Genomic DNA, 57,671 nt, shown 5'->3' on the forward strand with positions numbered 1-57,671 from the left:
GCCGTCGGCGTCGCGCCAGCGGGCGCGGCCGTCGCCGACCCCGGGCAGCTCGGTGGTGCCGGGGTCGAGGGTGGCGTCGAGCAGGGTGCGGGTGTAGGGGTGGTTGGGGCCGACGAAGACGCGGTCGGCGGGGCCGACCTCGACGATGCGGCCGCCGGTCATCACGGCGACGCGGTCGGCGACTCCGCGCACGACGGCGAGGTCGTGGCTGATGAAGAGGCAGCTGAGCCCCTTCTCGTCGCGGAGTCGCGTCAGCAGCTCGAGCACGCCGGCCTGCACGCGCACGTCGAGCGCGGTCGTGATCTCGTCGGCGATGATCAGCTCGGGGCCGGCGGCGAGCGCCCGGGCGATGCCGACGCGCTGCCGCTGGCCGCCCGAGAGCTGGGCCGGCAGGCGGGCGGCGAAGTCGGGCGTGAGACCGACCTCGACGAGCAGCTCGGCGACGCGGTCGGGCGAGCTGCTGCCGGTGAACAGCTTGAGCGGGCGGGCGATCGCGGCGCCGACGGTGCGGCGGGGGTTCAGCGAGGTGTCGGCGTTCTGGAAGATCAGCTGCACGGCGCGTCGCAGATCGGCGCTCCGTCGGCCGACGGGCTGGGTGAGGTCGCCCTCCAGGCCGGCTGCTCCGCGGAAGGCGAAGGCGCCCGACTCGGCGGGGATCAGCCCGGCCATCGCGGTGGCGAGCGTCGACTTGCCGCTGCCGGACTCCCCCACGACGGCGAGCGTCTCGCGGCGGCCGATCTCGAGCGACACCCCGTCGACGGCGGCGGGCAGACCGCGCCCGTACCGCACGACGAGGTCGCGCGCGGCGACGACGGGCTCGGTGCTGCCGACACGAGGCGCAGCCTGCGCACCGGGATCGACCGCGGACTCCTCGCCCCGCGCGACGGCGAGCACCTGGGCGGCCCGCACGTGGGCGGCGTGCGCGATCCCGGACAGCGTCCCGCGGAGCGACCGGGCGTCTCGTCCCGACTCGCCCGCCCGGTCGCCGTCGCCGAGGTGCACGCGCGGGATGCTCGCGAGCAGCTCGCGCGTGTACTCGTGCTGCGGGTCGGCGAACAGCTCGGCGGTCGGCCGGTGCTCGACGATCACGCCGTCGCGCATGACGGCGATCTCGTCGGCCATGCTCGACACGACGCCGAGGTCGTGGCTGACCAGCAGGATCGCCATGTCGAGCTCGACCGCCAGATCGCGGATCAGCTCGAGCACGGCCGACTGCGTCACGACGTCGAGCGCGGTGGTCGGCTCGTCGAGCACGAGCAGCTGGGGCCGCGCGGCGACGGCCATCGCGATGGCGATGCGCTGCTGCTGCCCGCCCGAGAGCTGATGGGGGTAGCGGCGCACGATCGTCTCGGGGTCGGGCAGGCGCACGTGACGCACGAGCTCGAGCACGCGGTCGTGCCCGCCGGGCAGCCCGTGGCTCTCGAGCGCCTCGCGCAGCTGGCGCCCGACGCGCATCGACGGGGTGAGGGCCTGACCGGCGTTCTGGGCGACGAGGGCCGCGGTGCCGCCCCGCAGCGCGCGTCTCGCCCGCTCGTCGAGGGCGAAGACGTCGTCGCCGGCCACGCGGACGCTGCCGCCGACGATCCGCGACCCCCGCCGCAGGTGCGCCAGCAGAGTGCGGGCGACGGTCGACTTCCCGCTGCCGCTCTCTCCGACGAGTCCGAGCGCGCGGCCGGCGGCGATCTCGAAGCCGACGCCGCGCACGACGGGCACCTCGCGGCGCCCCGCGGCGTACGAGATCGAGAGGTCGTCGACGACCACGACGGGGGCGGAGGCGGTGTCGGTGACGGGCGCCGCGCCTCCCTGGTTCGTGCTGGTGGTGGTCATGAGGTGGCGCCCTTCTGCGCGCGGTCGACGCCGAGCGTCTTGCTCAGTCCGTCGGCGCTGAGGTTGAGGCCGATCACGAGGGTGGCGAGGGCGACGACGGGGGCGAGCGTCCCCATCGGCACGACGGTGAGGGCGGTGCGGTTCTCCTGCACCATCAGCCCCCAGTCGGGAGTCGGCGGGTTGGCGCCGAACCCCAGGAACGACAGGGTCGAGATGAGCAGCACGATCCACGACGCGCGCATCGCGAACTCGACCAGCACGACGTCGAGCACGTTCGGCAGGATCTCGCGGAACACGATGCTCAGCGACCCCTCGCCGCGCGCGCGGGCGGCGGTGACGTAGTCCTGGGTGATGACGGTGCGGGCGGCGCCGCGCACGACGCGGGTCACGGCCGGCGCGTACACGACGGTGACGGCGAGCACGATGACCCAGAGCCCCGAGTCGAACACGGTCACGACGACCAGCAGCGCGAGGATCGACGGCACGCTGAGCAGCGCGTCGACGATGCGCATGACGACCTCGTCGAACCAGTTGTCGGCGTACGCCGTGATGCAGCCGAGCACCGTGCCGATGCTCACCGCGATCGTCGTCGCCAGGAACGTCACGAGCAGCGCGTACTGCCCGCCGTGCAGGGTGCGCGAGAGGATGTCGCGGCCGTACTGGTCGGTGCCGAGCCAGTGCGACCAGCTCGAACCGGCGAGAGCCGCGGTCGAGTCGGTCGCGACGGGGTCGTGCCCGGCGATCAGCGGGGCGAGCAGGGCCAGCGCGATGTGCAGCGCGATGAGCCCCAGACCGATGCCGAGAGCCGAGGAGGCGCTGATGCTGCTGCTGAGACCGGTCGCGAGACCGCGCAGTCGCGCCCCGACCGTCTTCGGGGCGTCGGGTCGACCGGTCGAGGCGACCCGCGCCTCCTCGGTTCCGTTCGTCGTCGTCGTGCTCATGAGCGGGCCTTCCGTCGGGTGCGGAGTCGGGGGTCGAGCGCGAGGGCGATGAGATCGGCCGCGAGGTTGCAGACGACGTAGACCAGGGCGCTGACGACCGCGATCGCCTGGATCGTGGGCAGATCGCGGTTGAACACCGACTCGAGCATGAGCTTGCCCATGCCCGGGTAGTTGAAGACGTTCTCGACGACGACCACGCCGCCGAGCAGCCAGGCGACGTTCAGCGCGACCACGTTCAGGGTCGGCAGCAGCGCGCTCGGCACGGCGTGACGCCAGACGACCTGACGCGTCGAGAGGCCCTTCAGCTCGGCGGTGGTGACGAACTCGGACGCCATCACGTCGATCGTCGACGACCGCGCGGTCCGCACGATGTAGGCGGCCATGGCGAGGGTCAGCACGATCGCCGGCAGCCAGACGCTCGGCAGCAGCTCGACGACGGTGGCGCTGTCGCCGCGCAGCACGACCGCGGGGAAGATCGGGATCGCCACGGCGAACAGCAGCACGAGGATCGTCGCGACCATGAACTCGGGCACGCTCATCACGATCAGGCTGATCAGCGAGATCGCGTGATCGCTCGGACGGCCTCGACGCACCCCCGCGACGACGCCGAGGGTGAGCGAGATCGTGACGCCGACGAGCATCGCGGGCACGGCGATCAGCATGCTGTTGCGGAACGCGATCAGCAGATCGGGGCCGACGGGCGCGCCGCTGACGAGCGAGACGCCGAAGTCGCCGTGACTCGCGCCGAGCAGCCACTCGCCGTAGCGGGCCCAGACGTTCTGATCGAGGCCGAGCGTGTCGCGCAGCGCGGCGACGGCCTCGGGCGTGGCGTCCTGGCCGAGCAGCTGCTGCGCGACGTCGCCGGGCAGCGCCTGCACGGCGAAGAACACGAGGAACGAGGCGAGCAGCACCGTGAGCAGCGCGGTGCCGACGCGACGCAGCACGAGCAGCAGGGTGCTGAGGGCCGGGCTGCCGGGGCGTGACGGGCGCGGGGTCGTGGGCGCGCCTCCTCGGCTCGTGAGATCGGCCTCGACGGCGGATCCGGTCGGGGTGTCGGTGGGGCTCATGCGCGCAGTCCGATCTGGAGGTAGTCGAACTCGAAGCCGTACTCGCGGTAGTTGACGACGTCGCGACCGATGCCGACGAGGCGGTCGCCGAACATCGGCGTCATGTCGGCGCTGTCCTCGACGATCAGGCGCTGGGCGTCCTGGTAGAGGGTGGCGCGACGGCTGTCGTCCATCTCGGCGCGGGCGTCGTCGAGCAGGGCGTCGAAGGTCGGGTTCGACCAGGCGCTCTCGTTGTACGACGAGCCGGTGCGGAAGATCTGGTTCAGCAGCTGGTCGATCGGGCGACCGGTGAACCAGTAGCTGACCATCAGCGGCTTCTGCATCCAGATCTGCGTGTAGTACGAGTCGGCGCTGGCGTTCTTGACGACGAGGTCGATGCCCGCCTGCTTCACCTGGTCGCGGTAGGCGACGGCCATCGGCGTGAAGACCGACTCGTAGCTCGAGGTGTGGATGTCGGTGCGGAAGCCCTCGCGGCCGGCCTTCTTCAGCAGGGCGCGGGCCTTCTCGGGGTCGTACTCGCGCTGCTCGTCGAGCCAGACGGCCTGGGTGGGAGGCACGGGGTTGTCCCAGCCCGCGGTGCCGGTCCCCTGCAGGGCCGTGTCGACGATCGCCTGCGGGTCGTAGGCGAGCTTCATCGCCTGGCGCACCAGCGGATCGCTGAACTCGGCGCTCGTGAACAGCATCGGGATCGTGTACCACTGCGCGTTCGCCGAGCGGGCGACCGTGGCGGTGCTCGACGCGCTGACGACCTGCGCGGTCGCGAAGTCGAGGTTCGTCTGCGAGATGAGGTCGATCTGACCGGCGAGCAGCGCGTTGACGCGGGCCGTCGTGTCCTGGATCGAGTAGAAGTCGATGCCGTCGAGGGCCGGGCGGCCGGCGAAGTGGTCGTCGTACGCCTCGATGCTGCCGGTGCCCGCGGGCTCGAACCCGCTGAGGCGGAACGGGCCCGTGCCGATGCCGGTGGTGCCGATCGTGGGGCCGTTGGCCGGGTCGGCGCTGCCCTCGGGGATGATGTAGCACTGGTACGCCGTCAGCAGCGAGGGGAACTCGGCGTTCGGCGTGAGCAGCTCGATGCGGAGGGTGAGCGGGTCGGGGGCGCTCATGCTGCCGGGGCCGATCATGGCGGCGAGCACCTCGCCCTGCGGCGACGCGGTCTCGGGGTCGAGGATGTGCTCGATCGAGTAGATGGCGTCGGCGGCGGTGAAGCGGCGGCCGTCGTGGAACCGCACGCCGCTGCGCAGGCGGAACGTCCAGGTGACGCCGTCGGGTGTGGCCGACCACTCCTCGGCGAGATCGGGCACGGTGACGCCCTGCTCGTCGAGCTTGACGAGGCGGTTGTAGAGGGCGCCGAGGTACTCGTAGGCGGAGAGTGAGCTGGCCGAGTCGAGGGTCTCGGCGGCGGAGGCCGCGGGGCGCGCGATGCGGAGGCGACCGCCGCGCTGCGCGGTGCCGGTGGCGGCGGCCTCGGGGATGGTCGGGTCGCTGCGGGCGGGGGCGCAGCCGGCGAGGGTGAAGAGGCCGGCGAGGCTCGCGAGCCCGGCGGCGCCGGCGAGGACGGTGCGGCGGCTCGGGCCTCGGGATTCTGCGCCCGGGCGCGGGTGTTCGGGGACGATCGGTGTCATACGGGTATGGCCTTCCGGTTTATCGTTCGGGTGAACGATAAGGCAGTCGCGGCGTATCCACGATTCGAGGCCCGAGGCTTAACGCACTCGTTACGTCGCGGCGCCGCGCGGCGGGCCCTGCGTCGAAGTGACCCGAAGCGGGCCTTGCGGCGCCCCCGGGGCCCTTTTCGCGTCACCTCGACGCGGGGCCTGCGGCCCCTCGCGGCGGGGCGTGCGTCGAGGTGACGCAAAGGGCCGCCTGCGGAGGCCGGAGGCGCCCTTTCGCGTCACCTCGACGCGCCGCACCGGCCCCTAGGGTGGAGCGATGAACGACGTCGAGCTCGCCGAGCACCTCGTCCGCCGAGCGGCGGACCTCGCCATCCGGATGCGAGACGAGGGCGTCGCGTCCGAGCGCAAGACCTCGAACGCCGACCTGGTCAGCGCGGCGGATCGCGCCGCCGAGGAGCTGATCGGCGAGACCCTGGCGCGCGAGCGGCCCGACGACGGGCTGATCGGCGAGGAGGGCGCGGCGTCCGTGTCGCGCGACGGTCGCGCCTGGGTCGCGGACCCGATCGACGGCACGTTCAACTTCCTGTCCGCTCTGGCGTCGTGGTGCAGCGCGGTCGCCCTCGAGGTCGACGGCGTGCTCGCGGCCGGCGCCGTCCACCGCCCTGCGCTCGACGAGACCTGGGTGGCCGACGCCGACGGAACGCGCCTGAACGGTCGTCGTGTCGCACCGCTGGTCGATCGACCCCTCGCGGAGTGCGGCGTGGCCACGTTCGTGAAGTCGGGGGATCTCGGTGACGGGAGGTCCGTGGCGGTGATGGCGCGCCTCCTCGGCTCGTCGGCGACCGTGCGGGTCAGCGGTTCGGGCACCTGCGATCTGGCCGACGTGGCAGCCGGGCGGATCGGGCTGTGGGTGCAGGCCGACTGCGACGACTGGGACTGGCTGCCCGGGCGCGCCCTGGTCGAGGGAGCGGGAGGCGGCACCGAGATCGTCGAGCATCTCGGTCGCCGCTGGCACCTCGCCGGTTCGGCCCGGGCCGTCGCCGAGGCCGTCGAGGCTGTGCTCTCCGCGGAGCTCGCGACCGGCTGACGGGCCTGACCGGCGGCCCCGAGGAGGCGCGGCTCGCGTCACCCTGCGGGCGGCCCTGCATCGAAGTGACGCGTCTAGGTGCCTTCGCAGTCCGGAGGGCCCCTTTCGCGTCACCTCGATGCGGCGCCTGCGGCCCCTCGCGGCGTCGCGCGCGGCGGGCCGTGCGTCGAGATGACGCAAAGGGCGGCCTCCGCGGGCCGGAGGCGACCTTTCGGGTCACCTCGGTGCGCCCGCGGACCCGAGGAGGCGCGGCTCGGGTGGCGGCGCGGGGCGGGCGCTACTCCTCGCGGACGACCGCCACGCCCCCGGCGGGCACGACGCCGCGCCCCTCCCACGCGGTCCCGGTCAGCAGGTCGACCCCGGTCGCCTCGACCCAGCCCTCGCCGGAGCCGTGGTTGATCGCGAACAGCCAGGACGACTCCCCCGCGGCGCGCCGGACGACCTCGACACCGGCCGAGGCGGCGGCCGCCGGCCGCACCCCGCTCTCGTCGAGCAGCCGCTCGAGCAGCTCCCCCAGCCCCTCGGGCTCGAGGTCCGACGCGAGGTACCAGGCCGCTCCCGCTCCGACTGGTCGGCGGGACACCGCGAGCCCGCCGTCGACTCCGTCGGCGACGACGCCCGAGTCCGCGGCCACCCGGTACGACGCGACGACCTCGGTCCCGGCGTCGACCGGCGACACGACCTCGGCCCAGCGCCGAGCGCGCCAGCCGGTCGAGAGCTCGATGGTCTGCTCGTCGGTCAACGGCGAGAACTCCTCGCCCCGCACGCCGAGGAGCTCGCGGAAGGCACCCGGATAGCCGCCCGTCCGCACGGTGTTGCTCACGTCGACGATGCCCGAGAACCAGGTGACGAGCACGGTGCCGCCCGCCTCCGCGAAGCGTCGCACCGCGTCGGCGGCGGCGTCCGACACGAGGAACAGCCCCGGCACGACGACCAGGTCGTAGGCCTCGAGCGGATGCCAGGCCGGCACGACGTCGACCGTCACGCCGCGCTCGAACAGTGCGGTGTGGATCGCCCGCGCCGTCGCCGCGTAATCGGGCCGGTTGATCGGCTTCAGACCGCTCTTCAGCGCCCACCCGGCCTCGTCGTCGTGCAGCAGCGCGACCCGGGCGCCGACCACGACGCTCCCGCGCACCTCGCGCAGCGCCTCGAGATGACGCCCCAGGCGCGTGATCTCCGCGAACCGCCGTGACGACGGACCGGCGTGCGGCAGCATCGCCGAGTGGAACTGCTCGGTGCCCGACCGCGACGCCCGCCACTGGAAGAACATCACGCTGTCCGACCCGCGCCCCAGGTGAGCGATCGCGTGCCGGATCATCTCGCCCGGCGCCTTCGGCTGGTTGATCGGGTGCCAGCTCGCCGCCCCCGCCGCGTGCTCCATGAGCATCCACGGGCCGCCGCCCGACATCCCGCGCATGCGGTCCCCGCTGAAGGCGAGCTCCTCGTGCCGCAGCGGATCGGGGCCGTAGGTGTAGTGGTCGTTCGCGGCGATGTCGACCTCGGGCGCCCAGCGCGCGTAGTCGACGACGTCGGGCCCCAGCCCGACCATGAAGTTCGTCGTCACCGGCAGCTCGGGCGTCACGCGCTTCAGCACCGCCTTCTCGGCCCGGTAGCACTCGAGCAGCGCGTCGGACGAGAACCGCTCGTAGTCGAGCAGCTGCCCGGGGTTGTGGGCCGTGACGCCGCTCGGCGTCGTGACCTCGTCGAACGACGAGTAGCTGTTGCCCCAGAACGCCATGCCCCACGCGGTGTTGAGCGCGTCGACCGACCCGTGGCGCGCCTCCACCCAGCGACGGAACGCTTCGTTCGACACCGGGCAGTGGCAGCGGGCGTTGCCGCCGCCGAGCTCGTTGCCGACGTGCCACATCCGCACGGCGGGGTGCCCGGCGACGTGCTCGGCGAGCGCCTCGACGATGCGCAGCGCGAAGCGGCGGAACGTCGGCGACGACGGGCAGAAGCCGAGGCGGCCGCCGGGGGCCAGCGGGTGGCCGAGCTCGTCGTGCGGCAGGATCTCGGGGTGCAGCCGGTGCAGCCACATGGGAACGGCGGCCGTCGGGGTGGCGAGGTCGACCGCGATGCCGTTCTCGTGCAGCAGGTCGAGCATCCGGTCGATCCAGGTGAAGTCGAACACGCCCTCGCGGGGCTCGTGCACCACCCACGAGAACACGCCGAGCGTGACGAGGGTGACCCCCGCCTCGCGCATCAGCCGCATGTCGTCGAGCACGACCTCCCACGGCCACTGCTCGGGGCTGTAGTCACCGCCGAACGAGAGCCCGTCCGTCGGCCAGGCGACGCGAGAGCCGGCACCGGCACCGCCACCGCCCCCGTCAGACCCGCGCACGCGCCCCGCCCTTCTCGCGCGCCGTCTCCCACTCGCCCGTGTAGTGGTCGAAGCACACCGAGTTGTCGAGGGAGGCGCGGTCGGGGGCGGCCTCGTCCGAGACGATCTTGCCCACGCGCTCGGGGTCGGGCGCCGCGAGTGCGAGCAGCTTCGTGTAATCGTGGTGAGGGTCGAGGATGACGGCGTCGGCGGGCCCGCGCTCGACGACGCGACCGCGGTAGAGCACGAGGATCTCGTCGGAGAAGTGCCGGGCGGTCGCCAGGTCGTGGGTGATGTAGAGCACCGCGAGGTTGTCCTCCCGCTGCAGTCGGCCCATCAGGTTCAGCACGCCGAGGCGGATCGACACGTCGAGCATCGAGACGGGCTCGTCGGCGATCAGCACCTGCGCGCCCGGCGCGAGGGCCCGTGCGATGGCGACGCGCTGCCGCTGCCCGCCCGACAGCTCGTGCGGTCGCCGGGCCGCGATGTCCGCGGCCGGTCTCAGGTTCACGCGCTCGAGCATCTCGAGCACCCGCTCGTGCGTCTGTGCAGCGCCCCGGGTGCGGCGGTGGATCCTGAGCGGTCGGGCGACGTGGTGCTCGATCGAGTGGAACGGGTTCAGCGACGCGAACGGGTCCTGGAAGACCATCTGCACGTGCCGTCGGTACAGCGACCCCATGACGGGCGTGCCGTCGTCGAGCTGCACGTCGATGGTGCCCGAGGTGGGCTTCTCGAGCTTGGCGAGCATCCGGGCGATGGTCGACTTGCCCGAGCCGGACTCGCCGACGAGCGCGACGGTGCGACCCGGCAGCAGGTCGAACGAGACGTGGTCGACGGCCCGGAAGGCCTTGCGCGACAGCCCCGAGCCGACCGCGAAGTCCTTGGTCAGGTCGGTGATCTGGATGCTCGTCATCGGGGCCCCTCCTCGAGGTCGTCCGGCGTGGGCAGCACGACGGAGCGGGTGTCGGTGTCGACGGGCGAGCCCTCGTCGACGCCGGTGCGGATGAACGCCCCGCGCGACCCGCTGAGGCTCGGGAACGAGCTGAGCAGCCGCCGCGTGTACGGGTGCTGCGCGTCGGTGTAGATCCGCTGCGCCGTCGACAGCTCGACGATCTCGCCCTGCAGCATCACGGCGATCCGGTCGCTGATCTCGAGCAGCAGCGGCAGGTCGTGCGTGATGAAGATGACGGCGAAGTCGAGCTCGTCGCGCAGGCGGACGATCTCGCGCAGGATGTCGCGCTGCACGACGACGTCGAGCGCCGTGGTGGGCTCGTCCATGATCATGATCTGCGGCTCGAGCAGCATCGCCATGGCGATCATGACGCGCTGCCGCATGCCGCCCGACAGCTCGTGCGGGTACGACGACAGGCGCACCGGGTCGACCCCGACGCGCGTCAGCACCTCGGCCGCCCGCTCGCGGCGTTCCTTCTTCGACATGCCGCGACGATGCGTGATCAGGACGTCCTCCAGCTGGGTCCGCACCGTCGTCACGGGGTTCAGGGCGTTCATTGCGCCCTGGAACACCATCGACAGCTTCGACCAGCGGAACGCCCGCAGCTCCTCCGACTCGAGGGCGAGCAGGTCGACGTCGGTGCCGTCGCGGTCGTGGAAGGTCACCGACCCCGTCGCGATGCGCGCCGGCGGCCGGTGCAGCCGGTTGATCGCGTAGGCGAGGGTCGTCTTGCCGCAGCCGGACTCGCCCGCGAGCCCGAGGATCTCCCCCGGTCCGAGGGTGAGGCTGGCCGCCTTCACGGCGGTGACCGGGTTCTCGACCTCGTAGACGACGGTGAGGTCATCGATGGTGAGCACGGCGTCGCGGCGGGTGCGCGTGCGCGACGCGACCGGCGCCTCCTGGGTGGGGGTCATCGTGCTGCCTTCCGGGCCCGACGCGCCTGCTTGCGGTGCAGTCGGACGTTCTTGAGCTTGGGGTTGATGATCTCGTCGATCGAGAAGTTGATCAGCGAGAGGCCGGTGCCGAACAGGGCGATGATCAGACCGGGAGGGCCGAACCACCACCAGGCGCCGAGCGGCAGCGCGAAGCCGTTCTGGGCGTAGAACAGCATCGTGCCGAGGGTCGACGAGTTCGACGCCCCGAGCCCGAGGAACGACAGCCCCGCCTCGCCGAGGATCGCGGCGATCACCGCGAAGACGAACTGCGATGCGAGCACCGGCAGCAGGTTCGGCAGGATCTCCACCGTGATGACCCGCCACGGCCGCTCGCCCGCCACCCGCGACGCGGCGACGTAGTCGCGCGACCGGATCGACAGGGTCTGCGCCCGCAGCACCCGGGACGACGCGGCCCAGCCGGTGATGGCGAGCACGACGCCGATCGTCCACAGCCCGCGCTGCTCCTGCGGTACGAAGCCCGAGATCACGATGACGAGCGGCAGACCGGGGATCACCAGGAACACGTTCGAGAACAGCGAGAACGCCTCGTCGGTGAACCCGCCGATGTACGCGCCGAGGATCCCGAAGAACGCCGACAGCGCCGTCGCGAGCACGCCCACGATCAGCCCGATCTGCAGCGAGCCCCGGGTGGCCCAGGCCAGCTGCGCGAAGACATCCTGCCCGGTCTGGGTGGTGCCGAGGAGGTGCTGGGCCGACGGTCCCGTCAGTCCGATGTCGCGGATGGCCGCCGGGTCGCCGACGAAGAACGGGCCCACGACGCCGAACAGCACGATCACGCCGATCAGGGCGAGGCCGGTGGCGAGCCACGGCGTCATGGTCGGCAGCATCAGCCGCCAGGGCGAGCGGGGCGGCTTGCCGCTGTCGGCGGACGCCGACGCGAGCTCGGCGGTCGGATCCGCGACCGCGGCCTCCGTGAGGGGCGCGACGTTCGTCATGAGTCTTCTCCGAGATCGGCCTTCAGGAGGCGCGGTGTCTGTGTCCGGGAGCGGCCCACCCGGGTGGGTCGCGCCTCCTGGGCTCCGGTCCGTGCGCCGCGCATCAGCTGCGGGCCCGGGTGCGGGGGTCGATGATCCCGTAGAACAGGTCGACCACGAGGTTGGCGCCGAGCACGGCCAGCGTGATGAACAGGAAGATGCCCTGCATCAGCGCGTAGTCGTTGTTCGTCACGGCCGAGAGGAGCTTGCCGCCGATGCCCGGGTACGAGAACACCTGCTCGGTGACGATCGACCCCGAGACGACGAAGCCGAGCGAGATGGCGAACCCGGCGACGCTCGGCAGCACCGCGTTGCGGGCGGCGTAGCCCCGCAGGATGCGCCCCTGGCTGAGTCCCTTGGCCTGCGCCGTGAGGATGTAGTCCTCCGAGAGGGTCGACACCATCATGTTCCGCATGCCGAGCAGCCAGCCGCCGAGCGACGCGATCACGATGGTGAGCGCCGGCAGGAAGCCGTACTCGATCGCCGACGAGATGAACGCCCAGTCCCAGCCCGGGTCGAGGACGACGTCGTAGCCGCCCTGCGAGGGGAACAGCCGCATCGACGTGGCGAGCACGTAGACGAGGATCAGCGCGAGCCAGAAGTACGGCACCGCCGCGAGCAGCGTCGTCGCCGGCACGAGCGAGTCGAGCCAGGTGCCCGGCTTCCAGCCGACGAAGGCGCCGAGCAGGACGCCGAGGGCGGCGCCGATCACGGTGGCGATGCCGACGAGCATGATCGTCCACGGCAGCGACCCCGCGATGACCTCGCTGACCGGTGCCGGGAAGTAGCTCACCGAGACCCCGAGGTCGCCGCGGAGGATGTTGATCAGGTAGTTCCAGTACTGCACGGGCAGCGGCTCGGACGAGTCGCCGCCGAGGAGGAGCGTGTAGGCCTCCCGGGTGTCCGCCGTCACCACGCCGCCACGCTGCTGCAGCTTGGCCAGCAGGATGTCGACGGGGTTGCCCGGCAGCAGGCGCGGGATCATGAAGTTCAGGGTCAACGCCGCCCACAGCGCGATGGCGTAGAAGCCCAGCTTCCTGACGAAGTAGTTCACGAACCCTCACCCGGCCTCGACGTCGTCTCGGGGGCCGCCGTCTCCTCCTCGGTCACGACGATCGCCTACTCGCCCGTGGGCTTCAGGTTCTTGAAGACCTGAGCGTTGTCGGGCGAGGCCCAGATCGCGGGGAACGCGTACAGGTCGTCCATCGTGGGCCAGCCGCTGAACTTCGACGAGTGGAACTCGCTCGTCGTGCCGCCGGTCATGACGGGGATGTAGGGCATGTCCTCGACGATCGCCGCCTGGATGACGTCGAACTGCGCCTGACGGGCCGCGGTGTCGGCCGGGTCGACGGCCTTCAGCTCGGCGAGCGCGGCGTCGACGGCGGGGTCGCTGAAGCGCGCCATGTTCGTCGGGGCGGCCTCGCCGACCTCGGCCGTGTAGGCCGTGTTGAAGTACTGGTCGTAGAGGTAGAACGGGTCGGACGCGGGGCCCTGGCCGAGCGAGTCGATCGCGAGCTGGTAGTTGCCCTTGCTCTTCTTGTCAGTCCACTCGTTCCACGACGACTGCGAGGCGGTGAGCTCGATGCCGGCGGCCTTCAGCTGCTGACCCATGGTGTCGATGGCGGTGATGTAGTCGGTCCAGCCGGTGACGACCTCGACCGTGAGCTTCAGCGGCTCGCCGTCCTTCGCGTACACGCCGTCTCCGCCCTTGGTGTAGCCGGCCTCCTCGAGCAGCTCGCCGCTCTTGTCGAGGTCGGGGGCCGAGGGCGCGACGGGCTCGGCGACGTCGGCCGAGATGAGGTCCTCCTGCGTCGAGGTGAGCGCGAACGTGGGCGAGATCTCGCTGGCGGTGTTCTGGAACGCGAGCGAGTTCACCTGATCACGGTTCAGCGCGTAGTAGATGGCCTGGCGGACGGCCGGGTCGGTCTGGGGGCCCTCGCAGCCGAGCTCGACGCTCGAGCAGGTGAGCAGGGCGACCTGGTTCTGCGGGATGGTGACGGCGTCGTAGCCGGGGTAGTTCTCGGAGACGTTCTCCATGTCGGGCACGGGGCCGGTCTGCCAGTCGATGGTGCCGGCGGCGAGCGCGTCGGCGCCGGCTGTGTTGCCCGACAGCGACAGGTAGCGGACCTTCTTCACCTCGGGCTCGCCGCCCCAGTACTCGGGGTTCGAGGCAAGCGTGAACGCCTGCGCCTTGAAGTCGTCGAGCGTGAACGCGCCGGTGCCGACGGGCTCGGCCATGACGTCGGTGGTGGGGTCGATGCCCGACCAGAGGTGCTCGGGCACGATGGGTGTGCGACCGAGCAGGGTGGGGCCGGCGACGAACGCGGGCTTGCTCCAGGTGAAGACGACGTGGGTGTCGTCGGTCGCCGTGACGGTGCCGTCGAAGCCGCTGGTGTTCAGCGACGGGGTGTCGAGCAGCATCTGGAAGGTGAAGGCGACGTCGTCGGCGGTGAAGGGCTCGCCGTCGCTCCAGGTGGCGTCGTCGCGGAGGGTGACGGCCAGCTCGGTGCCGGCCTCGTTCCAGGTGTACTCGGTGCCGAGCAGGGGCTCGTAGGCCTCGGTGTTGACGTTCGTGACGAAGAACAGCGACTCGTAGATCGCGCCGATGCCGCCGATGCTCGAGGGCGAGTACGGGTTGAAGTTGATCTGGTAGTCGCCGGCCTGACCGGTGTAGACGACCAGGGTGTCGGAGGGGGTGGAGCTCGAGTTGGAGCCGCCGGCGGAGCAGCCGGTGAGGACGAGCGCGAGGGAGGCGGCGGCCGCGGCCCCCAGGACCCATCGGGGGCGGACGGGCCGGTGGCCGGTCGAAGCACGGAGGAACATCGTCGATCCTTTCGCTGCACCGCCGCGGGCTGCCCGGGGCGGTGCTGACATCGTTGTCACAGGGCGTCGTCGCCCCGATGGCCCATTGTTACCCCACTAAATAAAGCTCGTCAAGTTTCTCGTGCGTCCTGTGCTTCGGCGGGTTCCCGTCATCGGCGGCGGGTCGGCGCTGACCCGCCACGGATGACGGGAACCCGCCGCACCCCCGCGCGGAACTCCTCCGCGCGAAACCCCTCCGGGCACGCCGAAGGGCCGCGCGGCACGTGCCGCGCGGCCCTGCGCTCGACTCAGAGCGCCGCGACCCCTGCGAGCGCCCCGGCATGCCGCACGACGTCGTCGGCCGCGAAGCGCTCGGGCTCGACCCCGCCGGCCCCCGACACCCGGAATACCGCGCTCTCCCCCGCGAGCAGCGTCACCAGACCCCGGTCGACCGTGGCCCGGGGTGCGGCCCGGTCGACGAGCAGCGTGACGTCGCGGGCGTACGCCGACGCCGTCACGGTGACGAGCACGTCGCCGTCCGAGTCGTCCGACAGCACGGCCGTCGCCGTGACCGCACCCGGATCCAGTCGCTGCCCCACGACCTCGGCGGCGTTCCAGACGGCGCGCCCGGCCCCGAACCCGTCGAGGTCGACGACGAGCACCTCGGTGGCCGGGTCGAGGCCGGCGACCAGTTCGGCCGGCAGCAGCGTCGTCGACGCGCCCCGCGCATCCACGGCCACCGGCACCTCGACGGCCACCCGGCCCGCACCCGCACCTGCGCCTGCGCCTGCGCCAGCACCCGCACCTGCACCGCGCTCGAGCGGCACCACCCGCACGCGCGCCACCCCCAGCCACTCGGCGGCCGTGTCGTTCAGCAGCACCAGCGACAGACCGGAGGCGCGGGGCTGGATCGTCGCCAGCCGCGGTTCGTAGGCGGCCCGCAGCGCGAACCAGAGCGGCTTGCGGTGCTCGTCGAAGTCGACGGCGGCCCACGAGACGACGGGCCAGTCGTCGTTCAGCTGCCAGACGATGGTGCCGGTGTTGAGCGGTGCCAGCGACCGGAAGTGCTCGACGCCGAACCGGATCGCCGCCGCCTGGTTGAGCTGCGTCGCCCAGTGCCACTCGTCGATGGAGGTCGGCGTCGGCAGGTGCCCCCGCAGCCCGCGTTCGAGCTTGAGGTTGCCGTCTTCGGCCTTCTGGTGCACCAGCATCTCGTGGCCGTAGGGCGCCATCGGCTCGTCGTGCACGACCGCGGCGAGCGTCGACCAGGCGGGCGGCCCCTGGAACCCGAACTCCGAGACGAAGCGAGCCGGGTACTCGGCGTAGGCGGTGTAGTCGCGGTCGTTCCAGACGTCCCAGATGTGCATGGTGCCGTGCCGGTGGTCGTTCGGGTGCAGGTAGTCGCCGAACGAGTACGGGCTGCCGGGCGAGTACGGGCGGGTGCCGTCGAGCTCGGCGACGAGGCTCGGCAGCAGGGTGCGGTAGTACCCGTCGCCCCAGGTGCGCCCGGCCAGCGCGGCCCGCCAGCCCCATTCGACGAAGCCCCAGATGTTCTCGTTGTTGCCGTTCCAGATCGCGAGCGACGCGTGGCGGCTCAGCCGCGTGATCGCCTCGCGGGCCTCCGCCTCGACCTCGCCTGCCAGCCAGTCCTCCTCGGCGTAGGCGGCGCAGGCGAACAGGAAGTCCTGCCAGACGAGCACCCCGGCCTCGTCGCAGGCGTCGTAGAAGTCGTGCGACTCGTAGATGCCGCCGCCCCACACGCGCAGCAGGTTCATGTTCGCGTCGACGGCGTCGGCGACCCGGCGACGGTACCGGGCGGCGTCCATCTCGGTGAGGAACGCGTGGTCGGGGATCCAGTTCGCCCCGCGGATCTGCACGACCTCGCCGTTGACCGACACCGTGAACGGCGTGCCGTGGGCGTCGGGTGCGGTGTCGAGGGTCACCGTGCGGAAGCCGACCCGCGCCTCCCACGGCTCGTCGGGCGAGGTGCTCAGCGTGACGCTGACGGGGTAGAGCGGCTGGGCGCCGTGACCGCGCGGCCACCAGAGCTCGGCGTCGGGCACGACCAGTCGAAGTCGCGCCGAGGCCTCCCCCGCCGTCACGGCCGAGGAGGCGCGGTGCCCGTCGACCACGACGGTCACCTCGGTCGACCCGCCGCCCGCACCCTCGCCGCCCGCCCACTCGAGCTCGACGTGCGCGTCGAGCACGCCGCCCTCGTCGGTGACGTCGACGAGCGGCCTGACCGACGCGATCCGCACCCCCGACCAGCTGTCGAGGCCGATCGGCTTCCAGATGCCGCTGGTCGCGACGTCGACGCCCCAGTCCCAGCCGAAGTTGCTGGCCGACTTCCGCAGCATGTTGAAGGGGTGGTGGTTGACGTGCGGGAGGGCGCCGTGCCGCTCGACCCGCGCCTCCACCTCGGCGACGGGGGCGGCGAACGTGATGGTGAGGCGGTTCGCCCCGGCGACCAGCGCCTCCTTCACGTCGAACCGGTAGCTGCGGTGCTGGTTCTCGGTCTCGGCGACGAGCACCCCGTTGAGCTCGACGCGGGCGACGGTGTCGAGGCCCTCGGCCACGAGGTCGTGGCGGTCGGAGCCGTCGTCGCTCCAGTCGAAGACCGTCGAGTAGCGCCAGACGGTGCTGCCGATCCACTGCTGGGCGGCCTCGGCGTCGCCGTCGAACGGGTCGGTGATGAGACCGGCGGCGAGCAGGTCGGTGTGGGCGCAGCCGGGGACGGTCGCGGGGATCGTCGCCCGGACGAGCCGGGCGGCCGCGGCGTCGGGGACGGGGCCGGAGACGGCCTCGAGTGTCCAGCCGTCGTGGAGGGGTGAGAAGACCATGGGTGCCCTTGCTAGGAGAGGTTCGGACGTCGGTGTCGCGCGCTCGCACTTTGTCAATCGACTTTATTAAGCCGTGCAGAGCCTACGATATCGCCAGGAGGTACGACATGGTCAACCCGCGTCCGCTGTTGGCGGTGCCCACGAGCCGAGCGCTCGCGTTCGACCTGATCCGCTCGCAGGGGCCGATCAGTCGAGTCGAGCTCGCCGAGTCCACCGGCCTCACTCAGGCGACCATGTCGAACGTGGTGCGCCAGCTGCTGCTCGACGGACTCGTCGTCGAGTCGGGGCGTCGCGAGTCGACCGGCGGCAAGCCCCGTGTGCTGCTGACCATCGACCCACGAGCACGGTATGCCCTCGGGGTGCAGCTCGGGGCGGACTTCGTGACGGTGGTGTTGACGGATCTCGGCGGCGCCCTCGTGGGGAGGAGCCGCGTCGCCGGCGTCTGGGGGCAGTCGCCCGAGTCGGCCGTCGCGTGGATCGCCTCGACGGTCTCGGCCTTCCTGGCATCGATCGGCGTCGAGGCCGACCGGGTGACCGGTCTCGGCCTCGTGACGCCCGGGCCGATCGATCTGACGACGGGCAGCATCCTCGGGGCGCCGCCGTTCGAAGAGTGGGCGGGTTTCCCGCTGCGCGAGGCGACGGCCGAGGCGACGGGTTTCGCGGTGATCCTCGACAACGACGCGACGGCTGCGGCGATCGGCGAGTTCTGGGGCGGTGCCGTCGGCGACAGCGCCGCGCACTGCACCGTGTACTTCGGGGCGGGGATCGGCGCCGGGATCGTGCTCGACGGGGCGATCTACCGGGGGGCGAGCTCGAACGCCGGCGAGCTCGGGCAGATGCGGTACCGGGGGCCGGGGCCGGTGGCGCACCGGGTGTCGGCCGAGCAGCTCGCCGGGCCGGTGAGCGTGGCGCTCGGGGCGCGGGCGGCGGTGGCGGCGGGGCGGGCGACGAGTCTGGTGCTGACCGACAACGAGGATCCCTTCGCCGACTTCACGCTGGTCGCCGAGGCGGCGGTCGAGGGTGATGCGCTGGCCGTCGAGCTGATCACCGAGTCGGCGGACCACCTGGCGAACGCGGTCGTGTCGATGGCGAACCTGCTCGATCTCGACTCGGTGGTGCTGGCCGGGCCGTCGCTGACGACCGCGGGGCCGCTCTATCTCGAGGTGGTGCGGCAGCGGATCGCCGACGACTTCTTCGCCAAGGGGCGGCACCGGGTGAGGGTCGAGCTGTCGGCCTACGTCGCCGATGCGGCTGCTGTAGGAGGCGCGGCGCTGGTCCTGCAGAGAGAGGTCGGGGCGCGTCGTGGGCCGGGTGGTGCGGGTGCTGGTGCTGGTGCTGGTGCTGCGGGTGCTGCGCCGGTGTCGCCGGTCTGACCCGCGCCTCCTCGGTGCTCCGGGGGTATTCCGCTCCAGTGGTCAGAAGATGTCCTTCATCGGCGCGAGAAGGACCACTTCCGACCACCGAAGCCCCACGCCAGTCTCAGGGTGGGCAGAAGACGCCCTTCGTCGGCACGCGAAGAGCATCTTCTGACCAACGACGTCGCGCGCGGGTTCAGTCCGACGCCAGCGCCGACGCCGAGACCGCGGTCGCAGCCTGGTCCGCGCGCCACGCCCCGACGAGTGTGCCGATCAGCATGCAGATGATGCTCACGATGATCCACAGCGCTTCGACGCCTTCGCGCAGCGGCACCGCCACGGGGACGAACGCGGCTCCCACGGCGAGCGCGCAGCCGATGGCGACGGGCACGAGGGCGGCGCGGTGCCCGGCGCGCCAGGTCTCGGCCGACTCCATCACGTGGCGGAACCGGATGCCGGCGAGCTGGTTCACGCCGAGGCGTCCACGGGCGGCGGCGAGGGTGGTGCCGAACACGACGGCGCACCCGGCGAGGACGATGAACGGCACGACGAGGGGCATCCCTCCACGCTAGGTCACGCTCGGCGCGCCCGCATCCGTCGAGTGTCGTCCACGGGGTGACCCTGGTGACCCGCGCCTCCTCGGTGGGCACCCCCACAAGGAGGCGCGGCGCCGGTCTCACCTGCGCCCCTAGTGTGGAGGAATGATCAAGTCCGAGAAGACCCTGCTCGTCTACGCCATCGTCGGGCTGGTGTTCGGCGCCGTGCTGCTCGTCTTCGGGCAGCCGATGGGCTGGCTGCTGCTGGTCGGCGGTCTCGGGCAGTTCGGCTTCATCTTCTACCTGAAGCGCAAGCGGCAGGAGGCCGAGGCGGCGAACGTCGCGCCCGCCTCCTCCATCGCACCCGCGGCTCCGGTCGCGCAGACCGCGGCAGCCGACGCCGGGACGGACGCCACGGACTCCCCCGACGCCCCGACCCCCCGCTGACCGGAGTCGCATTCGAGCTCTTACGCATGCAGACGTAAGAGCGAATCCGCGAAGCCCCACCTGTCGCCGGCCACCGCACCCGCCCCTCCTGCTCGCTCGGAGGTCGGCCGTGTTCCGTCCCAGAGGACGACCTCACTGCACCCTGCGGACGACGCCCCCGCCGCCGGTTCTGCCTAGCGTCGAACCATGGCCCTCACCCACGCTCCCGCAGCCGCCGCCAGCACGCCCGCCCGGGCCGAGCCGCAGCGCCGCCGCTCGACGCTGCTGCCGCTGCTCCCCTGGACGACGGCCTGGGGAGGCGCGGCCGCGTTCTGCCTCATCCCCATCGGCTTCGTCCTGTTCTCGGTGGTCGTGGAGCAGTCGGCAGAGGGGCTCGCCGCACTCGCGATGGTCTTCCCCGTGATGCTCGGCGGGGCGGTGGCCCTCTGGTTCTACGGCCTCGTCGCCGGCATGCTCGCCGGCCTCCCCGACTGGCTGCTGCGCCGCCGCCCCCGCCTGCGGCCGCTCGGCGCAGCACTCGCCGTCGTCATCCTCACCGTGCTGGTCGCGGCACCCTGGGTCGTGGCGAACAGCCGAGTCCTCGACCTGCCCCTGATGGCCCCGACCACCCTCACGTCGACCGCGATCATCGCGGGGGCGACCGCACTGGCCACGCTGGTGGTCGTCCTACTGCACGGGAGGCGCCAGCGCCGCCTCGAACGCGACTCGACTGGTCAGAAGATGTCCTTGCAGCAGCCTTGAAGAGCAGTTTCTGACCACTCGAGGGCGGCACCATCGACGACCCCAGCACCGACGACGAGCGCCGGAGCCGAACCCGATCCCGACACCGCGCAGCGATCACCCCGAGGTCCGCACCTGCCGCACGTACCGGTACACCGTCGGCTCCGACACGCGCAGCGCGACGGCGACCTGCGCCACGGCCCCCTTCAGCAGGAACACCCCCGCCCGCTCGATCTCGCGCACGGTCGCGATCTTCTCCTCGGGCGTCATGCGCTGCGGGTCGACTCCCCGTGCCGCCACGATGCGCGCGACCCCGTCGAGGGCGAGCTCGTCGACGTTCATGCTCAGCCGCTCCGCGACCAGGGCGGGCCACTGACCGGCGTCGCCCGCGCCTCCTCGGCTGGCGCCCTTGACCAGCCCCGTCGTCGCCGTGATCGCCTCGAGCAGATCGCGCGCCCGGGTCAACGGCTCGTCGTCGATGTTGACGCAGAGCATGCCGACGACCCCGCCGTCGACGTCGCGGATGAAGAACGTCGACGAGCGGAACGTGCCGCCCGTCCGTGACTCGGCCAGGTAGTTGGCGAGGAAGTCGCGGTCGTCGTGCTCGTGGTTCTGCAGCACCTTGAGCACGAGGTCGGTCGCTGGCCCGCCGACGCTGCGTCCGCTGACGTGACCGTTCGTCAGCGCGACGATCGACCGGCTGAGGTCGCTGGTGTCGTGCAGCACGACCTCGGTGCGCGGTCCGAGCAGCTCGGCCAGGAACCCCATCAGCGGCAGGTAGGGCCCGAACTCGGCCCGGAGCTCGCGGCTGCGGTCGACCTCGGTCGCCCTCGCACCGTCGTGACTAGTCATGCCCCCAGGCTACCGACGCGCGATCGAATCCTCGCACTGTGATAATTTCTTCTCACGCAGCCGGTGACCCGGCCAGCTCGCGATGACCGACGACGTTCACGAAAGGCTCGACCATGACACGACCCCGCACCCGCTCCGCCCTCTGGGGCACCGTCGCGACCGGTGCCGTGCTCGCACTGAGCCTCACGGCCTGCGGCGGACCGAGCGCCCCGCAACCCGGCGACGCCGGCGACGGCAGCGGCAGCGGCAGCGGCAACGGCGGCAGCGGCAGCGCCTCGTCGACCATCCCCGACACGAGCGCCCTGCTCGACGCCGTCGAGGTCGACGACGCCCTCGCCTCGCAGGTCCCCTCCGACATCGCCGACGCGGGCACCCTGAACGTCGGCTCGAACGTGCAGTCGGCCCCGAACAACTTCTTCGCCGAAGACGGCTCGACGGTGATCGGCTCCGACCACGACCTGATCACCGCGGTCGGCAAGAAGCTCGGTCTCGAGGTCGAGTACCAGAACCAGGACTTCGGCTCGCTGATCACCAGCCTGCAGTCGGGTCGCGTCGACGTGACCATCGCGGCGATGAACGACACGGCCGAGCGGCAGGAGGCGATCGACTTCGTCGACTACCTCACCTCGGGCATCACGCTGATGGTGCAGAAGGGCAACCCGGCCGACATCACCGGCCCCGACACCCTGTGCGGCAAGTCGATCGCCGTCGTCACCGGCACGAGCCAGCAGGAGTTCGCCGAGGCGACCAGTACGCAGTGCGAGTCCGACGGCGACGAGCCCCTCGAGGTCACCGTGACCGACAGCGACAGCCAGAACCAGACCCAGCTGCGCACCGGTCGCATCGACGCGATCGTCAACGACCTGCCGAGCGCGGTCTACATCTCGAAGACCGCGCAGGGCGGCGAGGCCTTCGAGGTCGTGCCCGGCGACGTCATCGACGGCGCCCCCTACGGCATCGGCGTCAATAAAGACGACCCCGAGCTGCGCGACGCCATCGCGGCCGCGCTCGACTCGCTGATCGACGACGGCACGTACGGCGAGGTCCTCGACGCCTGGGGCATCACCTCGGGCAGTGTGACCGAGGCCGTCGTCAACGGCGGCGAGTAGATGGCGACCACACGGCCTCCGGGCGGTGACGGGTCCGACACGACCCGCACCTCCTCGGCTCGGTCCACCCCCGGGAGCGCAGGAGGCGCGGGTCGCGTCGGAACCCTCACCCGCGAGCTGCTCCCCCAGGTCCGTCTGAAGCACTGGGGCCGCTGGATCAGCGCGGTCGTCATCGCGGTGCTGCTGCTGGCGCTCGTCTACGGGGCGTCGCAGGGCGACATCTCGTATCGCGACATCCCGTACTACCTGGTGTCGCCGATCATCCTGCAGGGTCTGGTGGGCACGATCGTGCTGGCCGTGGTCGCGCAGGTGAGCGCGGTCGTGATCGGCGTGCTCATCGCCCTGATGCGCATCTCGAAGAACCCGGTGGCGCAGGCGTTCGCGGCCGGCTACACCTGGCTGTTCCGCGGGCTGCCGGTGCTGCTGCAGATCCTGCTCTGGTACAACCTGGCGCTGATCTTCCCGCGGTTGCAGCTCGGGGTGCCGTTCACCGACGTGGTGTTCGTCGACGTCAGCACGAACGACATCATGACGACGTTCGTCGCGGCGTTCCTCGGTCTCGCCCTCAACGAGAGCGCCTACATGGCCGAGATCGTGCGCGCCGGGCTGAAGAGCGTCGACCGCGGTCAGATCGAGGCCGCGCAGTCGATCGGTCAGACCCCGATGCAGCGCATGGCCCGCATCGTGCTGCCGCAGGCGATGCGCATCATCATCCCGCCGACGGGCAACGACTTCATCAACATGCTGAAGGGCACGGCGATGGCGTCGGTCATCGGCTACCTCGAGCTGATCAAGGCGGCGAACAACATCGCCTCGTTCAACCTGCAGGTGATGGAGACCCTGATCGCCGCGGCCATCTGGTACATGGTCATCGTCAGCGTCGCGAGCGTCGGACAGTTCTATCTCGAGCGCGGCTTCGACCGGCAGGACCGCCGCCCCGGCGGCCCGCCGAATGCCCGTGCGCTGCGTCGCAAAGTCGCTGCCGACCTCGGCCGCGCACCCCTCGTGAGGAGCACCCCGTGACCGCGACAGAGAGCACACCCGCAGGAGGCGCGGGTCCCGTCGACGACGCCGCCCCCGTCCTCGAGGCGATCGGCATCGGCAAGTCGTACGGCAGCAACGAGGTGCTGCGCGACGTGTCGATGACGGTGCGGAGCGGCGAGGTGGTCTGCATCATCGGACCGTCGGGCGCCGGAAAGTCGACGTTCCTCCGCACGCTGAACCGGCTCGAGGAGCCCGACGCGGGCGAGGTCTGGGTCGGCGGCGAGCCGATGGGCTTCGAGCTGCGCGGCGGCGTGCTGCACGAGCTGAGCGAGCGGCGGCTGTCGGCGCAACGGGCGCGCACCGCGATGGTCTTCCAGCACTTCAACCTGTTCCCGCATCTGACCGTGCTCGGCAACATCATCGAGGGCCCGGTGCGGGTGCAGAGGCGGAATGCGAAGGAGGCGCGGGCCGAGGCCGTCGAGATCCTCCAGCGGGTGGGCCTCGGCGACAAGGTCGACGCCTACCCTGGCCAGCTCTCGGGCGGGCAGCGGCAGCGGGTCGCGATCGCGCGGGCCGTGGCGATGAAGCCGCTCTTCCTGCTGTTCGACGAGCCGACGTCGGCGCTCGACCCCGAGCTGGTCGGCGAGGTGCTGAAGGTGATGGGCGACCTCGCGCGCGACGGCATGACGATGCTCGTCGTGACGCACGAGATCCAGTTCGCGCGGGAGGTCGCCGACCGGGTGGTCTTCATGGCCGACGGCGGGATCGTCGAGCAGGGGCCGGTCGAGCAGGTGCTCGGTGCGCCGCGGGAGGCGCGGACGAAGCAGTTCCTGCAGCGGGTGCTCGCGTGACGGCTGGTGCGGGCGCCGGCGTGACGGCTGCTGCCGACGTGACTGCTGGCGTCGGCGCGAGCTCGGCGCTCGATGCGTATCTCGCGTCGTTCGCCGAGCCCGTCGGGTACCTCAACTTCGGCAGCTACGGTCCGCCGTCGCGAGACGTGGTCGAGACGATCACGCGTCTGGCGACGGCGGCGAGCGCCGGGGTGCCGTCGTCGGGTCTGCATGCGGAGGACGAACGGGCGTTGGCGGCGGTGGCGCGTCTCTCCGGGTTCGACCGCGGTGGGGTGGCGTTGGCGAGCAGCACCTCCCTGGGGCTGATGCAGATCGCGTTCGGTCTGCCGCGAGGCGAGGTGCTGGTCAGCAGTGCGGAGTTCCCGTCGAATCTCTACGCGTGGTGGCGCTCGGAGGAGGCGGGGCTCACGACGGTCCGGCCGCTGCCCGCCGTCCCGGGGCAGCCGCTCGCGCCTGTCACGCCCGAGCGGGTCGCCGATGCGGTCGGGCCCGACACGGTGGCCGTGGCGGTGAGTGCGGTCGACTTCCGCACCGGCACCGTGGCCGACCTCGCCGGGCTCCGTGAGGCGGTCGGCGATCGCCTCCTGGTCGTCGACGGCATCCAGGGCTTCGGTGTGCTCGACGCCGACTGGACCCTGGCCGACGCACTCGTGGTCGGTGGTCAGAAGTGGCTGCGGGCGGGGTGGGGAACCGGCTTCGTGGCGCTGTCCTCGCGGGCCCTCTCGCGCCTCCGTCCGGTTCTGGGTGGTTGGACGGGTGTCGAGGGCACCTCCCGGTACGACGGAGTGCCGCATGAGCCGCTGCCCGGGGCGCAGCGTCTGTCGGTGACGAACGGTTCGCCCTTCGCGTCGGGTGCGCTGGCGACGGCGCTGGAGCAGGTGGAGTCGGTCGGCGTCGACGTGATCGCGTCGAGGATCGCCGACACGGCGGGTGAGCTGATCGCGCGGCTGGGCGCTGTGGGCGTGCCGGTGCTGTCGCCGATCGCGCGGGCGGAGCGGGCCGGGATCGTCGTGGCGGGTGTCCCCGCCGGCTCGGCAGCGTCGGTCGGCGCCCAGCTCGAGGCCGCCGGCGTGACGGCGACGCTGCACGGCGATGACCGCGTGCGCCTCAGCGTGCACGCGACGACGACGCCAGCGGCGCTCGACGCGGTCGTGAGCGTCCTGGGCGCCCCGGCGTAGCCGTGCGGCGCCCATCGGCGGGAAGAACACACTCCAGGGGACAGACCACTCCTGGATCGACGACACGCGTCCTGAATCAGTCGAACTGCTTAGCGCGAACGTCCTTCTCACGACGCCGGAGCCGTAGTGAGGCCACCCTTTTGGTCAGGCGACGACCGGAACGGAAGGTGCGGTGGCCGCCGTGGCGTCTAGGCCATTCACTCGTGCCAGCACGATGGCTTGGCCGATGTTTCCGAGCAGGAGCATGAGGGCGTAATTACCGCCTGTGCCGAGGCCCGTGACGGCGTTGATGCCCTTTGCGAGCGACCAGAAGTACCAGAAAGCGCCGAACGGGCACAGCAGCCACCAGGTGCTCATCGGAGCACCGGCACGCTTGACTTCGCCTCGGGTCTTCGCGCACCACACGATCGAGTAGATGCCGAAGGTGATGAGAGGCAAGAGCAGGACAGCCGCCGCGGATCGTCGCACCAGCTGAGTATTTGTCGTCATCCGCACTAGCTATGGGCCAGGGAGACATAACACCTAGCCCCCCTTACGGGGCCCTTGCCTACAAGGTCGGCCGCCGTCGCGCCGATTCAGTGCAGCCTGACCGAGACGGTGAACGATCAGATAACGGTCGCTCCGTCGGGAACTCGTCCGTTCGCAAGAAGGGGAATCGACTTCTTCCACCGTTGTGCCTTGTCGACATATCGAGCGTGGCACCGAGAATCAAGCTCCTTGCGACGACGATCATTGTCGGGGGTGCTCAGTAGTGTCTCCTTGAGCAGCAATGGGCTGTTCATCGACAAAGGAGTCACCCATGCGAGTACCGCCTATCATTCAATCGTTTTGACCGACCCCGACGTGCATCACGTCTTCAGCAACTGCCCCAACGGGCAACAGATTCCAGCAGCCAACAAGCGCACCGGAACCCATAATTGGCCGCTCTGCGGAAACTGCAAGCGCATGTAGCAATCCGGTGGGAGACGGCTGATGCCGTCTCCCACCTCGGCAAGTTGGTCCCGTCCTTCGAGCCGGCGATCTGAACTCAGATGCACCTGCCGTCGATCATTCGGTCATGCGGCCGGCCAGGTCGGCGCACTCTCGACAATCGCCGTGTCAACGCCTTGGTCGTGAATCCTCTACTCTTTGGTACCGCGCACCCAGCGACTAGAGGCATCGGATGACTGACGAGAAAACTCCGTACGAGACCAGAACGATCCGCTCATTACGAGGCCTCGAAGCCCGTACGCGATCAAAATGGGAAGCCGATGGCTGGGAAGTAATGAGCGAGACACCGCGCGGGGTGAGAACAGACATCACGTTGAGGCGACCCAGACCACGACGCCCTGTTCTGCTCTACACCGTCGGCGGCGCAGTGCTTGCCCTCGCGATAGGTGCCATTGCTCTGGCCGGAGCGCTGTCGGGAGACACCCCTGGGGAGAATTCGTCGGCCGCCTCAGCGGAACCCTCTCGAACGGTCTCGAGACTGCCGACGCCTACGAGCGTCGATAGTCCGTCTCCCGTGGCGACCTCGACTGGTGTCGCTGAGGACAGAGATGCAGAATTCAAGGCCCTCCTGAACCTTGGTGACTACTGCGATCCCTCCATAGCGTTGTTTGCAGAAGAGCATGATGACCAGATCGTCACCTTCGACGGCCACATAGCCGCATTGAACAACCATGGAAGCAGTGCGACGCGGTACGACATCCTGCTTGGATCCGGTGACTTCAGCCCGACAACTGCTTTGGGGCCTGCTTTTCAGTACCGTGACGTGAATACGATCAGTGATCTCAATTACTCGTCCAGGACGAACGATTCCGTCGGCGTGGGCACGAACCTACGACTCACAGCGCGCGTCGGTGACTTCGAACCCGAGTCGTGCCTCTTCCAGCTCGAACCCATCGAGACCACATTCCGCTGAGATCGCGTTCTTCATTGGTTTAAGCCGTAGCCAGCGGGCAAACTTTGCCTATACGCGGCAGGCAAGGGACTCTGACGTCCGCTTCTCCAAGTTTGAATCAAACGAGTAAAACCTGCGGCGCCGAGGACATAAGAACGGGCTTCCTGTACTCAACCAGGCGGGCGGCAGGCGGGCAGTCTTTCGCCGTGAACGAGACCAGTTCCCGGGTGAGGGTTACCTTCCCGGGGCGTCAGAGACGGAGAGAGCCTCGTCGGCGTGGTCGTAGGCAAGGTAGGAGGCGAGGCTCCACAACCACGCCCTGAGTGAGAAGAAAAGACCGGCCTCATCGGCACCTCTCGTTGCGCGGCGGTGCAGACCAGGCGGCGGGCTCAGACCGCGTCGCTGGGGCCCCCGGGGGCAGAACTAAGTTCAGGGCTGCCCGGTTCCGGGTGAGGCTCAGGTGTTCCAGGGTCGACGTCAAGTTCCCGACTGCCTTAATCAGGATCGACGTCTAAGTCGAGAGGCACACTCGTCCGATCGGCAAACACTCGCCGGTTTGCGTTGTTCTCCAGCACAATGTTAGTGACCAGGAGCCGTTCCGGATCCTCTATGTCAATCTCGACGACGAGACGTGCTCGGACTTCATCGGAGTCGCCGAACAGGTCACCCGCTTCGATCGCGAGAACGACATCGGCCCGGCCAGTGACGATGTCCCCGTCCGGCGGATCGAACTCGAATTCGGACTCAATGTCGTAACCGTAGATCGAAAGACTCTCGCCGATCCAAGGTACGTCAAACTGAACCCAGCTCGGCCGGTCATAGTTACCGCCGTAGGCCAGTTCCTCGTCCATCGGCTCGCCAACGAGCTTGTCGAGAGCTCCCGTCGCCGCGCGAACCAACTCGGTTAGACGAGATGCATCGAACGCGTATCCGCGAAGCAAACGCGCGATGTCGTGAGCTTGACCGTCAGTCGGCGTGGAAGCAGCCCTGGCTTCGGCGGCCCTCGCTTCGGCCTCGGCGGCCGCCGCTCGGACGGCCGCGACGACGTTCGTAAGACTGTCGATCGAGACTCGCTTCCGATCGATGCCGTGCGTGTCGAGGTCCTCGAGAAGGTGCTGGTGCAGAGCCTTCGGCTGCTGGTCGTCGAGAAAGCCCTTGTCCTCGGTCAGAAAGTAGACGGCATCCATAGCGTCATCTGGACCCAAGAAGTCCAGAACGGTCTCCCAGATTACCGCGTCCCGGAACCCGTACGCCTTTTTTCCGCCGTTGGCCTCCATGAATGGGCGACGCTCTGCAAGATCCCGATCCAGGAGGGCGCGAATCGTGCCCTCAGGGACCGGGGCGACGCTGACGCCGGTCGCAGCAAACAGCGCATCGCGCGCCGCAATACTTTTTGCGCTGAGGCTGTCGAACGCCGCGTCGATGGCAGTCGCGTTAATGTCATCGCTGACCTCGCTCAGTGCACCTTTTGCCTTATCGCGCTTCGACCTCAGCGTCTTGCCGTGTTGGCGGTCGAGTTCGTCGACGACGACTTGCGGGAGCACCACCTGGCACTTGCCCGCCACCGCCAGGTCGACGAGGCTCCTACCCAGCGTCGTCGTCAACCACTCGTGTCCAAAGAGCGCGTTGGTGTCCGGGACGACCGTGATCATTCTCCCATCATGCCGGACCACTCCAACGGGACGGGTACGCGACGACACCTCACACACAGCACTTCGAACGCTTGGAGCAGGACGAGTCACGCACTCACCAATCCATTGACGCGAGCCCTACGCAGTGTCCGGTGAAGCTCTAGGCGGTTCGCGCTTTCGCCAGGTTGGTCAGGGACCAGCAACGCGTCGCCAACTCGCTCGGGGCTCCTGACGACTAGGGGCAGGGACTCTCCACTCCGAGATGTCAGTCAAGTCAATTGTCCGCAAGACACATCCAGCAACAGGCATGGGCAGTGCGACAGCAGGCGGTTGCCTTTTTCTGGCTAGGCGGCGTCTGGAACCCCTAAACGCGACGAAGCCCTCGCATCACCGCGGAACGACTTCCTATACGCCTTCATCCAGGCGCAAATCCTTCCAGAAGGAGTTCGTGCCCCCGCCTGCCAGGAGCCCACGGAAACTGCAGTAGTCCCGCCGGGTGTTGCCGTTCGGCCAGAGCGCCTCTGGTCGCAGTTCCGACTTGCAATCCAATGGACAAGAATTAGCGTGTGAACAGTGAGAAGCGGCGCCGGCGTCAGACAACAGCCTGGGTAGTGGTAGCTGGCCTCGTCGGCGCAGCCGTCGGGGCATACCTTGCGCTGACACTGGCCACCGCAAACCTAGGTAACCTGGGTTTTTGGCTCCGTGATTTCGCCAAGAGCCCCGGTGCCGCCGCGACCGCAGCGGTGATAGCTGCCGGCGTCGCTCTCACTGGCATTATCCTCAATCGTCGGGCGGCAAGCGAGTCCCTACTGCTGCAGGAAACGACCTCCGCAACGGACTCGTGGTGGGTCATGTTCGAGTGGGCATCTGAGCGCGCGGTTCCTTCACGATCGGACGACACTGCATTGCCCGGAAGCGTGACAGTTGCGACGCTCGCACGTTTGGCAGACACGGCCACTGCCGAGGTGCAACAGGCGGCCTGCGCCGGAATGATCGATATGCTCGCGGCACAAGTGGAGCCGAGGGTGCCTGCCGAGTCGGCGCTATTGGTCGACAGCGAAACGAATACGGCCTCAACCGAGGTGGCGAACGAGTCGGCCCTCGCCGCTCTAGATTCATACGTGCGGGCGAATCGTGGCACCAGGGCTGCATCGTCAGTAGCGGAGGCGGTGGTTTACGAAAATTCGGTGACGAAGGCTCTCATCGCGATGTCTTGGGCCCACGACGACCTCCGCGTCTTCCGGAACCCGCCCGACGCTGGTCTTGCGGACGCCATCGTGGAAATCGGCGATCAGCGGGTAGCAGTCATCATCAAGAGACTGAATGTCGCCTCTGGATACGCAAACTGGTTCCGTCACATCGGCGCCCTCTCGCCCGGCCCCTTCCCGATGGTCGTCGTCACACCGCACCCCATTTCAAAGAGTCTCGGCGCCGAGTCAGCCGCGTCGATCGCCGTGGTGCAGTGGATCGACCCAAATGACGATCCAGCGCTACTGGCAGCGCTCTACAGTGCCGTTGATTAGCAGAAGGAGCCGAGCCGGCAGGTGCGGCGGGTGGGTGTCATCCGCGGCGGGTCAGCGCTGACCCGCCACGGATGACAGGAACCCGCCCCACCCCGCCAGCACGCACCTCACTCCCCCTCCATCGCAGGCAACCCGACGGTCACGAACAACGCGGTGGACATCATCGCCGCGGCCGCCACAGCGATCGCGTCGCCCGCCATCCGCGCACCCCACTTCCCCTGCTGCAGCGCCCTCCCCCGCGCGTACACATCGCCCGACCACGGGATCTCGCGGTGCATCGCCGGCAGCGACCCGCTGGCCGACACGAGGGTCGCGAGCGCCGCCTCCCGCACCGACGGCTCCGCGCCGTCCACGAGCACGCGCCGCAGGGAGGCGACGAGCTCGCCCCGCCGACCCGCGCCGCCTTCGACCAGCCGAGACCCCGGGATGAACCCGAGCATCCTGGTCGCCTCACGCCTCAACACCCCGCGCTCGACCAGCCGCTCGATCGTCGGCGCCCGAAGCCCGGGTCCGATCTCGAGCACCAGCGAGTACGCGTCGGTGGGCTTCTTCTCGACCCGCTGCCAGGTGCCGAGCAGCAGCGGATCGGTCGGCGCCGGCAGGTCCGTCACGCGCACCGGCCTCCCCCGCAGCGTCGTCTTCCGGTCGATGTCGACCTGGCCGGCGAGTGCGACCTCGGTCAGCACCGCTCCGGCGAGCACATGGAACAGCGGCGACCCCTCGCTGTAGATCGACCCCGACCCCGGGTCGAACAGCACGAGCAGAACGTCTTCGGCCAGTGAAGGAGCAGGAGCGGCAGTCGTCGTCGCATCGGTCATCGGTCGTCTCCTCGGGTGGGCGGGGTCGTCGTGGGGTCGGGGCTGGTGACGGGCGGACGGAAGGGGCCCCGCGCCTCCTCGGGGCTGTCATCAGGGGGAAGCGCGGCCTCGAGGGCGGCCAGCGCGTCGACGGAATCGCTGCTGAGCCAGCTGGCGCGATAGAGAACCTCGCGCTGGGCGCCGTTGTCGAGCTCGCCGACGGACTCGGCGACGGTCGCCTCGGCCGAGGAGGCGCTCCCTCGCGCCCGAGACCCCGGATCGTTCAACCACGGATACTTCTCGACCATCGCGGCGAGCACGGGCGCGTACTGCTCGTTGAGACGGCCCCGGGTGGCGCGATCGGCGTCGTCCGGCAGCTCGTCGAGGGCGATGTCGGCGGCGATGCGCAGGGTGTCGACGAGCACCTGTCACAGGTCGCGCATCGCGTCGGCGTCGAAGCCGCAAGACCAGATGAGGAGGAGCGACTGATCCGCAGCACTCAGGTCGCGCCCCGCTTCGGCGAACCCCTCGGGCAAGGAGGCGCTGGTCCCGTGCTGCAGGATGGCCACCAGTTCGCGCCGGATCAGTTGCAACCGTTCGATCGTGGCCGCGAGTTCGGCGTCGATGGTGCGCAGGGCGCCCTGGGGGTCGTCGTCGGTCGAGCCGATCACCTCGATCTGGGAAAGGGGAACGCCCAGCTCGGTCAGCCGGGTGATCTGCAGGAGGCGCACCAGGTGTCGCACCTGGTACTGCTTGTGACTGTTACCTAGCCGTTCAGGCTCGTCGAGCAACCCCAGCTGGTGGTGATAACGCACCGACTTCACAGTCGTACCCGCTACTGGGCAGCTCGCGGATGCTCCAGGCGACGGGTGGGCTCCTCTCGATCGCGCCGGCTGATGTGCCGGCGTGTACCCAGTAGAGACCGTGACCTCGGGGCAGGGTCAAGGGGTGCACGCACATCGACGACGAGTTGCCGCCATCGGGTTGCAGCAGCTACTCGGTCCGCGCTCTCCAAGTCGTCGCTATGGTCTCCACGGTTGTGTCGACTTCCTCGTGTTCCCAGAACCGCAGCACCGTCCATCCGAGCGCTTCGAGCCTAGTGGTCGTCTCGAGGTCGCATTCCGCATTGCGCTGGAGCTTGGGCACCCAGTAGTCGGAATTGCGCTTCGGTCGCGTGGCGTGCACCGGACACCCCTGCCAGAAGCAGCCGTCGATGAAGACGGCAATCTTCTGTCTCGTGAAGACGATGTCCGCGCGGGTGCGCAAATCGAGGCTTGGCCTGACGTCCACCTGGTATCGGGACATAGAAAGTACGGGCACCGCGTGGAGTTGCAGGGCCACTTCGTCAAAGGAGCAATACGTACCGCCACCCAAAAAGCCACACGCTTTACCGCATGAGGGATCGCGGGTCAGTTATTGAGTATGAGATAGGCAACCTGATTCGCACCCTCCACAGGGTTGTCTACACTGACCGCTCCATGAAATGAAAGATTTACTCGAAAACGCACAGAACCATCGACGACATGTCTGTGTTTCTCAACATCTTCACTTCTCAGGACACCTATGTCCGAACTATCCATGTTATACGCACGAAAAAACATTGTCTGATATGGGACATTGTATCCCGACTCTGACGATTGGGTGTTGTGATCGTATCCATTCCAGGAAACGGCACCATACTCCGCAATTCGTGCAATGAATTGATCAATAACGAGTGACGACACTCCAACGCTTGCCATGCGAGTCTTAATTCGCTCTACAAGACTCGGCACCGTGAAAGCGTTGTCCGTATCGATGCCGGCATGCTGCAACCCGATACTTACAAGTAAGAAGCGGGCTTCATCGCCCCCTTGTTCGCGCTCAACCTGGTGCACTCCTTCGACATGATGTGATGACGTAAAGCCAGTGGTTGTCTTCACTTCAATGCCGGTGTCATCAAGCACGAAATCTCGTGCCGATCGTCTCCAACCATGCCAACCACTAACGATGTCCAAGACGCGAGCATCGGCTGCCTGGCGACACAATACTTCGAGAAGAAGAAGTTCACCTGCGAGGCCCAGTAGGGCCTCATTAGACAACGTAAGTTTCTCCATGGCTAGTCGAATAATTGGCTCAGTTAGGGTGAAAGCTCGACCGAGGTCACTATCCGCACCATTCCTCAGTAGTTCAACACAGACGAATGCAGCCACCTGATCGAAGTGTGAAAGAGCCGGCAAAACGAGTCGGGTGGCCTCAAAAGAGGAACCGTCATCCCTGTAAACCGTCCGATATTCGGACGCTTCCTTAACAGAACTGGAATGGGGCCTTACTTCGATACCTCTAAGAAAAATCTCGACTTTGCCATCGGCGTCCCGTGCGACTCCTATGACGGCGGCGGAGGTCATCCATTCGACCGTTCGAGATCCCACTTGCCGCGACACCGGAAGGCGCTCTATGCGCTGCCGGACATCTTCATAACTCGTCATTAGACATTTCCGAGGTGTCGATCAGCGAACCTGCTCGCGTGGCGGCGAACTGCTCGGGTCCGCCAGCTGGTATGCAAACGCCGACGGCGACTGCCGGATGAGGTTGGTCTAGCCGCTTGTTGAAGTAAAACAGAATTTGGCCATGCGACCCCTGCGGTCGCCACGAGCTCGTTCCCGCTGTCGCCGGAAGAGACTCGTGGCGATGGTAGTAGTCGAAGAACTCGTCGCCGCGGTAGTCCAACATACCCGCGCTTGGGTCGTTCGTACCCCAAGTCGTGCTGAGGTCGCCTTTGGCATTGAGGCCCTTTCGAGTGGCCCGAATTGCAAACCCGAGACCAGGTAACGCATCGCCTGTCACACTCTCGCCATCACCGTAACGGATGCCAACGGAAAACCGCGGCTGGTGAAGTTGCTTGGCCGCCAGGTTAGCCATGGCCCATCGCCCGGAGGGCACCCCCGCGACGAAGAGACCACGAACAGGGCGCGTAAGGCACGCCTCCCACAAGCGAAGATAAGCAGCAATGGAATATGGGTCCTCAAACCGCGCCTCGGAAGTCGGCCCACTCGGGCGCTCTGGGGCATTGTAAAAATTCATGCCGGCAGGGAGCTTTACCACACCGTCCACACGCACTTGAATCTCCTGCCACAACTCCGCCAACCGACTTTCCTGGCCAGGGGCGTAAGAGTCAAACGATAAGCTCTGAAGTAGGTCTGCCGCCTCGGAGAGGGAAAGCGTCCGGTCCAAAGCGCGTCCGCGCGTCACGCTCCCAACGTTAACGTCAGAAGATGCTGCGGCGAAGAGATTAGCGACCAGTTGCGCATTTGGGTCGACGCGCTGTCCATCGTTGACCAATCTAACGAAAGGCCTCGAACCTGGACAAAGCGGCAAACGGCCGATATTGGCGATCTTTGCTGTGGCAAGAAATCCCATGCCATGCAAAACCACCGGGGAAGGCGCAGCACCCTCAGCCATCTTTGCCGCAACCCCTTCACGCAATGCCTCATCTACGTGATGGTACGAGCGAAATAATTCAATCTGTTGCTTTCCGGCGAACATGCGACATAGAGCAATATATTCGCCTCTGTAGCCAAACCAGCGTTGCATCTGCATTTGCGTGTCAGCAACGGGGCTTGCGGAGTTGCGGCGGAACAAAGCCGTAGTCATGCCCTCGAGGGTAAGCCCTCGGGCCATCACGTTGCCGGACACGAATATTGTCGAGAGGTCGCGCGCAGCGTGCCATTTCCCGGTCGATTGGTTGAGAATCGGCTTGTACTCGGGTCGATCGTCGGCACTTGGGTCGCTGTTCACAACGGATACGCGCGTGCCCGGGATAATTTCCGCTTCCAATATGCCACGCACTGTCGACCAATCAGGAATCGACCGTGGATTCATGACATTAAATTCTAAGGAAATAGCCGCTGACGACGATGTGTAACGATCTATCCATGCCTCCCACAAGGACTCCTCAGCGTACATCTTCGCAACCAGTTGACTCGGGAGGCGTGCATCGCCCGATTCGATCATGTCCCGTGCCACGGCGCGGTCTAGAACGCCAGCCCATAGAAGAACGTCTTCGGCCGCCGCGAAGTGAGCACCGATGTCAGCTGCCGGGTGCAACAGCATTGAGTGAGCGGGCGGCGAAATGACTTCTAAGTCTTCTTGAGAGGAGAAATCCAAGGATCTTACCGAATGCGGCCCGATTACACCTGACGTGGACGTCGAAGCCCAATGCAATCTTATAGCCCCAGCGATGAGGAAAGCCCGGAGAGAATCAGCGAGATCCCCGTCGGCCGCCTCCGACGTTTCGACGCAAAGCCCAGCACCCGCTCCACGCTCGTAATAGACCTCACCCCCAGTGTAAAAGTTCTTAAGGCCAGTCGGTTCTGGATACGTGGACGAGCGAAGGGCATCTAGATTGTCGTGATCGACTTGTTGGCCCACATCCAGAGGTGTCCTGAGTGAGATGACAAAATCTCGCGGAGCCAAAGGATTGTGGTCTTCTTGCAGCAAATTAGCCTGAGGAGTAGCTGTGTACCCAATGTATGATGCGAAAAGGTTATTCGGTGCACTGCTGGATCGCGGCTCCCACAGGTCGGCAATCGCACGAGGAATCTGCTTGAGAGTAGGCGTCAGCGGGTCTTGAGCCTGTTCCACGACCGCATCAAGCACGGATCCATCATCGGCCTCATCGTCAAGAACGAGCATGTGCACAGGACGACCGAGCTGCTCAACTTCCCCGAAGACGCTCTGCCTTAGTTCACGGCCAAGGGCATACAAGTGATCCGTATGCTTCATCGCGACAATCACTAACGGTAAACCACGAGTCAATTTGCGCCTGACTTGCGCAGAAGGCAATTTGTACATCTTGTCAAGCGAGCTAGAATTGCCGGACGTTACAAAACCGGGGCTCGGAGACAACATTCGACGCCGCGATTTTTCTACGCCCTCCTCGCCCGCGTCTAACTGCTCAACTAAACGCTCGTAGGTTTGACGCCAAAGGGATAGACGTGTACCCGCAAGTATGACAACTATGTCAATACCCTGATCGAGCGCGAGCGCAGTTACCCCGAACATTGAGGCTGTTTTACCCGATTGCACTGACCCTAAAACAAGCCCGGTGCGTGCTCTGTCTTTGGGCCACGTATCCGTACCCGGATGACCGCCACCCAATAATCCCCGGTCGACAATGTACGTACAATCAGCCTCAAGTACGCCACGTGCGGTCGACGTCATCTGATGCAGCGCGGCAGAATAGCGGTCCCACCACGTGCTTTCCGATTTGGACGGCCCGTCGAAGTGCACTTGTTCCATGGTTCAGTCACACGCCCTTCGGCAAAATACGACTTGCCAGGAGAGACTCGACGCCGGAAGAACCATAATTGGAACGAATTTGCTCCGAGGCCAGAGAAATATCTATTCCAAGCTCCTCAACGACACCCGCGGCGATACGGGCAATGAAGTCCCATTGCGTACGAGTTTGAGTCTTGGAAGGACGCGTCCACCGGCTAAGCGCAGCCTCCCGAATCCCTTCGGCATGCGCCTCGAGTTGTTCTTCTACAGTCAATGGCGCATACGCCGTGGCAATAGCAACTCCGAGTAGTGTCCCGACCAATTGAAGATCTTGCCATCGGCCGCTCTTCCCATCCCCCCGGAATCTCTCTGGCCAAAGCTCATCGTAAGCTGCGTGCAGACTGGCCGCTTTTGAAACAAGAATGAACAGGTCAGCGAGAATTGCTGTCTTGCGCAGCGGATGTGAAGGATTATCCTGTACCCGCTTTAAGAGGTCATCAGTGTGTCGTGCAGTTGAGGGAAGCAGCTTGCTCCCCGAATCGTTTACAAGCGCCGCTATGATCCATCCAAGCACCTTGGTGCGGCGATAGCGGGCTTCGCCGAATCCGTAGTCAGCAAGAGTCTTTCCAAGTTCCCCAATACCAGATACTTGCACGAGCGAAGGCGCGATGTCTGCGACTTGCGCGCTAGCACTTGCGTCACCTGCGGCCACGAGGATGGCGCGAGTCAGTTCTACATCATGAAAGACCGCGTTACGTATCTCCTCAGCATTTAAGTGCATGCCTTGCTTGTTATACAGATTGAAAACTTCATGAATCTGACGCTGGCTAGCCTTTGTATATTCAATGACAGGCACTTTATAGTCTGGCGCGCCTTCAAATAATTCCTCGACCGTCACTTCTTGGTCGGCTACTTGAATCGTATGGCCCTTAATTTGCGTGTAATACTTGCCACGCAATTGCTCTAAATCTTTTCCGACCAGCACTCCGCTTTTGTCGTCGCGAAGACGAAAAGGAAAATAGTAATCATCTTCCAACTTGGTGGTGAGCGGCTCACCCATATACGCTTTCCATGCCGTTCGGAATTTTGGATAATCATTTTGAAATTTATCCAGAAATCCAGCCTCTGGATTTGATTTGTCAGCCTCAGCTACTCTCGCTACGGCTGCGGGATGTTTGCCTACGAAGCGTAAAATAGCCGTCAGTCGCTGCTTACCATCGACAACATCGTCGGGTTCCGCACCAGCCTTACGGAGCAATATGATGGAAGGCAATGGAATGCCACGAAGAATCGACTCAATGAGCTTCTGCCGATCCCCAGTTCGCCACACGTCTCCCCGCTGATATGACGGCGTCAGGTTCAGTTTTTTCTTGGTCAATTGAAAAATATGCCAGACGTCAGCTTTCGCAGTTACAGGTTCAGCCGGCGTGACATCTTCGTCATCACCTTCAGTTTCCCAACGACTCACCCACGTCGCAGTTCCGGACGCGTAAGTACCGCCCACGGCAGTAAGTTCCGCTAGAAACTCATCTTTAAGCCGGGTGGCCACTTCAGCTCGCGCGGCGAGGCGCTCCATGGCATCGCCAGTCAGCCTCGCAACTCCATTCTCCTCTTCAACGCCTCCTGCGACTGGAGCAAAACTGAGACTTCTAGCAATACTAAAAATAAATGCTTCGCGGTCGTTGTCCGAGAGATCATCATCGAAGTGCAGCCAGCCCTGGACATCGACTAGCCTTGAAATCCAAGCGTCGGACTCGAAGTCGACGTCGGCGGGCGTAAAGCTAGCGCACGCTTGAACCCCCTCGGGACAATCACTTACGTCCGATAGTTCGGAGAGAGCTTCAGCAACTCGATCCTGCGCTTGGCCGCGCAAACTTTCGTCGGGCCCATCCTCGAGAGTCTCAGGAGATTCGTGAGTCATTTTGGGTTCCTCCCAGATGCTGTCGTAAGTTGCCTCTATGCAGCATTGCACGTCATCCCGACATCCGACGACACAATTTTCATCCGGCTCTCGCCTGCAACGAGATCCTTGACGAGAGTCTCTGCAATCTTTCGGACGACCATCGCGTTCACGGCGTTGCCCAAAGCCTTGTACGCGTCAGAGTCATTAGCGGGAAGAGTAATTCCTCCAAGGCTTTGCAGCCTTGCGCATTCGCCAGGTGTCATGTAGCGCCGCGCACCCGTACCTGAAATATTAGATCCTAAGATTGGAACCTGTGTCTGCGTCATAGCGATCAACGCAGGCGCCGTTGTTGGCCGCTTCACTCGGATTCCTGATGCTCGAACTTGCATCACATAGTCATCTATATCTCTGACGCCACCTTGAGCATTCCATTCGAACTTCTGGAAGCTAGAAGGGTATGTCCACGGCTTCCACTGAGCCAGCCACGGATCGATCCAGGCTTCGTTGTCACGATAGAAATGTCGGTTCTGCCGAATGAAGGCGCGCTTCCACTGAGGGAATACAAGGCTGCCTTCACGTCGCGAATGGCTTGGAATTATTTCTTTTTGCTCAGCGATATCAAGTCCTCGAAGCGGCCAACCAAACGAACCACTAAAGTTATAGAGTTCGTCTGAAGATCCCTCCGACCAAGCTCGAGGTGGCGTCATCTCCTCAAAGGGATAATTCGCCCGAAATTCCATTGACCAAATTGGAAAAGATGGAAGTTTTACGTTCTTCGGTGCACGTTGCAGAAAGTCACTCCACATGTTGATCGCCATCTGAGTCCGAGGAGGTACCTCACGGACAGGACGAGCATCCGGATCTAGTGCAGTAGAAATGGTCGTTATCTCTTGGCCCTCAACTGGCCACTTGAATCCACTCAGTCCTCCCTCTGATGAAAGGGAGCCAACAAAATACGCCCGTTCGCGAACCTGCGGGATACCGAACTGATGCGGCGACAATTTTTTAACATCGACCTCGTAGCCAAGATCGACAAGCATCCTGAGGATGGTCGCTAATGTCGAACCACCATCATGTTTTAAAATATTTGCGACATTTTCCAAGACGAATCGACTGGGACGCTTCACGCGCAAAATATCATGTACTTTGAAGAATAGATGACCTTGGAGCGTGTCCTCAAATCCTTGCTGAGCACCTGACTTAGAGAACGGCTGACACGGAAAGCCGGCTGTGAGAACTTCATGGTGTGGCACTTGTTCGGCAATCACCTCATCCGTGTCAAGTTGGTTTACGTCCGACCATGGGGCGACACCAAAATTCGTTTTATAGAGAGCGTTGAGGCCTGACTCCCACTCCGCCGCGAATACGCCCTGGCCACCGAGTTCCGCGAGCGCGACGTGAAAACCTCCGAGCCCAGCAAACAAGTCAACAAACCTGAACGAGGGAGGTTGGCCTACCATTTTGCGCGTTCTCCTTAAAATCCGAGATATCGTTCGATTTGCTTCTGCCCCTGAGGTGAGGCACGAAGCAGAATACGGCGGTTCACCGCAGATTCCACGGGCCGTTACCTCAACAGTAGGAGCAGCGTCCGACATAGCTGGTGTCCCGCGCCGGCGAGGCCGCCCCGATGAAGTCAGGCAGTGGACTGTCCCCAGCTCTAGTTGGCGCTCGTATCAGAACGTGCCAGCGGTCCTCTACTGCTACGGGGCACACTTCGCAACTTCGCCAGCTAACCCACAGGCGCGGGAGCCCCGGTTATTTGGACATCGGAGGCACCACAGAAGTGCAGCGTCCGCGCGATCAGTACCCACCATCCCCTGACAGCGGGAGCAGAAATGCGAGTGGCTGTGCCTCGATTGTCACACGGCCTTAGCAAGCATTACTCGCATCATTGGTCGGGCTGACAGGATTTGAACCTGCGACCCCTTGACCCCCAGTCAAGTGCGCTACCAAGCTGCGCCACAGCCCGAGAAAACTGTCGCTGAGCAACCGATTCCTTGGTGTTGCCCCGACCGAGGCAACCTGACCAGCATAGCGGATCGTCGAGGCGGTTCGCGCCACACGAGACACGAACGAGTCGCAGCCGGTCGACCGCGCCCAACACACTCGCCTCAAGACGACGCCATGCACTTCAACCCGGTCCGCGACGACACATCGCCACCACACACCCCAAGTTGCGCCGAGTTACGCCCACCAAGCGCCGACTCCCCCGTCGCACCTACCGTCAGGGCATGCCCACCACCGCGACCACCGCCTCCCGCGCCCTGCCGATCTCAGTCCGCGGTGTCGGGCGACGGTTCGCGCGCGACGTGCTGCGCGGGGTCGACCTCGAGGTGGCGGCCGGCGAGATCGTCGCCGTGCTCGGGCCGAGCGGATGCGGCAAGTCGACGTTGCTGCGCCAGATCGGCGGACTCGACGTGCCTGACAGCGGCAGCGTCATCATCGGCGACTCCCCCAGCCGGCCCGCCGACCAGCGGTGCGCGATCGCGTTCCAGGAGCCGCGCCTCCTGCCCTGGCGCACCCTCCGCGACAACGTCGCCCTCGGCCTCCCCAAACGCAAGACCGACGGCAGCAAGCCCACCAAAGACGAGAACCAGGCCCGCATCAGCGAGCTGCTCGACCTCGTCCAGCTCGGCAGCGTCGGAGGGCACCGCCCCCGCCAGGTCTCCGGAGGCATGGCCCAGCGCACCTCCCTCGCCCGCGCCCTGGCCCGCGAACCGAAAATCCTGCTGCTCGACGAGCCGTTCGGAGCCCTCGACGCCCTCACCCGACTCCGCATGCAAGACCTGTTGCTCGACGTGCACGACGCCCTGCCCACCACCGTCGTCCTCGTCACCCACGACGTCGACGAGGCCCTCTACCTCGCCGACCGCATCGTCCTTCTCGACGACCTCGCCGCGGCCGACGCCACCCCCGACCGGCCCCGAGGAGGCGCGGTGCCAGCCCCCGACACCGCCCACCCCACCAGCCGAGGAGGCGCGGTGCCAGCCCCCGACACCGCCCACCCCACCAGCATCCGCCGCATAGTCGACGTCCCCGGAGCCGGCCTCGGCCGCCGCGATCGCGACGACCCCGCCCTCGCCACCCTCCGCCACGACCTGCTCGCCGAGCTCGGAGTAGTCCGCACCCCCCGCGCCGCCCCTCACTAGCTATTACGCATCCACGCGTAACAGCCCCTCCCCACGAACCGCACCGCCCCCGACAGCACGGAGACGACACGATGACGACCCGCCCCTCCTTCACTCGCCGCACCCGCACCTCCTGGGCCGGCGCCCTCGCCCTCACCGCCGCGACCGCACTCGCCCTGACCGGCTGCGTCGCCGGCGAGGACGCCCAGGGCAACGCGGCCGGTGCGGGCACCGGCTCCGACGACGCCGCTGCAGGCAGCAGCAGCAGCGGCGAGTGGTCCACCGACACCCTTAACATCGACTTCGCGACCTACAACCCCCTCAGCCTCATCGTCAAAGACCAGGGCTTCATCGAGGAGGCGCTGGGCGACGACGTCGAGGTCACCTGGACTCAGTCGGCCGGCAGCAACAAGGCCAACGAGCTGCTGCGGGCCGGAGCCGTCGACGTCGCATCCACCGCCGGCTCCGCCGCCCTGCTCGCCCGCTCGAACGGCTCGCCGATCCACACCATCGACATCTACTCGCAGCCCGAGTGGTCGGCCCTCGTCGTCCCCGAAGACAGCGACATCAGCGACGTCGACGACCTCGAGGGCAAGACGATCGCGGCCACGACCGGCACCGATCCGTACTTCTTCCTGCTGCAGGCGCTCGACGAGGCCGGGCTCAGCGCCGACGACGTCACCATCGAGAACCTCCAGCACGCCGACGGACGCGCCGCCCTCGAGAACGGCAGCGTCGACGCCTGGTCGGGCCTCGACCCGATCATGGCCGCCAGCGAGGCCGAGTCGGACACCAAGCTGATCTACCGCAACGTCGACTTCAACACGTACGGGTTCCTCAACGCGACCGAGTCGTTCATCGACGAGTCGCCCGACGTCGCCCAGGTCGTCGTCGACGCCTATGAGAAGGCCCGCGCCTGGGCGGAGGACAACCCCGACGAGACCGCGAGCATCCTCGCCGACGTCGCCGGCATCGACCCCGCCGTCGCGACCAGCGTGCTCGAGCGCACCCACTTCGACGTCGACCCCGTGCCCGGCGACGACCAGCGCGCCGTCCTCGAGGTCGTCGCGCCGATCCTCGTCGAGACCGGAGACGTCGCCTCGCAAGACACCGTCGACGACGCCCTCGACTCGCTCTTCGACCCCTCCTTCGCCGAGGAGACCGACCCGTCGTGACCGATCTCGTCTCCGGCAGCACCCGCGAGGCCGACGCCCGTCAGGCCGTCCGCGACGCGACCGTCCCTCCGACCGCAGCAGCAGCAGCCGAGGAGGCGCGGCGCACCTCCTCGGCCCCCTCCCGTCGTCGACGCCTCCCCCTGGCACTGCTCGGGGTGCTGTTGCCCGTCGCCGTGCTCGCCGCCTGGCTCCTCGCCACCAGCGTCGGAGGCGTGCCGAGCTATCGCGTGCCGTCGCCGCTCGACGTCTGGACGGCCGGCGTGCAGCTCGCCGGCACCGGGCAGCTCGGGCAGTACGTCGCGATCTCGGTGCAGCGGGTGCTGATCGGCTTCGCCGTCGGCTCGCTGATCGGACTCGTGCTCGGCGCCGTCGTCGGGCTGTCGCGGGTCGGCGAGGCCGTGCTGGCGCCGTCGATCGCGGCCGTGCGCGCCGTGCCGTCGCTCGCGTGGGTTCCGCTGCTGATCCTGTACCTCGGCATCGGCGAGGACTCGAAGGTCACGCTGATCGCGATCGGCGCGGCGTTCCCGGTGTTCACGACCGTTGCCGGGTCGCTGCGGCACGTCGACCCGCACCTGGTCGAGGCGGGGCGGGCCTACGGGCTGCGTCGCGTGTCGCTGTTCACGCGGGTGCAGCTGCCGGCGGTGATCCCGTCGCTGGTGTCGGGGCTGCGGCTCGCGCTCGCGCAGGCGTGGCTGTTCCTGGTCGCGGCGGAGCTGATCGCGTCGTCGATGGGGCTCGGGTTCCTGCTGACGGAGTCGCAGTCGAACGGTCGCGTCGACCGCATCTACCTGGCGATCCTGCTGCTGGCGCTGCTCGGGACGCTGAGCGACACCGTGCTGAACGTGGTGCAGCGAGTGGCGCTGCGCCGCTGGCGCTAGCCGACCCGCTCGCGCCAGCCGACCCGCTCGCGCCAGCCGGCCCCCTCGCGCCAACCGACCCGCTCGCGCCAACCGACCCCCTCGCGCCAACCGACCCCCTCGCGCCAGCCGGCCCGCTCGCGCCAGCCGCCCCGCCCACGCCAGCAGACCCGCGCGCGCCAGCCGACCCGCTCGCGCCAGCAGACCCGCTCGGCCGCCTCATGAACCGCGTTCGCGAAGATGAACCGCGATCTATCGCAGCTCATCTTCGCGAACGCGGTTCATCGGAGCACGAGCGCCCAGCGCGGTCATCGCCTCGACGATGCCGCGGGCCGCACCGGCTTGGGGAACGCGGCGCGCATGTGATCGCTGGTGAGCAGGTCGCCGATGCCGATCATGAGCAGCGAGAACACGATCTGCTCGACGACCATCCAGCCGGGGTAGAGCCCGGGGATGGTCGCGACGATCAAGGTGACGATCGGGAAGATGCGGCTGAAGAGCCTGAGTCGTGCGTACGCCCAGTAGTAGCCGAGCTGAGCGCGCCAGGCGAAGACGTAGAGCGAGGCGGTGATGAACAGGACGACGGTCGACCGGAACCACACCGCCCAGGGGACGTGCTCGCCCCGGCTGGCGAGGACCGCCGCGATGAAGATCGCGGTCAACCCGACGACCGTCTCGCCGAACAGCAGCCATCGGATGCCCCCGAAGCTGCGGACAGTGCGCGGGTGCTCGCGCATGTCTTCGTGGATGACGTAGCCCGCGTGCCGCCCGCCCGCGAACCGGTCGAGCTGCAGCCGCTGCCACACCCGGTCGGCGGCCGCCGACAGCCCGGTCACCGAGGAGGCGCGGTGCCACAGCCCAGCGCCCGTCACCTTCGCACCTCGCCCACGCGTCTCACGAGAGACAATGCTGCCCTACCCGAGCCCTCCTCGCGCTCCGACTGCTCGGGATCGGCGGTGGATCACGCTCAATAGCTCGGCCCTCGGACCTCGCCGGGCTCGATGTCCGCGCTCGGCGACATGCTGGAGAGGTGCGCCGATCGACGGTCCAGGGCCATGGACAAGAGATACACGGACCCTCCCGGGCCGGTGATCACCAGCTGCGGGGAGCCGTCGGGCATCTCATCGCGTTCGGCGGTCCAGCCGTCACACCCTCCCCAGTCCTCGACCGCCGTCTCGAAGTACGGCTCGGCGTCGACAGGCCCGGTGAAGACGATGTCCAGGTGCCCGGCCCAGTGATGGGTCCCGTCAGAGGAGGTGAGGATGCTGCCCTTCGGGTTCTGCACCACCGACGCGACGAGGGGCTGCGGAATGACCTTCGCCACCTCCAGAGCCGTCTCCTGCGTCTGTTCCTTCGCCTCCGCCAGGGCGACTCCTGCGATCGGCTCCGTCATCTCGACCTGCTCCGTCATATCCACCTGCTCCGTCATATCCACCTGCTCCTCCTTCTCCGTCGAACATCCGCAGATGACGAGAGCTGCAGCGAGAACGACCGACGGCACGAACACGGACGTCAGTCTCACCGCGTCACCAGCCGTTCGATCCGCTCGAGTGCTTGCAGATTCCGGGCATTGTTCTGCGCGATGAGCGAGTGGTTCTCGACCAGGATCTCCATCTTCCGTTCGAGTGACGTCGTCAGAGCGAGTTCCGCATCATGCGGACCCTTGAGGAGTCCCTCGTTGTCGAACGCCCAGTGGTTGCCGGGGTTCCTGCCGCTCCACACCTGACCCGACCACTGCGCGACCTGCAGGAAGTCGAGGTAGCGGTAGTCCGTGTAGGTCGTCCCCTCGCGGGGCTGCCAGGTGCTCGGCATGCCCGCGCCGGCCAGGGACACGACGTGGTCGTAGTGAGCACCCGCCACCTCCGACGACGTCACGTTCGCCAGGCCCCAGCTGTGCCCGATGCCCGCCTCGCTGACGAGCGCGGGGTCGTAGGACTGCCGGAGTCCGTTCTGCAAGCCGACGAGCCGGGCGGCCGTGGGCTCTGCCAGGACCGGCACATTCGCCTCGGGGATCGTCTGCGGGAATCGCCCGTCTTTCGCGACGAACGTGACCGTCCGTCCGTCACGCGCGGCGAACCAGTCCCCCACCTGCTGCACGCCTCGTGGCTCTCGATAGAACGAGTCCAGCGTCGTCCCGGTGCCTGGCACGTAGGTGATGATCGTCGTCGTCTCGGGGCCGAACTCGCCGATCATCTCGATGATCCGATCGGCGGCCGGGTCGAAAAGATACAGCTGCACGGTAGGAGGCGCGGCGACGGCCCCCTCGAGATAGGCCCGCTCTCGCGTCATCGCCGCGATCTCGTCGGCGGTGAACCGGGCGCCAGGTGGCCCCCCGGAGGCCATCATCGCCTCGAGCTCGTCGCGACGACGTCCGGCGTTCACCCGGTTCGCGAGCACCCGCGCCGACGGCGGCAGACCATCGAGCGACCCGACCACCATGGGCGCCCCCACCACCAGCGCCGCCTGCTCAGGGCTCAGCCCGTCGTCGTCGATCGGCCCTGTGCGACCCAGCTCGTCCCACCACGCTCGCACCCGCTCGGGGTCGGCCCGGAACGCCTTGTCGACCAGCTCGGGGTGGTCGTCGAGCAGCAGCCCGAGATCCGTCCGTGACAGCCCACCCAGCAGCGCCAGCAGCTGCTCGGCCGACGGGGTCGCGACCGCCGCCTCGCCGATCGCCCGCAGTCGACCGATCGCGACCGGGTCCGTCAGCTCGTCGATGCATCGACGATCGGCCGCCGCCCGCTCGTGCTCCAGCTCGTCGACGGCACGCTCGACGGCGCGCAGCTCGCCCTGGTCGTCGTCGATATGGCGCTGCAGCGTCGACCTCTCGCCCGCCCGGAAGTCGACCGCCGCCGCGACCCCGGTCGGATCCGCCACCGCCAGCTCGGCTGCCTCGCGCGTGATCGCCTCGACCCGCGCCTCCCCCAGCATCAGCGACGTGTGCGCCTTCGTGCGCCGCGCCTCCAACGCCCGCAGCCGGTCTTGGATCGCCTCGACCGCACGCGCGTAGACCCGCAGAGTCGACGCGTGCCGCTCGAGCCCGGCGGCCAGCGCCGTCAACTCGGCGGCGACGTCGGCGGTCGCCGCCGCGAACTCCCGCCCCGAACGCCCCTGCCACGAATCGGCCGCCCACGACGCCGCCTCTCTCAGCTGGAAGGCGGCCAGCTCGTGGTCGTCGGCCTTCTGCGATCGCGCTCGTGCGGCCCGCTCGATCGCCTCCACCGACCCCGACCCCGGACCGGCACCCGATCCCGTCCCGCCGAGAACCCCCGTCGCGGTCATGGACGACCCCCCGCCGCAGCCCCGACCCCAGTCCCGGCCCCGGTGAAGGCCCCCGCCCCGACCCCAGTCCCGGCCCCGGTGAAGGCCCCCGAGCCCGAGCCAGCCTCAACCCCGGTCCCGGCCCCAGCCCTGGCGCCAGCAGCAGCCGCAGCCCCAGCCCCAGCCCCAGCGCCAGCCCTAGCCCCAGCCCCAGCCCCAGCCCCAGCCGCGACCCTCGACGAGACGTCGCGAACTGCACCCCCGGCCCCCGACACCCCCGCCGCGAGTGCCGAGTCGGTCCGCCCCACCTCACGCACGAACGCCGCGGGGAACAGACTCAGGCGCTCGAGCACCCCACCCAGGAACTCGACACGACGACGGAGCTGCCGCGTCGTCTCGTCGAGCGCCTCGGCCACCCGGGCGGCTCCCACCGCGTCCGACGACCCTCGGGTCAGAGCCGCGTCGAACCCGATGTCACCCCGCGCCCCCGACACGGCCGATGCCACCCCCGACAACGCCGACTCGTCGACCTGCAGATCCGCCACTCGCTCCCTCTTCCACCTCGCCTCACGGCTTCGCATACCGTACGTGATTCACATCACACTAGCAAGGTGAACGAGGGGGTCAGGACATCGTGGAGACGCCCTATCCGGCCGACGCCTGTGGAGGGAGGGTCCTAGACGCCCCCGGAGGCGCGGTGCAAGATCGGCCCGGCAGCCCTCGAGTCCGCAGATCGCCGCACTCTCACCGCCACGGACTCGACACCCCGCCACCAGATCAGATGGCGGGGTGTCGACAAGGTGGCGGCGTATCACGGACGCCCAGCCCCACAACGCCAGAAGGTGGACACAGCACCAGGCTTAAACCCGGCGTCGTGTCCACCTTCTGGCGTCGAGCGACCAGCCCGACTACGCGCGCTTGCGCTTCTCGCGCACCCGCATGTTCACGGTGATCGGCGTCCCCTCGAAGCCGAAGATCTCGCGCAGGCGGCGCGTGATGAAGCGGCGGTACTGCGGGTCGAGGAACCCGGTCGTGAAGAGCACGAAGGTCGGCGGGCGGTTGGCCGCCTGGGTGCCGAACAGGATGCGCGGCTGCTTGCCCGAGCGCAGCGGGTGCGGGTGCTCGGCGACGAGCTCGGCGAGCAGGGCGTTGAACTTGCCGGTGGGGATGCGGGTGTCCCACGACTCGAGGGCGAGCTCGAGCGCGGGCACGAGCTTCTCGAGGTGGCGACCGGTGCGGGCCGAGATGTTGACGCGCGGCGCCCACGACACGTGATCGAGGTCTTGTTCGATCTCGCGCTCGAGGTAGCGGCGACGGTCGTCGTCCAGGAGGTCCCACTTGTTGAACGCGAGCACGAGCGCGCGGCCCGACTCGAGCACCAGGTCGATGATCCGCAGGTCCTGAGTCGAGATCGACTCGGTGACGTCGATGACGACGACGGCCACCTCCGCCTTCTCCAGCGCGGCCGAGGTGCGGAGCGACGCGTAGAAGTCGGCGCCCTGCTGGAGGTGCACGCGCTTGCGGATGCCGGCGGTGTCGACGAAGGTCCACACGCGCCCGGCGATCTCGACCTGCTCGTCGACGGGGTCGCGGGTCGTGCCCGCGAGCTCGTTGACGACGACGCGCTCTTCGCCGGCCGCCTTGTTCAGCAGCGAGCTCTTGCCGACGTTCGGGCGACCGAGGATCGCGACGCGGCGGGGCCCGCCGATCTCCTCCTTCGCCACGGTCGACACCGCGGGCAGCTTCGTCATGCAGAGGTCGAGCAGGTCGGCGACGTTGCGACCGTGCACCGCCGAGGCGGGGAACGGCTCGCCGAGACCGAGCGACCAGAGCGATGCGGCCTCGAGGTCCTTGCGGGCGTCGTCGCTCTTGTTGGCGACGAGGATGACGGGCTTGTGCGAGGCGCGCAGCATGCGCACGACGGCCTCGTCGGTGGCGGTCGCTCCGACGTTCACGTCGACGACGAACAGCACGGCGTCGGCGAGGTCGACGGCGATCTCGGCCTGCATGGCGACGGACTTGTCGATGCCGATGGCGTCGGGCTCCCACCCGCCGGTGTCGACGAGGGTGAAGCGACGCCCGCCCCACTCGGCCTTGTACGAGACGCGGTCGCGCGTGACGCCGGGCTTGTCTTCGACGACGGCCTCGCGCCTCCCGAGGATCCGGTTGACCATGGCGCTCTTGCCGACGTTCGGGCGACCGACGATGGCGAGCACCGGAAGGGCCGGGGCGTAGGTGAGGGCGTCAGGGTCCCATTCGCCGCCCTCGAGGACGTTGACGTCCTCTTCGTCGAGGTCGTAGTCGGCCAGGCCTGCGCGCAGTGCGCGAGCGCGCTGGTCGGCGTCTTCGTCGGGCATCGCCTGGATGCGGCCGACCATCTGCTCGTCGAGCTCGGGGTACTTGTCGTCGTCTGCCATGGTGATTCCTTATTAAGAGGGGGTGCTCGCTCGCACGAGCCCGACCACGGCGTTCACCGTCTGGTCGAAGTCGAGATGGGTGGAGTCGACGGTCGACACGCCGGGGGCGGCGGTCATGAAGTCGACGACCTTGCTGTCAAGCCGGTCACGGTTCGACAGCTGCCGAGCTGTCTCATCGGCACTCTGCCCGGTGACCTCGGCGGAACGCCTGGCCATTCTAGCCTCTTCGGTCGCCGTCAGCAGGATCCGCACCTGGGCATCGGGTGCGACGACGGTCGTGATGTCGCGCCCCTCGGTCACGATGCCGGGCTTCTCGGTCGACGCGATGATGCGGCGGAAGAGGTCGACCATGTACCGACGCACCTCCGGCAGCTTCGCGACGTGGCTCACGGCGGTGGTGACCCGCGGCGTCCGGATCTCGTCCGTCACGTCGCGACCGTCGATCGTCACCGAGGAGGCGCGGGCCGGGTCGATCGTGATGTCGTACCGGAACGAGGGCAGCACCCCGATGATCGCCTCGGCGTCGTCGAGGTCGACGCCGCTGTCGAGGGCGTGCAGGGCGAAGGCCCGGTAGGCGGCCCCTGTGTCTTGGTAGTCGAACCCGAGGGCCGACGCGGAGGCGCGGCTCACGCTCGACTTGCCGCTGCCGGCCGGGCCGTCGACGGCCACCACGAGGTGACGGTGCACGGCCTCGGCGGTCTCGTCGCGCAGCTCGGCGGTGTGGGCCTCGCCGGCCGGCCCGCCCACGCCGTGCTCGCCGGGCGAGCGCTCGACGTCGAGGGCCGGGTCGACGGCGGGGTCGACGCCCGGGTCGACGGTGGGCTCGGTGCCGCTCATGCGAACGCCCCCGCGATGGTCCAGCCGCGCCGTTCGAGTTCGGCGACGAGTCGTTGTTCTTGGTCGGGCACGATGGCCACCTCCGCGAGTCCTACCGGGGCGCCGGGCGAGTGCTCCAGGCGCAGGTCTTCCAGGTTGACGCCGATCTCACCGATCTCGGTGAGCAGCCGGGCGAGCTGCCCCGGGGTGTCGTCGACGAGCACGATCACCGAGCTGAACTGGGTCGTCGAGCCGTGCTTGCCGGGCAGGCGCGAGACTCCCCCGTTGCCGGCGCCGATCGCCTCGGCCACGGCCCGGCGTGCGCCGGGCGCCTCGGGGGCGGCGAGCGCGCCGATGACCCCGTCGAGGTCGACGCGCAGGGCGCGCAGCACCTCGACGACGCGCGAGGCGTTCGCACCGAGGATCTGCACCCAGAGCGCCGGATCGCTGGCGGCGATGCGGGTGACGTCGCGCACGCCCTGGCCGGCGAGGTCGAGCGACGAGTCGGGGGCGTCGGCGAGTCGGCTGGCCATGAGGCTGGCGACGACCTGGGGCACGTGGCTGACGAGCGCGACGCCGGCGTCGTGCTCGTCGGGGGTCATCTCGATCGGGGTGGCCCCGAGATCGAGGGCGAGGTCTTCCACGGCCGCGGCGCGTCGGTAGGTGATGTCGTCGTGCCCGGCGATGACCCACGGGCGGCCGATGAAGAGGTCGGCGCGGGCCGAGACGGCTCCGCCCCGTTCGCGACCGGCCATGGGGTGCGAACCGATGTAGCGCGAGACGTCGGCCCCGAGTGCTCGCAGCTCGACCAGGGGCGCGACCTTGACCGACGCGACGTCGGTGACCAGTGCCTCCGGAAATCTCTCGAGCTCGGTCGCGACGATGGTCGCGGTGACGTCGGGCGGCACGGCGACGACGACCAGCGTGGGCCGGTCGTCGCTCGCGGGTGCGCGACCCGCGCCGTAGTCGATGGCGAGGCTGCGGGCGGCCGGCGAGACGTCGTCGAGGATGACGTCGACGCCGTGCTGCCTGAGCCGCAGCCCGATGCTCGTGCCGAGCAGGCCGGAGCCCACGATCCGCACCTGACCGGCCAGCCGTCGGCTGCCGTCGGCGAGATCGTGGGCGTCTGCCTGCTCGTCGGTCTGTTCGTCGATGCCGACCGCGTCAGCCGAGGAGGCGCGGGTCGGCTCGGTCACGACCGGCCACCCCCGCGAGGACCACGCCCTCCGTCGTCGCCACGGGGCTTGTACGGACGGTCGCCGCCGCGCGACCCCCCGCGACGGTCGTCGCCGCCGCGGTCGTCACGAGCGGGACCGCCACGCGAGCCGCCACGGTCGTCGCGTCCCTGGTAGCCGCCGCGGTCGGCGCCACGGTCGTTGCGACCCTGGTAGCCGCCACGGTCTCCGCCGCGCTGCTCGCCACCACGGTCGTTCCGACCCTGGTAGCCGCCGCGCTCGGAGGAGCCGCCGTCGCGTCCCTGGTATCCACCACGGTCGTTGCGACCCTGGTAACCGCCACGGTCTCCACCGCGCTGCTCGCCACCACGGTCGCTGCGACCCTGGTAACCGCCGCGCTCGGCACCACGGTCGTCACGACCCTGGTAGCCACCGCGCTCGGCACCGCGGTCGTCGCGTCCCTGGTAACCGCCGCGGTCGCCGCTGCGGTCCTCACGGCCGCCACGACCCGGGCCGCCGGCGCGGACACCGGAGGGACGCCCGGTGCGGGGGTCTCGGTTCTGGTCGCGGTTCGGGTAGCCCGCCGCACGCTCTTCGCCGGGGCTCAGCGGACGGTCGCCGCCGCGAGCGCCAGGCCCGCCACGGTCGTCACGCGAGACGAAGCCGCCGCGCTCGGGTCGGCCGCCACGGTCGTCGCGCGACACGAAGCCGCCGCGATCCGGGCGTCCGCCGCGCTCAGGGCGCGCACCACGGTCGTCACGGTTGTAGCCACCGCGCTCGGGGCGCGCACCGCGGTCATCACGGTTGTAGCCACCACGCTCGGGCCGCGCCCCGCGCTCGTCACGGTTGTAGCCACCACGCTCAGGTCGCGCACCGCGGTCGTCACGGGCGGATCCACCCTGCGCCGCGCCTCCTCGGCTGCCGCTGTAACCACCACGGTCGTCACGCGAGCCGTAGCCGCGGTCGTCACGAGCCGGGCGGGCGCCACGGTCGTCACGCGACGCGTACCCGCGGTCGTCACGAGCCGGTCGAGCGCCACGGTCGTCACGCGAGCCGTACCCACCACGGTCATCACGAGCCGGGCGAGCCCCGCCCGCACCGCGGTCGTCGCGCGTCTCGCGGCGGCCGGCCTGCTGGCGGCGCACCTCCGAGCGGCGCGAGGTGGCGGCGCCGGTGTCGCCCTTGAAGCCCGACGGGCCCCGGCGGCGCTTGGCGTCGCGGGCGTCGGTCGCGGGGTCGAACTCCTCGTCGTCCTCGTCGTAGAACTCCTTCTCGACCTCGTCGTCGTCGAGGGCGACCTCGACCACGTCGGCCTCGACGACCGGCGCATCGGCGCTCTCGGTCACCGGGGCGGCGTCGACCCTGGGCGAGGGCGTCGCGTCGCGCGCGATCGTGAGGATCGCCCCGAGCTCGGCCTTGTTCAGCGTGCGCATGTGGCCGACCTTCAGCGTGCCGAGGTGCAGCGGCCCGAACGAGCGGCGCACGAGGTCGATGACGGGGTGACCCACGGCCTCGAGCATGCGGCGGACGACGCGGTTGCGACCCGAGTGCAGCGTGATCTCGATCAGCGACGAGTCGTTCGAGCGGGACAGCCCCGCGCCGCCGCCGACGAGCGCGGCCTTGTCGGCGGAGATGGGGCCGTCGTCGAGCTCGACGCCCGACAGCAGCTGGGCGATGACGTTGGGCGTGATGACGCCGCGCACCTTCGCGATGTAGGTCTTGGTGACGCCGAACGAGGGGTGCGCCAGCACGTGGGCCAGCTCGCCGTCGTTGGTCAGCAGCAGCAGACCCGAGGTCTCGACGTCGAGGCGGCCGACGTTGAAGAGGCGCTCTTCGAACTCGTTGGTGAACTGACGCAGGTCGGGTCGCTCGTTCTCGTCGCTCAGAGTGCTGACCACGCCGACGGGCTTGTTCAGCATCACGTAGCGGCGCGTGGTGTCGAGCTGCACGGCGCTGCCGTCGACGACGACCTTGTCTTTGTCGGGGTCGATGCGTCGACCGGCCTCGGTGACGACCTTGCCGTTGACCGTGACCCGGCCGGCGGCGATGAGGTCTTCGGAGACGCGACGCGAGGCGACACCCGCCGCGGCCATGACCTTCTGCAGGCGCTCGCCCGAGGGCAGCTCGGACTCGTTCTCAGGCGACATCGTCGAACCCTTCTTGACCGTCGGAGAGCAGCGGGGAGATGAGCGGCAGCTCATCGAGTGAATTGAGGCCGAGATGGGTCAACAGGAGTTCCGTCGTTTCGTAGGTGATGGCTCCGGTCTCGGAGTCGGTGGCCGACTCGGTGATGAGACCGCGCCCGAGCAGCGTGCGGACGACCGAGTCGACGTTCACCGCGCGGATCTGCGCGATGCTGCTGCGGGTGATGGGTTGCTTGTAGGCGATGACCGCCAGCGTCTCGAGAGCCGCCTGCGACAGTCTGGACGGGTTCTGCGTCAGCACGAAATCGCGGACGACAGGGTCGAACTCGGGGCGGACGTAGAATCGCCAGCCGCCGCCCACCTCGCGCAGCTCGAATCCGCGCCGCGTGCCGCCGTCGGCGCCGTCGAAGTCCGCCACGAGCGACTCGACGGCCTGACGCACCGCCGCCGTCGGAGCACCGACCGCGGTCGCCAGCGACACGAGCGACTGCGGCTCGTCGGCCACCATCAGGATCGCCTCGAGCGAGCGCGCGATCGCCTGCCCCGACACGGCGCCCTGCCCCGAGGAGGTGCGGGTCGCCGAGGAGGCGCGGGTCGCCTCGCGAGTGCCGGTCGCCTCAGTCGTCATAGTCGGCCCCCAGGCTGTCGAGCGCCTCGTCGTTCCAGTCGAGCGCCGTCCATCGGACGCTGAGCTCTCCGAGCGGCTCGATCTGCTCGAACGAGATGACGGCGTGCCGGTAGAGCTCGAGCAGCGCGAGGAACCTCGCGACGACGACGCCGCGCTCGTCGACGCCCGATACGAGCTCGCGGAAGGTCAGGGTGCCGCGGTCCCGCAGCATCGAGACGACGACGGCCGCCTGCTCGCGGATGCTGACGAGCGGGGCGTGCAGGTGGTCGAGCCCGACCGTCGGCAGCTCGCGCGGGGCGAGCGCGAGGGTCGCCAGGGCGGCGAAGTCGTCGGGGCTGAGCGTCCAGACGAGCTCGGGGGTCGTCACCCGGTACTTCTGCTCGAGCCGCACCGATCGAGCGTGCCGGGCCGCTTCGGCCGTGCCGTGCTCGCCGAACCACTCGGCGGCCTGCTTGAACGCCCGGTACTGCAGCAGCCGGGCGAAGAGCAGGTCGCGCGCCTCGAGCAGCGCGACGTCTTCGGCGTCGACGAGCTCGCCCTGCGGCAGCAGACCGGCGACCTTGAGATCGAGCAGGGTCGCGGCGACGACGATGAACTCGCTCGCCTGATCGAGGTTCTCGCCGGTATCGACCGTCTTGAGGTACGAGATGAACTCGTCGGTGACGGCGCTCAGCGCGACCTCGGTGACGTCCATCTCACGTCTGCCGATCAGCGTCAGCAGCAGATCGAACGGGCCGCTGAAGTTCGACAGCGTGACCGCGAACCCGGTGCCGACGGCATCGGGGGCGGAGAGGGCGTCGGTGACGACGCTGGCGTCAGGCCGCGGCACCACGCGCGATCAGCTCTCGGGCCAACTGCCGGTAGGCCTGGGCCGCCGGGTGCTCGGGGGCGAACTGGGTGATGGGGGTGCCGGCCACGGATGCGTCGGGGAACTTCACGGTGCGGCCGATGACGGTCTCGAGCACCTCGTCGCCGAACGCCTCGACCACGCGCTCGAGCACCTCGCGGCTGTGCAGCGTGCGCGAGTCGAACATGGTCGGCAGGATGCCGTCGAGCGTGATGGCGGGGTTGAGACGGTCGCGGACCTTCTCGATCGTCTCGACCAGCAGGGCCACACCGCGCAGGGCGAAGAACTCGCACTCGAGCGGGATGAGCACGCCATGCGCGGCGGTCAGCGCGTTGACGGTCAGCAGACCGAGCGAGGGCTGGCAGTCGATCAGGATGACGTCGTACTCGTCGCTGACCTGACGGATGATGCGGGCCAGGATCTGCTCGCGGGCGACCTCGTTGACCAGGTGCACCTCGGCGGCCGAGAGGTCGATGTTCGCCGGCATGACGTCGAGGTTCTCGACCCGGGTGGGGACGATGACCGCGTGCGCGTCGCGCTCGGTGCCGATCATCAGGTCGTAGACCGTGGCCTGGTCGTGGGCCTGGACGCCGAGCCCCGCGGTGAGGGCGCCCTGGGGGTCGAAGTCGATGGCGAGCACGCGACGGCCGTATTCGGCGAACGAGGCGCCGAGGTTGATGGTCGTCGTGGTCTTGCCGACACCGCCCTTCTGGTTGCAGAGGGTGATGATGCGCGCCGGGCCGTGACCGTCGAGACGCTCGGGGACGGCGAACTCGGTGCGAGGGCGACCGGTGGGGCCGTTGACCGGCCCGGTCGACGCCGGGGTCGACGGAGCGGCCTCGAAGAGGGCGGGTGTGCTCGATGTCGGCTTGGTGCTCACACGACGATGGTAACGGCGACCCCCGACACCGGCGGTCTGCCGCGCCCGGCCCGAGGGCGAAGAAGGTTCATGCCTTGCCTGAGGGTTTTGCCTGGTCAGACACCAGGTGCCGCGGCAGGGCGCGGAGTCCGCCGACGCGCCCGGGGATGCGCCTGCGAGTACATGTCGCGCAGCGCGTCGGCCGTCACGAGCGTGTAGATCTGCGTGGTCGCGACCGACGAATGACCCAGCAGCTCCTGCACCACCCGCACGTCGGCGCCGCCCTCGAGCAGGTGCGTCGCGAACGAGTGGCGGAACGTGTGCGGCGAGACGTCGACGTCGAGCTCGGCCCGCTCGGCGGCCGCCTGGATCACCAGCCAGGCGTTCTGACGCGACAGCCGCGCGCCGCGAGCGCCCAGGAAGAGCGCCGGCGTCGCCTCGCCCCGCGCCGAGAACCCGGGGCGTGCGCGCACGAGGTAGTCGTCGAGGGCACGGCGGGCGAAGCTGCCGAGCGGCACGATGCGCTGTTTGCCGCCCTTGCCGAACAACCGCACGACGTCGCCCTCGATGACGTCGTCGACGTTGAGCGACACCGCCTCGCTCACCCGTGCGCCGGTCGCGTAGAGCACCTCGAGCAGGGCCTTGTCGCGCACCCGCACGGGATCGTCGCCGTCCGTCGCAGCCAGCAGGGCCTCGATCTGCGCGACCGAGATCGCCTTCGGCAGGCGACCGGGCAGCTTGGGCGGACGCGTCGTCGCGGCGACGTCGGTCTCGACCAGGCCCTCCTCGAGCAGGAACCGGTGCAGCCCCCTGACCGACGACAGCACGCGGGCGACGCTCGCCGCACCGAGGGGTCTCTCGGCGCGGGTCGAGAGCGCGACGGGGAACGCGGCCACGTCGGCGACCGTGACGTCCCCCGGGGAGGCGCGGTGCGCCTCCTCGAGATGCCCCTGCCAGAGTGCGAGGTCGCGTCGATAAGCCGCCACCGTGTTGGCGGAGAGACCCCGCTCGACGGTGACGTGCCTCAGGTACCGGTCGACCGCCTCCTCGATGGTGGTCATGCGAGACCGGGCCGTCGGTGCGCGGTCAGCGCGAGGCGTGGGCCGCGAGCGCGGCGATGGCGAGGATGGAGTTCTGCAGCCGGCCGGCGAGCACACCCGAGACGATGTCGTCGAGGGCGACCCAGCGGACCTCGATGTCGGCCTCCTCCGCCTCGCGGGCGAACGCCGTCTCGGTGGCCGAGACGCCCGTCGCTTGGAAGACCGTCACCGTCTCGTCGCTGCCGCCGGGGGTCGTGCGGAAGGTCACGAGCTCGCGCCAGTCGGTCGCCGCGAGGTCGGCTTCCTCTGCGAGCTCGCGCTGAGCGGCGGCCAGCTTCGGCTCGCCGTCGACGTCGAGCAGACCGGCGGGGAGCTCCCACTCGCGCGACCGGATCGGGTGCCGGTACTGCCGGATCACGAGCACACGCGCCTCGTCGTCGACGGCGAGGATCGCGACGGCGCCGGTGTGGGCCACGTACTCTCGGACGATCGTCGAGCCGTCGTAGTCGAACGCGTCGCGGCGGATGTTCCAGACGGCGCCCTCGAAGACGACGTCGGACGACGTGACCTCGGGCTCGAAGGCCTCGTCGGCGAGCAGCTCGCTCATGCGCCGACCGTCTCGGCGTCGACGTGACCGACCTGACCGGCCTGGCCGGCGTCGTCCGCGTCGTCGGCGAACAGCCGGCTCGAGTTCTGACGCTCAAGCGACGCCTCGACGAGACCGCTGAACAGCGGGTGCGCGTGGTTCGGGCGCGACCGCAGCTCGGGGTGCGCCTGCGTGCCGATGTAGAACGGGTGCTCGCTGCGGTCGAGCTCGACGTACTCGACCAGGGTGCCGTCGGGCGACGTGCCCGAGAAGCGCAGGCCGGCGTCGGCGATCTGCTGACGGTACTGGTTGTTGACCTCGTAGCGGTGGCGGTGACG

The 57,671-nt window shown here is 68.3% G+C and carries 49 protein-coding genes, 1 tRNA gene and 1 pseudogene (2 of these 51 only partly in view); 13 read left to right on the top strand and 38 right to left on the bottom strand.

What is annotated here, in order from left to right:
* The 4 genes in view from IFT51_RS07995 to IFT51_RS08010 are tightly spaced (each overlapping or abutting the next) and all read right to left on the bottom strand, a layout consistent with a single transcriptional unit that may run on beyond the window.
* Window positions 1-1,827, bottom strand: partial view of an ABC transporter ATP-binding protein gene (locus IFT51_RS07995; protein WP_192060524.1) — the 5' portion only. The gene continues 51 nt to the left of window position 1, outside the view; 1,827 of the gene's 1,878 nt are visible here — the first part of the coding sequence; its start codon is at window positions 1,825-1,827; the stop codon falls past the left edge of the window.
* Window positions 1,824-2,768 (bottom strand): ABC transporter permease, encoded by a 945-nt coding sequence (locus tag IFT51_RS08000; protein ID WP_192060525.1) that lies wholly within the window; start codon window positions 2,766-2,768, stop codon window positions 1,824-1,826. The genes IFT51_RS07995 and IFT51_RS08000 overlap by 4 nt, the downstream gene beginning before the upstream one ends.
* The gene (locus IFT51_RS08005; protein WP_192060526.1) at window positions 2,765-3,835 is read right to left on the bottom strand and encodes an ABC transporter permease; all 1,071 of its coding nucleotides are present in this window, start codon (window positions 3,833-3,835) and stop codon (window positions 2,765-2,767) included. The genes IFT51_RS08000 and IFT51_RS08005 overlap by 4 nt, the downstream gene beginning before the upstream one ends.
* Window positions 3,832-5,457 (bottom strand): ABC transporter substrate-binding protein, encoded by a 1,626-nt coding sequence (locus IFT51_RS08010; protein WP_192060527.1) that lies wholly within the window; start codon window positions 5,455-5,457, stop codon window positions 3,832-3,834. The genes IFT51_RS08005 and IFT51_RS08010 overlap by 4 nt, the downstream gene beginning before the upstream one ends.
* 304 nt (window positions 5,458-5,761) lie before the next feature.
* Between IFT51_RS08010 and IFT51_RS08015 the strand changes: the two genes are divergently transcribed.
* Complete coding sequence (locus IFT51_RS08015; RefSeq protein WP_192060528.1) at window positions 5,762-6,532, top strand: inositol monophosphatase family protein; 771 nt, start codon at window positions 5,762-5,764, stop codon at window positions 6,530-6,532.
* 277 nt (window positions 6,533-6,809) lie between these two features.
* Here the strand turns inward: IFT51_RS08015 and IFT51_RS08020 are convergent, their stop codons facing one another.
* The 7 genes from IFT51_RS08020 to IFT51_RS15425 form a co-directional block, all read right to left on the bottom strand.
* Window positions 6,810-8,873, bottom strand: a complete 2,064-nt coding sequence (locus IFT51_RS08020) for a beta-galactosidase (protein WP_371740737.1) — start codon at window positions 8,871-8,873, stop codon at window positions 6,810-6,812.
* Window positions 8,860-9,765, bottom strand: coding sequence for an ABC transporter ATP-binding protein (locus IFT51_RS08025; protein ID WP_192060529.1), 906 nt, complete (start codon window positions 9,763-9,765; stop codon window positions 8,860-8,862). Before IFT51_RS08025 ends, IFT51_RS08020 begins: the two co-directional genes overlap by 14 nt.
* Window positions 9,762-10,718, bottom strand: a complete 957-nt coding sequence (locus IFT51_RS08030; protein ID WP_192060530.1) for an ABC transporter ATP-binding protein — start codon at window positions 10,716-10,718, stop codon at window positions 9,762-9,764. Before IFT51_RS08030 ends, IFT51_RS08025 begins: the two co-directional genes overlap by 4 nt.
* Complete coding sequence (locus IFT51_RS08035) at window positions 10,715-11,695, bottom strand: ABC transporter permease (RefSeq protein WP_192060531.1); 981 nt, start codon at window positions 11,693-11,695, stop codon at window positions 10,715-10,717. Before IFT51_RS08035 ends, IFT51_RS08030 begins: the two co-directional genes overlap by 4 nt.
* A gap of 103 nt (window positions 11,696-11,798) precedes the next feature.
* Complete coding sequence (locus tag IFT51_RS08040; RefSeq protein WP_192060532.1) at window positions 11,799-12,788, bottom strand: ABC transporter permease; 990 nt, start codon at window positions 12,786-12,788, stop codon at window positions 11,799-11,801.
* A gap of 65 nt (window positions 12,789-12,853) precedes the next feature.
* Window positions 12,854-14,557 carry an ABC transporter substrate-binding protein gene (locus IFT51_RS08045; protein ID WP_192060533.1) on the bottom strand — a complete coding sequence of 568 codons (1,704 nt, stop codon included), beginning with the start codon at window positions 14,555-14,557 and terminating at the stop codon, window positions 12,854-12,856.
* Window positions 14,558-14,844: 287 nt separating this feature from the next.
* Entirely contained in the window at window positions 14,845-17,376 is a 2,532-nt protein-coding gene (locus IFT51_RS15425) for a glycoside hydrolase family 2 protein (RefSeq protein ID WP_192060534.1), read from the bottom strand.
* A gap of 107 nt (window positions 17,377-17,483) precedes the next feature.
* On the opposite strand from IFT51_RS15425, the gene IFT51_RS08055 reads away from it, so the two are divergent.
* Complete coding sequence (locus IFT51_RS08055; protein ID WP_192060535.1) at window positions 17,484-18,749, top strand: ROK family transcriptional regulator; 1,266 nt, start codon at window positions 17,484-17,486, stop codon at window positions 18,747-18,749.
* A gap of 178 nt (window positions 18,750-18,927) precedes the next feature.
* Here IFT51_RS08055 and IFT51_RS08060 read toward each other — a convergent pair whose 3' ends face one another.
* On the bottom strand, window positions 18,928-19,290 hold the full coding sequence (locus IFT51_RS08060) for an SdpI family protein (protein ID WP_192060536.1): 363 nt from the start codon (window positions 19,288-19,290) through the stop codon (window positions 18,928-18,930).
* 142 nt (window positions 19,291-19,432) lie between these two features.
* Between IFT51_RS08060 and IFT51_RS08065 the strand changes: the two genes are divergently transcribed.
* On the top strand, window positions 19,433-19,714 hold the full coding sequence (locus IFT51_RS08065) for a hypothetical protein (protein ID WP_192060537.1): 282 nt from the start codon (window positions 19,433-19,435) through the stop codon (window positions 19,712-19,714).
* A 186-nt stretch (window positions 19,715-19,900) separates the two neighbouring features.
* Window positions 19,901-20,455 carry a hypothetical protein gene (locus IFT51_RS08070; RefSeq protein WP_192060538.1) on the top strand — a complete coding sequence of 185 codons (555 nt, stop codon included), beginning with the start codon at window positions 19,901-19,903 and terminating at the stop codon, window positions 20,453-20,455.
* A 96-nt stretch (window positions 20,456-20,551) separates the two neighbouring features.
* Here IFT51_RS08070 and IFT51_RS08075 read toward each other — a convergent pair whose 3' ends face one another.
* Complete coding sequence (locus IFT51_RS08075) at window positions 20,552-21,286, bottom strand: transcriptional regulator (protein ID WP_192060539.1); 735 nt, start codon at window positions 21,284-21,286, stop codon at window positions 20,552-20,554.
* A 113-nt stretch (window positions 21,287-21,399) separates the two neighbouring features.
* Between IFT51_RS08075 and IFT51_RS08080 the strand changes: the two genes are divergently transcribed.
* The 4 genes from IFT51_RS08080 to IFT51_RS08095 are packed head-to-tail and all read left to right on the top strand — an operon-like array spanning window position 21,400 to window position 25,408.
* Window positions 21,400-22,395 (top strand): ABC transporter substrate-binding protein, encoded by a 996-nt coding sequence (locus IFT51_RS08080; RefSeq protein WP_192060540.1) that lies wholly within the window; start codon window positions 21,400-21,402, stop codon window positions 22,393-22,395.
* Window positions 22,396-23,418 carry an amino acid ABC transporter permease gene (locus IFT51_RS08085; RefSeq protein ID WP_192060541.1) on the top strand — a complete coding sequence of 341 codons (1,023 nt, stop codon included), beginning with the start codon at window positions 22,396-22,398 and terminating at the stop codon, window positions 23,416-23,418.
* Window positions 23,415-24,230: an amino acid ABC transporter ATP-binding protein gene (locus IFT51_RS08090; protein WP_371740738.1), complete on the top strand. Its 816-nt coding sequence runs from the start codon at window positions 23,415-23,417 to the stop codon at window positions 24,228-24,230. The genes IFT51_RS08085 and IFT51_RS08090 overlap by 4 nt, the downstream gene beginning before the upstream one ends.
* Window positions 24,227-25,408, top strand: coding sequence for an aminotransferase class V-fold PLP-dependent enzyme (locus tag IFT51_RS08095; RefSeq protein WP_192060542.1), 1,182 nt, complete (start codon window positions 24,227-24,229; stop codon window positions 25,406-25,408). Before IFT51_RS08090 ends, IFT51_RS08095 begins: the two co-directional genes overlap by 4 nt.
* 144 nt (window positions 25,409-25,552) lie before the next feature.
* Here IFT51_RS08095 and IFT51_RS08100 read toward each other — a convergent pair whose 3' ends face one another.
* Window positions 25,553-25,897 (bottom strand): DUF4234 domain-containing protein, encoded by a 345-nt coding sequence (locus IFT51_RS08100; protein ID WP_192060543.1) that lies wholly within the window; start codon window positions 25,895-25,897, stop codon window positions 25,553-25,555.
* Between the two features lie 673 nt (window positions 25,898-26,570).
* Between IFT51_RS08100 and IFT51_RS08105 the strand changes: the two genes are divergently transcribed.
* Entirely contained in the window at window positions 26,571-27,311 is a 741-nt protein-coding gene (locus IFT51_RS08105; RefSeq protein ID WP_192060544.1) for a DUF4839 domain-containing protein, read from the top strand.
* A 473-nt stretch (window positions 27,312-27,784) separates the two neighbouring features.
* Here the strand turns inward: IFT51_RS08105 and IFT51_RS08110 are convergent, their stop codons facing one another.
* Complete coding sequence (locus IFT51_RS08110) at window positions 27,785-28,942, bottom strand: PIN domain-containing protein (protein WP_192060545.1); 1,158 nt, start codon at window positions 28,940-28,942, stop codon at window positions 27,785-27,787.
* A 545-nt stretch (window positions 28,943-29,487) separates the two neighbouring features.
* On the opposite strand from IFT51_RS08110, the gene IFT51_RS08115 reads away from it, so the two are divergent.
* Window positions 29,488-30,444, top strand: a complete 957-nt coding sequence (locus tag IFT51_RS08115; protein ID WP_192060546.1) for a hypothetical protein — start codon at window positions 29,488-29,490, stop codon at window positions 30,442-30,444.
* Between the two features lie 107 nt (window positions 30,445-30,551).
* Here IFT51_RS08115 and IFT51_RS08120 read toward each other — a convergent pair whose 3' ends face one another.
* From IFT51_RS08120 to IFT51_RS08160, 9 genes are all read right to left on the bottom strand, one after another.
* Complete coding sequence (locus IFT51_RS08120; protein WP_192060547.1) at window positions 30,552-31,262, bottom strand: GPP34 family phosphoprotein; 711 nt, start codon at window positions 31,260-31,262, stop codon at window positions 30,552-30,554.
* Window positions 31,259-31,666 carry a hypothetical protein gene (locus IFT51_RS08125; RefSeq protein ID WP_192060548.1) on the bottom strand — a complete coding sequence of 136 codons (408 nt, stop codon included), beginning with the start codon at window positions 31,664-31,666 and terminating at the stop codon, window positions 31,259-31,261. The genes IFT51_RS08120 and IFT51_RS08125 overlap by 4 nt, the downstream gene beginning before the upstream one ends.
* Before the next feature lie 3 nt (window positions 31,667-31,669).
* Entirely contained in the window at window positions 31,670-32,065 is a 396-nt protein-coding gene (locus IFT51_RS08130; protein ID WP_192060549.1) for a MerR family transcriptional regulator, read from the bottom strand.
* A 169-nt stretch (window positions 32,066-32,234) separates the two neighbouring features.
* Window positions 32,235-32,546, bottom strand: a complete 312-nt coding sequence (locus IFT51_RS08135; RefSeq protein ID WP_192060550.1) for a DUF559 domain-containing protein — start codon at window positions 32,544-32,546, stop codon at window positions 32,235-32,237.
* 104 nt (window positions 32,547-32,650) lie between these two features.
* Entirely contained in the window at window positions 32,651-33,625 is a 975-nt protein-coding gene (locus tag IFT51_RS08140; RefSeq protein ID WP_192060551.1) for a PD-(D/E)XK motif protein, read from the bottom strand.
* A gap of 67 nt (window positions 33,626-33,692) precedes the next feature.
* Window positions 33,693-36,305 carry a Z1 domain-containing protein gene (locus tag IFT51_RS08145; protein WP_371740739.1) on the bottom strand — a complete coding sequence of 871 codons (2,613 nt, stop codon included), beginning with the start codon at window positions 36,303-36,305 and terminating at the stop codon, window positions 33,693-33,695.
* 220 nt (window positions 36,306-36,525) lie between these two features.
* Window positions 36,526-38,418 carry a DUF262 domain-containing protein gene (locus tag IFT51_RS08150; protein WP_192060553.1) on the bottom strand — a complete coding sequence of 631 codons (1,893 nt, stop codon included), beginning with the start codon at window positions 38,416-38,418 and terminating at the stop codon, window positions 36,526-36,528.
* A gap of 35 nt (window positions 38,419-38,453) precedes the next feature.
* Window positions 38,454-39,860, bottom strand: coding sequence for a DNA (cytosine-5-)-methyltransferase (gene dcm / locus IFT51_RS08155; RefSeq protein ID WP_192060554.1), 1,407 nt, complete (start codon window positions 39,858-39,860; stop codon window positions 38,454-38,456).
* A 432-nt stretch (window positions 39,861-40,292) separates the two neighbouring features.
* A tRNA-Pro gene (locus IFT51_RS08160) sits at window positions 40,293-40,369 on the bottom strand.
* A 262-nt stretch (window positions 40,370-40,631) separates the two neighbouring features.
* Here IFT51_RS08160 and IFT51_RS08165 point away from each other — a divergent pair.
* The 3 genes from IFT51_RS08165 to IFT51_RS08175 all read left to right on the top strand — a co-directional run bounded on the left by IFT51_RS08165 (window position 40,632) and on the right by IFT51_RS08175 (window position 43,581).
* The gene (locus tag IFT51_RS08165) at window positions 40,632-41,549 is read left to right on the top strand and encodes an ABC transporter ATP-binding protein (protein ID WP_192060555.1); all 918 of its coding nucleotides are present in this window, start codon (window positions 40,632-40,634) and stop codon (window positions 41,547-41,549) included.
* Window positions 41,550-41,620: 71 nt separating this feature from the next.
* The gene (locus tag IFT51_RS08170) at window positions 41,621-42,703 is read left to right on the top strand and encodes an aliphatic sulfonate ABC transporter substrate-binding protein (RefSeq protein WP_192060556.1); all 1,083 of its coding nucleotides are present in this window, start codon (window positions 41,621-41,623) and stop codon (window positions 42,701-42,703) included.
* On the top strand, window positions 42,700-43,581 hold the full coding sequence (locus tag IFT51_RS08175) for an ABC transporter permease subunit (RefSeq protein WP_192060557.1): 882 nt from the start codon (window positions 42,700-42,702) through the stop codon (window positions 43,579-43,581). Before IFT51_RS08170 ends, IFT51_RS08175 begins: the two co-directional genes overlap by 4 nt.
* On the opposite strand, the gene IFT51_RS08180 is transcribed toward IFT51_RS08175, so the two are convergent.
* From IFT51_RS08180 to IFT51_RS08245, 14 genes and pseudogenes are all read right to left on the bottom strand, one after another.
* Window positions 43,578-43,826, bottom strand: a complete 249-nt coding sequence (locus tag IFT51_RS08180) for a hypothetical protein (protein ID WP_244637036.1) — start codon at window positions 43,824-43,826, stop codon at window positions 43,578-43,580. The genes IFT51_RS08175 and IFT51_RS08180 overlap by 4 nt on opposite strands.
* Window positions 43,827-43,868: 42 nt before the next feature.
* Window positions 43,869-44,366 (bottom strand): hypothetical protein, encoded by a 498-nt coding sequence (locus tag IFT51_RS08185; protein WP_371740742.1) that lies wholly within the window; start codon window positions 44,364-44,366, stop codon window positions 43,869-43,871.
* Window positions 44,367-44,527: 161 nt separating this feature from the next.
* Window positions 44,528-45,067: a hypothetical protein gene (locus tag IFT51_RS08190; protein WP_192060558.1), complete on the bottom strand. Its 540-nt coding sequence runs from the start codon at window positions 45,065-45,067 to the stop codon at window positions 44,528-44,530.
* Between the two features lie 11 nt (window positions 45,068-45,078).
* On the bottom strand, window positions 45,079-46,842 hold the full coding sequence (locus IFT51_RS08195; protein ID WP_192060559.1) for a hypothetical protein: 1,764 nt from the start codon (window positions 46,840-46,842) through the stop codon (window positions 45,079-45,081).
* A gap of 887 nt (window positions 46,843-47,729) precedes the next feature.
* Window positions 47,730-49,178 carry a ribosome biogenesis GTPase Der gene (gene der / locus IFT51_RS08200; RefSeq protein WP_371740743.1) on the bottom strand — a complete coding sequence of 483 codons (1,449 nt, stop codon included), beginning with the start codon at window positions 49,176-49,178 and terminating at the stop codon, window positions 47,730-47,732.
* 72 nt (window positions 49,179-49,250) lie between these two features.
* Window positions 49,251-50,075 carry a (d)CMP kinase gene (cmk, locus tag IFT51_RS08205; RefSeq protein WP_197981877.1) on the bottom strand — a complete coding sequence of 275 codons (825 nt, stop codon included), beginning with the start codon at window positions 50,073-50,075 and terminating at the stop codon, window positions 49,251-49,253.
* Window positions 50,072-51,208 carry a prephenate dehydrogenase gene (locus tag IFT51_RS08210; RefSeq protein ID WP_371740744.1) on the bottom strand — a complete coding sequence of 379 codons (1,137 nt, stop codon included), beginning with the start codon at window positions 51,206-51,208 and terminating at the stop codon, window positions 50,072-50,074. Before IFT51_RS08210 ends, cmk begins: the two co-directional genes overlap by 4 nt.
* Before the next feature lie 1,385 nt (window positions 51,209-52,593).
* Window positions 52,594-53,376, bottom strand: a pseudogene (locus tag IFT51_RS15095) (pseudouridine synthase); the annotation flags it as partial.
* Entirely contained in the window at window positions 53,366-54,001 is a 636-nt protein-coding gene (scpB, locus tag IFT51_RS08220; RefSeq protein WP_192060561.1) for an SMC-Scp complex subunit ScpB, read from the bottom strand. The gene scpB and the pseudogene IFT51_RS15095, both read right to left, overlap by 11 nt.
* The gene (locus IFT51_RS08225) at window positions 53,991-54,833 is read right to left on the bottom strand and encodes a segregation/condensation protein A (RefSeq protein WP_192060562.1); all 843 of its coding nucleotides are present in this window, start codon (window positions 54,831-54,833) and stop codon (window positions 53,991-53,993) included. Before IFT51_RS08225 ends, scpB begins: the two co-directional genes overlap by 11 nt.
* Window positions 54,817-55,728 (bottom strand): ParA family protein, encoded by a 912-nt coding sequence (locus tag IFT51_RS08230; protein WP_192060563.1) that lies wholly within the window; start codon window positions 55,726-55,728, stop codon window positions 54,817-54,819. Before IFT51_RS08230 ends, IFT51_RS08225 begins: the two co-directional genes overlap by 17 nt.
* Window positions 55,729-55,823: 95 nt before the next feature.
* Window positions 55,824-56,768 (bottom strand): site-specific tyrosine recombinase XerD, encoded by a 945-nt coding sequence (xerD, locus tag IFT51_RS08235; RefSeq protein WP_192060564.1) that lies wholly within the window; start codon window positions 56,766-56,768, stop codon window positions 55,824-55,826.
* A gap of 25 nt (window positions 56,769-56,793) precedes the next feature.
* Window positions 56,794-57,354 carry an NUDIX hydrolase gene (locus tag IFT51_RS08240; RefSeq protein WP_192060565.1) on the bottom strand — a complete coding sequence of 187 codons (561 nt, stop codon included), beginning with the start codon at window positions 57,352-57,354 and terminating at the stop codon, window positions 56,794-56,796.
* Window positions 57,351-57,671, bottom strand: partial view of a CTP synthase gene (locus IFT51_RS08245; protein ID WP_192060566.1) — the 3' portion only. It continues 1,404 nt past the right edge of the window; 321 of the gene's 1,725 nt are visible here — the last part of the coding sequence; its start codon lies beyond the right edge, outside the window; it ends in the stop codon at window positions 57,351-57,353. Before IFT51_RS08245 ends, IFT51_RS08240 begins: the two co-directional genes overlap by 4 nt.

Source organism: Frigoribacterium sp. CFBP 13712, from assembly GCF_014842255.1.
In the GTDB taxonomy this organism is placed as follows: Bacteria; Actinomycetota; Actinomycetes; order Actinomycetales; family Microbacteriaceae; genus Frigoribacterium.

What these genes read in the sequence shown, in the direction of transcription:
- dcm (WP_192060554.1), bottom strand. Translation starts at nt 39,860, where the DNA reads ATGGTAGGCCAACCTCCCTCGTTCAGGTTTGTTGACTTGTTTGCTGGG.
- IFT51_RS08080 (WP_192060540.1), top strand. Translation starts at nt 21,400, where the DNA reads ATGACACGACCCCGCACCCGCTCCGCCCTCTGGGGCACCGTCGCGACC.
- IFT51_RS08240 (WP_192060565.1), bottom strand. Translation starts at nt 57,354, where the DNA reads ATGAGCGAGCTGCTCGCCGACGAGGCCTTCGAGCCCGAGGTCACGTCG.
- IFT51_RS08100 (WP_192060543.1), bottom strand. Translation starts at nt 25,897, where the DNA reads ATGACGACAAATACTCAGCTGGTGCGACGATCCGCGGCGGCTGTCCTG.
- IFT51_RS08120 (WP_192060547.1), bottom strand. Translation starts at nt 31,262, where the DNA reads ATGACCGATGCGACGACGACTGCCGCTCCTGCTCCTTCACTGGCCGAA.
- IFT51_RS08030 (WP_192060530.1), bottom strand. Translation starts at nt 10,718, where the DNA reads ATGACCCCCACCCAGGAGGCGCCGGTCGCGTCGCGCACGCGCACCCGC.
- IFT51_RS08135 (WP_192060550.1), bottom strand. Translation starts at nt 32,546, where the DNA reads ATGTCCCGATACCAGGTGGACGTCAGGCCAAGCCTCGATTTGCGCACC.
- IFT51_RS08085 (WP_192060541.1), top strand. Translation starts at nt 22,396, where the DNA reads ATGGCGACCACACGGCCTCCGGGCGGTGACGGGTCCGACACGACCCGC.
- IFT51_RS08165 (WP_192060555.1), top strand. Translation starts at nt 40,632, where the DNA reads ATGCCCACCACCGCGACCACCGCCTCCCGCGCCCTGCCGATCTCAGTC.
- IFT51_RS08045 (WP_192060533.1), bottom strand. Translation starts at nt 14,557, where the DNA reads ATGTTCCTCCGTGCTTCGACCGGCCACCGGCCCGTCCGCCCCCGATGG.
- IFT51_RS08010 (WP_192060527.1), bottom strand. Translation starts at nt 5,457, where the DNA reads ATGACACCGATCGTCCCCGAACACCCGCGCCCGGGCGCAGAATCCCGA.
- scpB (WP_192060561.1), bottom strand. Translation starts at nt 54,001, where the DNA reads ATGACGACTGAGGCGACCGGCACTCGCGAGGCGACCCGCGCCTCCTCG.
- IFT51_RS08055 (WP_192060535.1), top strand. Translation starts at nt 17,484, where the DNA reads ATGGTCAACCCGCGTCCGCTGTTGGCGGTGCCCACGAGCCGAGCGCTC.
- IFT51_RS08015 (WP_192060528.1), top strand. Translation starts at nt 5,762, where the DNA reads ATGAACGACGTCGAGCTCGCCGAGCACCTCGTCCGCCGAGCGGCGGAC.
- IFT51_RS08150 (WP_192060553.1), bottom strand. Translation starts at nt 38,418, where the DNA reads ATGACTCACGAATCTCCTGAGACTCTCGAGGATGGGCCCGACGAAAGT.
- IFT51_RS08170 (WP_192060556.1), top strand. Translation starts at nt 41,621, where the DNA reads ATGACGACCCGCCCCTCCTTCACTCGCCGCACCCGCACCTCCTGGGCC.
- IFT51_RS08195 (WP_192060559.1), bottom strand. Translation starts at nt 46,842, where the DNA reads ATGACCGCGACGGGGGTTCTCGGCGGGACGGGATCGGGTGCCGGTCCG.
- IFT51_RS08105 (WP_192060544.1), top strand. Translation starts at nt 26,571, where the DNA reads ATGACTGACGAGAAAACTCCGTACGAGACCAGAACGATCCGCTCATTA.
- IFT51_RS08005 (WP_192060526.1), bottom strand. Translation starts at nt 3,835, where the DNA reads ATGAGCCCCACCGACACCCCGACCGGATCCGCCGTCGAGGCCGATCTC.
- IFT51_RS08000 (WP_192060525.1), bottom strand. Translation starts at nt 2,768, where the DNA reads ATGAGCACGACGACGACGAACGGAACCGAGGAGGCGCGGGTCGCCTCG.
- cmk (WP_197981877.1), bottom strand. Translation starts at nt 50,075, where the DNA reads ATGAGCGGCACCGAGCCCACCGTCGACCCGGGCGTCGACCCCGCCGTC.
- IFT51_RS08075 (WP_192060539.1), bottom strand. Translation starts at nt 21,286, where the DNA reads ATGACTAGTCACGACGGTGCGAGGGCGACCGAGGTCGACCGCAGCCGC.
- IFT51_RS08035 (WP_192060531.1), bottom strand. Translation starts at nt 11,695, where the DNA reads ATGACGAACGTCGCGCCCCTCACGGAGGCCGCGGTCGCGGATCCGACC.
- IFT51_RS15425 (WP_192060534.1), bottom strand. Translation starts at nt 17,376, where the DNA reads ATGGTCTTCTCACCCCTCCACGACGGCTGGACACTCGAGGCCGTCTCC.
- IFT51_RS08110 (WP_192060545.1), bottom strand. Translation starts at nt 28,942, where the DNA reads ATGATCACGGTCGTCCCGGACACCAACGCGCTCTTTGGACACGAGTGG.
- IFT51_RS08065 (WP_192060537.1), top strand. Translation starts at nt 19,433, where the DNA reads ATGATCAAGTCCGAGAAGACCCTGCTCGTCTACGCCATCGTCGGGCTG.
- IFT51_RS08060 (WP_192060536.1), bottom strand. Translation starts at nt 19,290, where the DNA reads ATGCCCCTCGTCGTGCCGTTCATCGTCCTCGCCGGGTGCGCCGTCGTG.
- xerD (WP_192060564.1), bottom strand. Translation starts at nt 56,768, where the DNA reads ATGACCACCATCGAGGAGGCGGTCGACCGGTACCTGAGGCACGTCACC.
- IFT51_RS08180 (WP_244637036.1), bottom strand. Translation starts at nt 43,826, where the DNA reads ATGAGCTGCGATAGATCGCGGTTCATCTTCGCGAACGCGGTTCATGAG.
- IFT51_RS08070 (WP_192060538.1), top strand. Translation starts at nt 19,901, where the DNA reads ATGGCCCTCACCCACGCTCCCGCAGCCGCCGCCAGCACGCCCGCCCGG.
- der (WP_371740743.1), bottom strand. Translation starts at nt 49,178, where the DNA reads ATGCCCGACGAAGACGCCGACCAGCGCGCTCGCGCACTGCGCGCAGGC.
- IFT51_RS08140 (WP_192060551.1), bottom strand. Translation starts at nt 33,625, where the DNA reads ATGACCTCCGCCGCCGTCATAGGAGTCGCACGGGACGCCGATGGCAAA.
- IFT51_RS08025 (WP_192060529.1), bottom strand. Translation starts at nt 9,765, where the DNA reads ATGACGAGCATCCAGATCACCGACCTGACCAAGGACTTCGCGGTCGGC.